The sequence below is a fragment of the Dyella sp. 05T440 genome (assembly GCF_056395965.1).
Window position 1 is genome coordinate 227,864 of sequence record NZ_JBFTKN010000004.1, and the last position, 55,250, is coordinate 283,113.

52 protein-coding genes (1 of these 52 cut by a window edge) are annotated in these 55,250 nt (G+C 65.1%); 21 read left to right on the forward strand and 31 right to left on the reverse strand.

The features are described 5' to 3' along the window. From AC1DE1_RS06675 to AC1DE1_RS06690, 4 genes are all read right to left on the reverse strand, one after another. Positions 1–1,250 carry the 5' portion of an alkaline phosphatase family protein gene (locus AC1DE1_RS06675; RefSeq protein WP_477176577.1) on the reverse strand. It extends 763 nt beyond the left edge of the window, so only the first 1,250 of its 2,013 coding nucleotides appear in the window; the start codon lies at positions 1,248–1,250; its stop codon lies beyond the left edge, outside the window. A 677-nt stretch (positions 1,251–1,927) separates the two neighbouring features. Further along, positions 1,928–3,574 (reverse strand): multicopper oxidase family protein, encoded by a 1,647-nt coding sequence (locus AC1DE1_RS06680; RefSeq protein ID WP_477176576.1) that lies wholly within the window; start codon positions 3,572–3,574, stop codon positions 1,928–1,930. Positions 3,575–3,674: 100 nt separating this feature from the next. Further along, positions 3,675–5,153, reverse strand: a complete 1,479-nt coding sequence (locus tag AC1DE1_RS06685) for an MATE family efflux transporter (protein WP_477176575.1) — start codon at positions 5,151–5,153, stop codon at positions 3,675–3,677. 28 nt (positions 5,154–5,181) lie between these two features. Then, positions 5,182–5,769, reverse strand: a complete 588-nt coding sequence (locus tag AC1DE1_RS06690; protein WP_477176574.1) for a DUF2239 family protein — start codon at positions 5,767–5,769, stop codon at positions 5,182–5,184. 123 nt (positions 5,770–5,892) lie between these two features. Here AC1DE1_RS06690 and AC1DE1_RS06695 point away from each other — a divergent pair, with 123 nt between their 5' ends. Beyond that, positions 5,893–6,813, forward strand: coding sequence for a bestrophin family protein (locus AC1DE1_RS06695; RefSeq protein WP_477176573.1), 921 nt, complete (start codon positions 5,893–5,895; stop codon positions 6,811–6,813). Between the two features lie 248 nt (positions 6,814–7,061). Beyond that, positions 7,062–7,577: a lipid A 3-O-deacylase gene (locus AC1DE1_RS06700; RefSeq protein WP_477176572.1), complete on the forward strand. Its 516-nt coding sequence runs from the start codon at positions 7,062–7,064 to the stop codon at positions 7,575–7,577. 787 nt (positions 7,578–8,364) lie between these two features. On the opposite strand, the gene AC1DE1_RS06705 is transcribed toward AC1DE1_RS06700, so the two are convergent. The 5 genes from AC1DE1_RS06705 to AC1DE1_RS06725 form a co-directional block, all read right to left on the reverse strand. Then, positions 8,365–9,885: a DHA2 family efflux MFS transporter permease subunit gene (locus AC1DE1_RS06705; protein WP_477176571.1), complete on the reverse strand. Its 1,521-nt coding sequence runs from the start codon at positions 9,883–9,885 to the stop codon at positions 8,365–8,367. Between the two features lie 148 nt (positions 9,886–10,033). Beyond that, positions 10,034–11,233: an EmrA/EmrK family multidrug efflux transporter periplasmic adaptor subunit gene (locus AC1DE1_RS06710; protein WP_477176570.1), complete on the reverse strand. Its 1,200-nt coding sequence runs from the start codon at positions 11,231–11,233 to the stop codon at positions 10,034–10,036. Positions 11,234–11,244: 11 nt separating this feature from the next. Next, a complete protein-coding gene (locus tag AC1DE1_RS06715; RefSeq protein ID WP_477176569.1) occupies positions 11,245–12,714 on the reverse strand; it encodes an efflux transporter outer membrane subunit in 1,470 nt (489 codons plus the stop codon). Between the two features lie 28 nt (positions 12,715–12,742). Next, positions 12,743–13,198, reverse strand: a complete 456-nt coding sequence (locus AC1DE1_RS06720; protein WP_441601864.1) for a MarR family winged helix-turn-helix transcriptional regulator — start codon at positions 13,196–13,198, stop codon at positions 12,743–12,745. Positions 13,199–13,283: 85 nt separating this feature from the next. Further along, complete coding sequence (locus tag AC1DE1_RS06725) at positions 13,284–13,523, reverse strand: hypothetical protein (protein WP_441601863.1); 240 nt, start codon at positions 13,521–13,523, stop codon at positions 13,284–13,286. Positions 13,524–13,760: 237 nt separating this feature from the next. Between AC1DE1_RS06725 and AC1DE1_RS06730 the strand changes: the two genes are divergently transcribed. Continuing rightward, positions 13,761–14,585: an AraC family transcriptional regulator gene (locus tag AC1DE1_RS06730; protein WP_477176567.1), complete on the forward strand. Its 825-nt coding sequence runs from the start codon at positions 13,761–13,763 to the stop codon at positions 14,583–14,585. 510 nt (positions 14,586–15,095) lie between these two features. On the opposite strand, the gene AC1DE1_RS06735 is transcribed toward AC1DE1_RS06730, so the two are convergent. Next, the gene (locus tag AC1DE1_RS06735; protein ID WP_441601861.1) at positions 15,096–17,531 is read right to left on the reverse strand and encodes a S9 family peptidase; all 2,436 of its coding nucleotides are present in this window, start codon (positions 17,529–17,531) and stop codon (positions 15,096–15,098) included. A gap of 237 nt (positions 17,532–17,768) precedes the next feature. On the opposite strand from AC1DE1_RS06735, the gene AC1DE1_RS06740 reads away from it, so the two are divergent. From AC1DE1_RS06740 to AC1DE1_RS06750, 3 genes are all read left to right on the forward strand, one after another. Beyond that, entirely contained in the window at positions 17,769–18,434 is a 666-nt protein-coding gene (locus AC1DE1_RS06740) for an alpha/beta hydrolase (protein ID WP_441601860.1), read from the forward strand. Between the two features lie 74 nt (positions 18,435–18,508). After that, a complete protein-coding gene (locus tag AC1DE1_RS06745) occupies positions 18,509–19,555 on the forward strand; it encodes a sensor histidine kinase (RefSeq protein WP_441601859.1) in 1,047 nt (348 codons plus the stop codon). A gap of 10 nt (positions 19,556–19,565) precedes the next feature. Continuing rightward, complete coding sequence (locus AC1DE1_RS06750) at positions 19,566–20,270, forward strand: LytR/AlgR family response regulator transcription factor (protein ID WP_441601858.1); 705 nt, start codon at positions 19,566–19,568, stop codon at positions 20,268–20,270. 37 nt (positions 20,271–20,307) lie between these two features. Here the strand turns inward: AC1DE1_RS06750 and AC1DE1_RS06755 are convergent, their stop codons facing one another. Next, a complete protein-coding gene (locus AC1DE1_RS06755; RefSeq protein WP_441601857.1) occupies positions 20,308–20,976 on the reverse strand; it encodes a tetratricopeptide repeat protein in 669 nt (222 codons plus the stop codon). A gap of 137 nt (positions 20,977–21,113) precedes the next feature. Here AC1DE1_RS06755 and hemC point away from each other — a divergent pair, with 137 nt between their 5' ends. Continuing rightward, a complete protein-coding gene (hemC, locus tag AC1DE1_RS06760; protein WP_441601856.1) occupies positions 21,114–22,031 on the forward strand; it encodes a hydroxymethylbilane synthase in 918 nt (305 codons plus the stop codon). A gap of 73 nt (positions 22,032–22,104) precedes the next feature. Here the strand turns inward: hemC and AC1DE1_RS06765 are convergent, their stop codons facing one another. Both AC1DE1_RS06765 and AC1DE1_RS06770 read right to left on the reverse strand, forming a co-directional pair. After that, positions 22,105–22,929, reverse strand: a complete 825-nt coding sequence (locus tag AC1DE1_RS06765) for a DUF481 domain-containing protein (RefSeq protein WP_441601855.1) — start codon at positions 22,927–22,929, stop codon at positions 22,105–22,107. Positions 22,930–23,042: 113 nt separating this feature from the next. Next, positions 23,043–23,867: a hypothetical protein gene (locus AC1DE1_RS06770; RefSeq protein WP_441601854.1), complete on the reverse strand. Its 825-nt coding sequence runs from the start codon at positions 23,865–23,867 to the stop codon at positions 23,043–23,045. Between the two features lie 221 nt (positions 23,868–24,088). On the opposite strand from AC1DE1_RS06770, the gene AC1DE1_RS06775 reads away from it, so the two are divergent. Together AC1DE1_RS06775 and AC1DE1_RS06780 are read left to right on the forward strand one after the other, a co-directional pair. Beyond that, positions 24,089–25,060 (forward strand): helix-turn-helix transcriptional regulator, encoded by a 972-nt coding sequence (locus tag AC1DE1_RS06775; RefSeq protein ID WP_121883216.1) that lies wholly within the window; start codon positions 24,089–24,091, stop codon positions 25,058–25,060. A 94-nt stretch (positions 25,061–25,154) separates the two neighbouring features. Next, positions 25,155–26,114, forward strand: a complete 960-nt coding sequence (locus AC1DE1_RS06780; protein WP_441601853.1) for a patatin-like phospholipase family protein — start codon at positions 25,155–25,157, stop codon at positions 26,112–26,114. A gap of 4 nt (positions 26,115–26,118) precedes the next feature. Here the strand turns inward: AC1DE1_RS06780 and AC1DE1_RS06785 are convergent, their stop codons facing one another. The 10 genes from AC1DE1_RS06785 to AC1DE1_RS06830 form a co-directional block, all read right to left on the reverse strand. Next, entirely contained in the window at positions 26,119–26,487 is a 369-nt protein-coding gene (locus AC1DE1_RS06785; RefSeq protein WP_441611151.1) for a DUF488 domain-containing protein, read from the reverse strand. A gap of 181 nt (positions 26,488–26,668) precedes the next feature. Next, positions 26,669–27,385 (reverse strand): glycosyltransferase, encoded by a 717-nt coding sequence (locus AC1DE1_RS06790; RefSeq protein ID WP_441601851.1) that lies wholly within the window; start codon positions 27,383–27,385, stop codon positions 26,669–26,671. Positions 27,386–27,869: 484 nt separating this feature from the next. After that, positions 27,870–28,742 carry a ParB/RepB/Spo0J family partition protein gene (locus AC1DE1_RS06795; RefSeq protein WP_477179027.1) on the reverse strand — a complete coding sequence of 291 codons (873 nt, stop codon included), beginning with the start codon at positions 28,740–28,742 and terminating at the stop codon, positions 27,870–27,872. 2 nt (positions 28,743–28,744) lie between these two features. Then, positions 28,745–29,608, reverse strand: coding sequence for a ParA family protein (locus AC1DE1_RS06800; protein WP_441601849.1), 864 nt, complete (start codon positions 29,606–29,608; stop codon positions 28,745–28,747). A gap of 52 nt (positions 29,609–29,660) precedes the next feature. After that, entirely contained in the window at positions 29,661–30,296 is a 636-nt protein-coding gene (gene rsmG / locus AC1DE1_RS06805) for a 16S rRNA (guanine(527)-N(7))-methyltransferase RsmG (RefSeq protein ID WP_441601848.1), read from the reverse strand. A gap of 254 nt (positions 30,297–30,550) precedes the next feature. Next, positions 30,551–31,009, reverse strand: a complete 459-nt coding sequence (locus AC1DE1_RS06810) for an SPFH domain-containing protein (RefSeq protein WP_441601847.1) — start codon at positions 31,007–31,009, stop codon at positions 30,551–30,553. A 361-nt stretch (positions 31,010–31,370) separates the two neighbouring features. After that, positions 31,371–32,204 carry a pirin family protein gene (locus tag AC1DE1_RS06815; protein WP_441601846.1) on the reverse strand — a complete coding sequence of 278 codons (834 nt, stop codon included), beginning with the start codon at positions 32,202–32,204 and terminating at the stop codon, positions 31,371–31,373. A 114-nt stretch (positions 32,205–32,318) separates the two neighbouring features. Beyond that, the gene (locus AC1DE1_RS06820) at positions 32,319–32,996 is read right to left on the reverse strand and encodes a YecA/YgfB family protein (RefSeq protein WP_441601845.1); all 678 of its coding nucleotides are present in this window, start codon (positions 32,994–32,996) and stop codon (positions 32,319–32,321) included. A 29-nt stretch (positions 32,997–33,025) separates the two neighbouring features. Then, complete coding sequence (gene xth / locus AC1DE1_RS06825) at positions 33,026–33,805, reverse strand: exodeoxyribonuclease III (RefSeq protein ID WP_441601844.1); 780 nt, start codon at positions 33,803–33,805, stop codon at positions 33,026–33,028. 59 nt (positions 33,806–33,864) lie between these two features. Then, positions 33,865–35,907, reverse strand: a complete 2,043-nt coding sequence (locus AC1DE1_RS06830; RefSeq protein ID WP_441601843.1) for a M3 family metallopeptidase — start codon at positions 35,905–35,907, stop codon at positions 33,865–33,867. A 139-nt stretch (positions 35,908–36,046) separates the two neighbouring features. Here AC1DE1_RS06830 and AC1DE1_RS06835 point away from each other — a divergent pair, with 139 nt between their 5' ends. The 3 genes from AC1DE1_RS06835 to AC1DE1_RS06845 all read left to right on the forward strand — a co-directional run bounded on the left by AC1DE1_RS06835 (position 36,047) and on the right by AC1DE1_RS06845 (position 38,795). After that, positions 36,047–37,762 carry a patatin-like phospholipase family protein gene (locus tag AC1DE1_RS06835; RefSeq protein ID WP_441601842.1) on the forward strand — a complete coding sequence of 572 codons (1,716 nt, stop codon included), beginning with the start codon at positions 36,047–36,049 and terminating at the stop codon, positions 37,760–37,762. Positions 37,763–37,929: 167 nt separating this feature from the next. Continuing rightward, on the forward strand, positions 37,930–38,466 hold the full coding sequence (locus AC1DE1_RS06840; protein ID WP_441601841.1) for a gamma carbonic anhydrase family protein: 537 nt from the start codon (positions 37,930–37,932) through the stop codon (positions 38,464–38,466). Then, entirely contained in the window at positions 38,463–38,795 is a 333-nt protein-coding gene (locus AC1DE1_RS06845) for a low molecular weight protein tyrosine phosphatase family protein (RefSeq protein WP_441601840.1), read from the forward strand. The genes AC1DE1_RS06840 and AC1DE1_RS06845 overlap by 4 nt, the downstream gene beginning before the upstream one ends. Before the next feature lie 6 nt (positions 38,796–38,801). Here AC1DE1_RS06845 and AC1DE1_RS06850 read toward each other — a convergent pair whose 3' ends face one another. From AC1DE1_RS06850 to aroE, 6 genes are all read right to left on the reverse strand, one after another. Then, positions 38,802–39,350 carry a hypothetical protein gene (locus tag AC1DE1_RS06850; protein ID WP_441601839.1) on the reverse strand — a complete coding sequence of 183 codons (549 nt, stop codon included), beginning with the start codon at positions 39,348–39,350 and terminating at the stop codon, positions 38,802–38,804. Between the two features lie 145 nt (positions 39,351–39,495). Then, a complete protein-coding gene (locus AC1DE1_RS06855) occupies positions 39,496–39,786 on the reverse strand; it encodes a hypothetical protein (RefSeq protein WP_441601838.1) in 291 nt (96 codons plus the stop codon). 57 nt (positions 39,787–39,843) lie between these two features. Further along, a complete protein-coding gene (locus AC1DE1_RS06860; protein ID WP_441601837.1) occupies positions 39,844–40,911 on the reverse strand; it encodes an energy transducer TonB in 1,068 nt (355 codons plus the stop codon). Positions 40,912–41,063: 152 nt separating this feature from the next. Further along, complete coding sequence (locus AC1DE1_RS06865; protein WP_477179028.1) at positions 41,064–42,830, reverse strand: peptide-N4-asparagine amidase; 1,767 nt, start codon at positions 42,828–42,830, stop codon at positions 41,064–41,066. Between the two features lie 126 nt (positions 42,831–42,956). Then, a complete protein-coding gene (locus AC1DE1_RS06870) occupies positions 42,957–43,244 on the reverse strand; it encodes a YkgJ family cysteine cluster protein (protein ID WP_441601835.1) in 288 nt (95 codons plus the stop codon). Positions 43,245–43,254: 10 nt separating this feature from the next. Beyond that, positions 43,255–44,085 (reverse strand): shikimate dehydrogenase, encoded by an 831-nt coding sequence (aroE, locus tag AC1DE1_RS06875; protein WP_441601834.1) that lies wholly within the window; start codon positions 44,083–44,085, stop codon positions 43,255–43,257. 155 nt (positions 44,086–44,240) lie between these two features. Between aroE and AC1DE1_RS06880 the strand changes: the two genes are divergently transcribed. Further along, positions 44,241–44,498, forward strand: a complete 258-nt coding sequence (locus tag AC1DE1_RS06880; protein WP_441601833.1) for a hypothetical protein — start codon at positions 44,241–44,243, stop codon at positions 44,496–44,498. Positions 44,499–44,769: 271 nt separating this feature from the next. Here the strand turns inward: AC1DE1_RS06880 and AC1DE1_RS06885 are convergent, their stop codons facing one another. Continuing rightward, positions 44,770–46,254: a RimK family protein gene (locus tag AC1DE1_RS06885; RefSeq protein WP_441601832.1), complete on the reverse strand. Its 1,485-nt coding sequence runs from the start codon at positions 46,252–46,254 to the stop codon at positions 44,770–44,772. A gap of 367 nt (positions 46,255–46,621) precedes the next feature. Here AC1DE1_RS06885 and AC1DE1_RS06890 point away from each other — a divergent pair, with 367 nt between their 5' ends. Continuing rightward, positions 46,622–47,095, forward strand: coding sequence for a GNAT family N-acetyltransferase (locus AC1DE1_RS06890; protein WP_441601831.1), 474 nt, complete (start codon positions 46,622–46,624; stop codon positions 47,093–47,095). Positions 47,096–48,361: 1,266 nt separating this feature from the next. Here AC1DE1_RS06890 and AC1DE1_RS06895 read toward each other — a convergent pair. After that, positions 48,362–49,045 carry a hypothetical protein gene (locus tag AC1DE1_RS06895; RefSeq protein ID WP_441601830.1) on the reverse strand — a complete coding sequence of 228 codons (684 nt, stop codon included), beginning with the start codon at positions 49,043–49,045 and terminating at the stop codon, positions 48,362–48,364. Between the two features lie 137 nt (positions 49,046–49,182). Between AC1DE1_RS06895 and lptM the strand changes: the two genes are divergently transcribed. From lptM to AC1DE1_RS06930, 7 genes are all read left to right on the forward strand, one after another. Further along, complete coding sequence (lptM, locus tag AC1DE1_RS06900; protein WP_441601829.1) at positions 49,183–49,572, forward strand: LPS translocon maturation chaperone LptM; 390 nt, start codon at positions 49,183–49,185, stop codon at positions 49,570–49,572. Then, a complete protein-coding gene (gene dapF / locus AC1DE1_RS06905) occupies positions 49,572–50,405 on the forward strand; it encodes a diaminopimelate epimerase (RefSeq protein ID WP_441601828.1) in 834 nt (277 codons plus the stop codon). The genes lptM and dapF overlap by 1 nt, the downstream gene beginning before the upstream one ends. Positions 50,406–50,491: 86 nt before the next feature. Then, a complete protein-coding gene (locus tag AC1DE1_RS06910; RefSeq protein WP_121883777.1) occupies positions 50,492–51,175 on the forward strand; it encodes a DUF484 family protein in 684 nt (227 codons plus the stop codon). Positions 51,176–51,180: 5 nt separating this feature from the next. After that, positions 51,181–52,068, forward strand: coding sequence for a tyrosine recombinase XerC (xerC, locus tag AC1DE1_RS06915; RefSeq protein WP_441601827.1), 888 nt, complete (start codon positions 51,181–51,183; stop codon positions 52,066–52,068). Positions 52,069–52,262: 194 nt separating this feature from the next. Further along, positions 52,263–52,796: an ATP-dependent protease subunit HslV gene (gene hslV / locus AC1DE1_RS06920; RefSeq protein WP_046972849.1), complete on the forward strand. Its 534-nt coding sequence runs from the start codon at positions 52,263–52,265 to the stop codon at positions 52,794–52,796. Between the two features lie 79 nt (positions 52,797–52,875). Continuing rightward, positions 52,876–54,213 (forward strand): ATP-dependent protease ATPase subunit HslU, encoded by a 1,338-nt coding sequence (gene hslU / locus AC1DE1_RS06925; RefSeq protein WP_441601826.1) that lies wholly within the window; start codon positions 52,876–52,878, stop codon positions 54,211–54,213. Positions 54,214–54,249: 36 nt separating this feature from the next. Next, complete coding sequence (locus AC1DE1_RS06930) at positions 54,250–54,864, forward strand: hypothetical protein (protein WP_046972847.1); 615 nt, start codon at positions 54,250–54,252, stop codon at positions 54,862–54,864. The last annotated feature ends 386 nt before the right edge of the window (positions 54,865–55,250 follow it).

The window sequence follows — 55,250 nt, forward strand, 5'->3', positions numbered from 1 at the left end:
CCATCACCCAGATAGCCCGGGTTGTAGTTGTTCACCAGGTAATAGGCGTTCTTCTTGCAGTCGGTGCCGTGGAAAGTGCGATACGGCAGGGACTTCAGATAGTCCTTCACGACGCCCACGCCGGGCTGCGTGTCGTCCGCGCAGTTGACGTAGGAACCGCCGCTGTAGCCGTCCTGCACATACCAGTTGTTGGTGCCCGCCTGGGCGTCCGGGTTCTCGATCTGGTTCGACGGCGGCGTGGCCGGATCGCCATTGCCATCGGCGTAATAGATCAGGTCACCGAAGCCCAGCATGATGTGGTTGGCGCCCGTGCCGCCCATCACCGACTGGTGGAAGTTGTCGCTCAGCGTATAGGTGCGGGCGAGCTCGGCGAAATAGGGCGCGTCGCCCTTGGCGATGTTGAGGAACTGCATCGCGGTGGAGCCTTCGCCCGTGGTCTGGTCGTCGAACCCGGCCGGCTGCGCCTTGCCATTGGTGCCTGCACCGATCGTGGTTTCCACCCACGGGAACAGGTCCATGCGGCAGCCGCTGGGATTCTTCGCGGTGCCTGCGTGGACATCGCAGTCCATCTGCTGCCACATCTGGAAGAAGCGATGCACCGGGCTATTGGCGTAATCGTCGTAGCTGATCGATGCGTGCATATCGACGGGCGCGTTGGCCAGCTGCGACGGGAAGCGCGTGTCGACCACGTCGTTGGGCAGGCCCGTGCCGCCGGCGGCGAGTTCGCCGTACGCATCGGACGGGAGTGCCGGCTCGATGGCCTGTGCCTGCGCGGCTGAAGCAAACGGTGCCTGCGTGGGCGCACCGCCGGTATTCATCAGCGGCAGCGTGGCGTACGCGGTGGTGTGCTTGGGCGCCAGCGCAAACTTGCCGGTGCTGGTGGCCTGCCACTGCCTGGCAGCGGCGACATTCGGACCCGGCGTGCCGTCGGCATTGACGATGCCTTCGGACAGCAGGTTGTGCACGCTCTGTCCCTTCGGCGGCGTGTACGTGGCGTAGACGTGATCGAACGTGCGGTTTTCACCGATCAGCAGGATCACATGCTTGATGGGTGTATTGGTGCGATCGTCGTTGCTGTCGTCGCCGCCCGGCCGGTGCAGCACGGTGACGCCAGTGGCGGGAGCCTGACTGGTCGAAACAGCATTCTGATCGGTGGAGTTGCTCTGGGCGCTCACCACGCCGGCAAGGCCGACGGAAAGCGTACCAATGACAAACGGCAACAGCCGCTTGCGAACGTGCGTCATGGACATGACTTCGATCTCCAGCAGCTTCTGAACGAAGGCTGCGCCGGTGTTCCCCCTGATTAGCTGGCGCCTGTTCGCAACCTTTGGCGGCGCCAGCCGGGGGCGAGTCTCGTCCGCACAGATGACGGACCCTTGGCGCTTTTGCGACAGGAATTTCCGGTTAGATGACAGTGGGGAGACGTCGCAAGGGCTTGCGTGTCAATGGAGGCTGCGATGGCCTGTACACGTTGGCTTGCGAGCGCTTGCCGTTGCGAGATGATTGCGCATCAGCAAGAAATTGCCCTTTCGATGGACTGTTTAGATCGTGCGATGGCGCACGTTTGGACGTCTTATTGGTTTGCGATATCGAGGGATTGGGTGTTTCGCCGCGGTAGCGGTGCGCGCCTGACTAGCGGGTGATCGCCGGCTTGGCGGCTTGTCTGTGGGAGCGCACCCTGTGCGCGACTGGCGCACGTGAGTGTCCCGCTGCGTAGGTTTGTCGCGCACAGGGTGCGCTCCCACAAAGAGCCGACCGGCAAGATTGATACGTCGTCTCCGGAATGTCGTCCCTTGTAGGAGCGCACCTTGTGCGCGACCGCGGCGTTTGGGTGTACCGCTCCGTAGGCTGGTCGCGCACAAGTGCGCTCCTACAGAGAGCGGCCCGGCAACCACGAGCTGCGTGGCTCTTGGCCATCTACCAGGCGTCACCCCGGCAACAACTGAAACGGCCTCATCATCTCGTTGTCCTCATGCTCCAGCAGATGGCAATGCCACACATAACGCCCAGGTTCACCCTCGAACCTCGCGATGATCCGCGTCACCATCCCCGGATCCGCACGCACCGTATCCTTCCACCCCATCTCCTCGGGCCCAGGCGGTATCGCCGGCCCCGTGTACTTGAGCGTCTTGCTTTCGTTCCACGCGAAAAGATCGAACGGCCGGCGCTCCAACACCTGAAAGCGCACCAGATGCAGATGCATCGGATGCGCATCGCCGGTGAGGTTCACCATGCTCCAGATTTCGGTGGTGTTCTGCCGCGGGTCTTCGGTGATCGGAGCGGACCAATGCTTGCCGTTGAGCATCATCATCATCGGGCTGCCTCCGGCATCGTCCTGTTCGCCCAGCGTCAGCACGCGATCGCGCACGGCGCTCGCCACGGCAAGGCGCTCGATCGTGCGTAGCGTGGTCGGCATCACGCCAGCGTCTCGGCGCCCCTTGTCGCGCACGCGAAACTCCATGATCGCTTCCGCCTGCTGGCGCAGCTGTACCTGCTTGCCAGCCATGCCGGTGAAGTCGATCACCACATCGGCGCGTTCGGCTGGATAGAGCGTGACGCGCTGACGTGGCACAGGCGCCGCCAGCAGGCCTTGATCACTGGCGATCTGCGTAAACGTCAGCCCGCCGGACAACGACATCTCGTAGAAGCGGGTATTGGCTGCGTTGACGAGTCGCAAGCGATAGCGGCGCGGCTCGACCTCGAAGTACGGGTACAACTTGCCATTGCACAGGATGGCGTTGCCATTGCACTCGGAAACCCACGGCGCGTCCGGATCATCAGAGACGGGGTAATAGAGCTGCCCGTCCTTCGCGATCAGTCGGTCGCACAGGATCAGCGGCAGATCGCATTCGCCGTTGGGAAGATTGAGTGACGACTCTGCATCGTCCTCGATGAGATACGCACCAAGCAGCCCCGCGTAGATATTGAGGCGCGTGATCCCCATCGCGTGATCGTGGTACCAGAGCGTGGCGGCATCCTGCGCATTGGGATAATGCGACACGCTGGAATGACCGCGCACGAACCATTCTTCCGGATAACCATCGCTTGATGGCGGCACGCGCGCGCCATGCACATGCGTCACTGTGCGTACTTGGGGCTTGTCGCGCTCGGCGCCGTGGATATTGTGATCGATCGGCAGGAAATGCTTTTCGGGCAGCGCGTTGGCCCATTCGATCAACAGCGGCTCGTCGCGCCGGGCCAGCAAGGTCGGCCCCGGAAACGAACCCTCGTAACCCCACATGGGCGTGGGCGGCAGATCGCGATGCAGCTGCGTCTTGAAAGCGCGCATCTCCATCCGATAGAACGGCAGTTGCTTGCCTGGATAAGCGGGATGCGCCCGCTGCCCCGTCGGCTTGGCGATGGCAGGCAGCGGCAAGGGGTCCACGAAGCGCGCCAGGGTCACCGGGTTCACCAGCGGCACCTTGGGCGCGGCAAGCTGCGGCATGGCCATGCGCGCCATCTTCTCGTCGCCGATGGCGGGCGAGGACCAGGCGAGCAAGCCCAGTTCGGCAGCCGTGGCGGCGCCGACCATATCGACCATGCCGCGCAGAAACTGCCGGCGCGAGAGGTTCATGCGAGTCATCCGGACACCCTAGGCAGCCCGGATGACAGGTACGTGGCAATGTGTGAAACCTGGTTCACCCTGCGCGCATCCACGCGCAGGGCGAGACAGATTATTCCGCTGAAGCGGGCACGCCTTGCCCGGTCGTGGGTGCCTGCTGGCCCGCCACGGCGGCTTCTTCGCCGGCTTTGTTCAGGCCGGCCTTGTCGATCGGCGTGGCCAACATGCGTGCGCGACGCCAGCCGCCCCACTTGTAGTAGCCCATCGCCATCAGCATCGAGGCCAGCGAGCCCAGCGGGAAACTCCACCAGATCGAATCGGCGCCCAGCCGCGGCGCCAGCGCCAGTGCAAACGGCGGGCGGAACAGCCACATCGAGATAAACAAAATCACCAGCGGCGGCACCACGGCGCCGGTGGAACGCACCACACCGAACAGCACGAAGGTCACGCCGAAAAACATGAACGACCACACCGCGATGCTGTTGAGGTGCTGCGCCAGCGCCAGCGCCTCGCCGTCATTGGGCAGGAACATGCCAAGCGCAGCGTGGTTGAACAGATAGATCAGCGCAATGAGCATGCCGCTCAAGAGGAAGTTGTAGAGCACGCCCACCTTGGTGATGCGGCTCACGCGGTCCCACAGTTTTGCGCCCACGTTCTGCGCCGCCATCGACGACACCGCCGCGCCGATCGCCATGGCCGGCATCTGCACATAGGTCCACAGCTGCGTCGCTGCGCCGTACGCGGCGGTGGTCTTGGAGCCGTAGTTGTTCACCATGTGGATCATGATCATCGCGGAGCTGGAGATCACGATCATCTGCAGGCCCATCGGCAGGCCCTTGAACACCAGCGAGCGCAGGATCTCCATATCGGGCTTCAGATACCCCAGCTCGCTGCGCGTGAGGCGCAGGAAATGCTTGCGCCGGTACAGCGTGACCAGCAAGGCGACCAGCGCCACCGACTGCGCAATCAAGGTCGAAGTGGCCGAGCCGGCGATGCCCATCCGCGGGAACGGCCCTACGCCAAAGATCAGCAGCGGGTTGAGTACGATGTCCATCAGCACCGACAACGCCATGAAGAAGAACGGCGTGCGCGAATCGCCCGCGCCGCGCAGCGTCATCATCAGGAAGGCGTAGAAGTACATCGACGGCACGGCGATGAAGATGATGCGCAGGTAAGGCACCGCGAACGCCTGTGCATCGACCGGCGTATTGAGCGCGTTGAGCATCCACGGCGTGCCGAAGTAACCGGCGATGGCCACGATGATGGAGACCGAGACGAAGAACGTCACACCGGTGCCGACCACACGCTTGGCCTCGAGCATGTTGCGCGCGCCCAGGCTCTGGCCGATCAGGATGGTGCAGGCCATGCTCAGGCCGAACACCGCGCCCAGCAGCAGGAACAGGATCAGGTTGGCGTTGCTCACCGCCGTGAGCGCGGCTTCGCCCAGGTAGTGGCCGATCCACATCGCATTGACGGAGCCATTGAGCGACTGCAGCACCGTGCTGCCCAAGATGGGCAACGCGAACATCAGCAGCGTCTTGGCAATCGGTCCTTCGATAAGCAGGGGCTGCTTTGCAGCAAGAGATGACATCGAATCATTCCGCGATGGGGAGGGGAGATCAGTCGGCGACGCTGGCTTGCCATGCACGCGTGGCCAGACGCCGCACATGCTCGCGCACATCGGCGGGCCATGCATCCGTCACCTGCATGAAACGCTCGCGCTCCTTTCGCCAGAATGCGCGCGAGGCTTCTTCATAACCCGGGAGATTACCCGCCATCGCGCTCATGAAGCGATCGACCGCTTCACCCGCCAGACGGGCCGCATCGCGCTCAGCATGAGTGCGACGTGCCTCGTCGACCAGCCGCCGCAAGCTGGCCGATGCACCACCAGGCTGGCTAGCCAGCCAGTCCCAATGACGCGGCAACAAGGTGACCTCACGTGCAACCACGCCCAGCTTCGGGCGGCCGGGGCCGCGCGGCGCAAGTTCGTCGTCCTGCGACGACGCGGGGAGGCGGGCAAGTACGTCGGCGAGCGTGCCGCGCAGGTCGAGTTCCAGCGGACGCCCATCGAGTTCGTCGAAGACCAGCACCGGTCCGTCGACCCCGGCGTCGACCGCGCGCTTGGTCGCCAGGGCGACCTCGGCCAGCGAACCGGCAGCAATGCGGCGGTGGCCGTCGAAAGCAATGCAGGAGGCTGGAACAGTCATGGTTTTGTCCGGGTATAAAGTGAAGGCGGATATTGCCCGGGTAATAAATAAAGGTCAACACTTGGCCGGCCGGGCCAGGCGTCACGCGGTAAGATTTTTCTACACTCCCGCCGCGCCTTTCCCATGGTCATCCATCCCCCGCATCGCTCGCTTCGATTGATGCTGTTCACCCTGCGCGGATCGATCATCCCGGTGATCTGGAAGCGCGTGCTGGGCATGGTGCTGCTGGCCGGGGCGGTGGTGCTGCTGGAACGACACCTGCCGCATACCGGGGTCGAGCTGGGGGCCATCCCGCTGACCCTGATGGGACTGACGCTGGCGATCTTCCTGGGCTTTCGCAACACGGTGGCCTACGAACGCTGGTGGGAGGCGCGCACGCTGTGGGGTGAGTTGCTGATCGTGGTGCGCAATCTCGCCAGGCAGACGGTGAGCCTGCCCGACAGCCTCACGGCGTCGGAACGCGAACGCATGGTGCATCGACTGATTGCCTTCGCCCACGCGCTGCGTCATCAGCTACGCGGTACCGCGCCGGGCGACGAGGTGTCTCGCTGGCTGACGCCTGAGGAGGCCGCCGCGCTGGCCGGCCGGCCCAATCCGCCGAACGTGCTGCTCGCACTCATCGCTCAGGGCTATGCGCAGCTGCATCGGGAGCACCGGCTCGATCCCATGCTGCTGGCCAACATCGATGCGCAGGTGACGCGCCTGTCCTATGTGCTGGGCGGTTGCGAGCGCATCCAGGGCACACCTATCCCGCTCGCCTACATCCTGCTCCTGCATCGAACGGTCTATGTGTACTGCCTGCTGCTGCCGTTCTGCCTGATCAGCAGCGTGGGCTGGGTGACACCACTGATGGTCGGCGTGCTCTCGTACACCTTCTTCGGGCTCGATGCACTGGGTGACCAGATCGAGAATCCCTTCGACCGCCTGCCCAACGACCTGGCCCTGGATGCGATGTGCCGCACGGTCGAAATCGGCCTGGGCGAATTGCTGGGTCAGCGCGACCTGCCAGCGCCGCTGCAGCCGGTGGACGGCGTCCTGCTTTAAGCCACCAGGACCGGCCGGGAGGCCCAACCCCTACCTTGGTATCGCCGTAGTTTTACGGTGTTCTCCGCGTGCGCTTCACGCCGCTTGAGACAAGCTGACCCCGTGACCGCGAAGGATGCCGGCCACTCGTGCCGCCCAGGCAACGCTGTGTTGTCTCGATTCGACCTATTTCCAGTACCGGTCGGTCCAATAAGTTATTAAACTTAGCGGTGCACAAACTCCTCCCCCAAAGTCAAAGAAGAAAGACCATGCGACATCCCCTCCTGCGCAGTGCGGTTGCGCTGGCCCTGATGGGCATTTCCGCTACGACCCTGGCCGACCCCCGTATCGAAATCAGCGGCGGCCGAAGCTACTCAGACAGTTACTGGACCAATACGGCGTGGATCGAAAGCATCTGGGGCGAACACGCCTTCGGCAACAGCCGATTCTCGTGGGCGCCAGCCGCCTCCCTGGGCTTTATCAATGGCCGCAATGTCTCCAAGTACGGCAACGCCGTTTCCGATGACGTATGGCTGCTCGGCGGCGGCGTGCGCATGCGCTACGGCAACGGCGACGACTGGTACCACCACCTGTTCTGGACCTCCGAGATCGCCGCCCAGGGCGGCCGCACGCTGGCGCTCAGCAGCGGCGGCGAATTCGTCAACTCCGTCGGCTGGCAAGGCGACCACTGGACCTTCCAGATCCGCCACGTCTCCAACGCCGGCATCAAGGGCTCCAACCGCGGCGAAACGATGGCGCTGGTGGGCGTCGCGTTCAATCCTTGATGGAGTGAAACAACAACGGCCCATGACGGGCCGTTGTTGTTTGGACGTCTGAATGGATCGCCGCATCGTGTTCGATCAAGTAACACGAAACTGCTCTCTCTAACCGACTCTGCCCGCAGAGCGGAGCGCACCCTGCGCGCGACCAGCCGACCGAGCGGCACATCCAGGCGGTGCGGTCGCGCACAAGTGCGCTCCTACAAGGGAGGACGCAAGTCCGTGGATGGCGGATCAATCTTGCCGCTCGGCTTTTTTTGTGGGAGCGCACCCTGTGCGCGACAAACCTACGGAGTGGTACACCGCAGCGTGGCTGTCGCGCACAGGGTGCGCTCCCACAGACAAGCCGGCGGCAAAGGGAATGCGGAACGACCAAAGCCGATGCGCAGCGAGGCTCCGGTTTAAGTCCTCAGCGATTCGGGCGCGTTGCGCAGCGCTTTGAGGTACCCCCTGTGTACCCTTGGAGGTTGTCCCACAACGACGCGCCTCGAGCGTTCTGGCTTATCCAAACACGATGCTGCAGGCGTTATCAGGCCACTTTCTTTGGGTTACTTTTCTTTTGGGCCAGCAAAAGAAAAGTGACTCGAGCGGCGGCAGCCGATCGAAACGCCCGCCGCGCAGGCGGCAAGCTGGCCACGAGGCGACAACCCGATACCGACGCTACTGGATGACTAGCCATTCGGCTGTTGAAGAGCGCTTTCGGCCCTCGCCCCCTCTTGTGGGGTGCGCCGGGATGACGATCAAAATCAAAAAGAGGCCGCATCACTGCGGCCTCTTTCATCACACCCAGCGATCAATGATCCGCCCCAGGCCCCGCCTTAGCCCCAAACGGCGGCCGCGCCATCCACACCACGCCAATCAGGCAGATAAACACCCACCCCAGCATGTGGAACACCTCATTGAACGAAATCTGATACGCCTGCTGATTGATCAACTGCTCCAGCAACCCATTGCTGGCCTGCCCCGTCACACCGACGGCTTTGAGCGTCGCCTGCGCCGAGTTGTCGTACGGCGTGAAGTGTTCGGTGAGATGCGCGTGATGCACGATTGCGCGGTGATCCCAAAGGAAGGTCGTCAGCGAAGCCGAAAAGCTGGCGCCCAGCGTACGCAGGAAGGTGGCCAGGCCACCGCCTGCGGCAATCTCGTTCGGCCGCAGGTCCGATAGCAGGATGGTGGTGACCGGCATGAAGAACAGCGCCACGCCCAGACCCTGAAACAACTGCACGCCCGCGACATGCATGAAGTCGATCTGCAGGAAGAAGTTCGAGCGCATGAAACACGTGGCGCCCATGATCAGGAACGCGCACGAGGCAAGCAGACGCATATCGGTGCGCGCAGCGTATTTGCCGACGATGAAGGTCAACATCACCGGCAGGATGCCCAGCGGCGCCGCGGCGAAGCCCGCCCAGGTGGAGGTATAGCCCACGGTACGCTGCAGCCACTGCGGTATCAGCAAGCCGATCGCGAAGAACGCCGCATAGGCCAGCACCAGCGCAATCGTGCCCGTGCGGAAGTTGTGATGCCGCAGCAGCTTCAAGTTGACGATCGGTTCGTCGTCGGTGAGTTCCCAGATCAGGAAGACGGCAATCGCAATCGCCGACACGATCGCCGTGACGATGATGAAAGTCGAGTTGAACCAGTCCTCGTCGTTGCCCTTGTCCAGCACGATCTGCAGCGCGCCCACGCCGATGATCAGCGTGATCAGGCCCACGTAGTCGATCTTGGGCCGCGTGGTGACATCCACGCGCCCCTTCATCTGGTTGGCGACCACCATGCTGGCGAAGATGCCGATGGGCACGTTGATGAAGAAGATCCACGGCCACGAATAATTGTCCGTGATCCAGCCACCGAGGATCGGACCCGCAATAGGCGCGACCACCGTCACCATCGCCAGCAGCGCGAGCGCCATGCCTCGTTTCGCTGGTGGATAAATGGAGATCAGCAGACTCTGCGTGATCGGGTACATCGGTCCGGCCACCGCACCCTGGATGGCGCGGAACAGGATCAGCATCGGCATGCTCTGCGCGGTGCCGCACAGGAAAGAGGCGAGCGAAAACAGCATCGTCGACCAGATGAACAGCTTCACCTCGCCGAAGCGGCGCGTGAGAAAGCCGGTCAACGGCAACGCAATAGCCGTGCTCACCGCGAACGAGGTGATCACCCAGGTGCTCTGGTTGACGCTTACGCCGAGGTTGCCGGCAATCGTCGGCAAGGACACGTTCGCGATCGTCGTGTCGAGCACCTGCATGAAGGTGGCCAACGAGAGACCGACGGTCGTCAACGCGAGGTTGCGCGGCTGGAAATTTTGGCTCATCGCACGGATAACCTGCGGTATGAAGTATTGGCGCTACGAATGTGCCGCAGCTGCCTCGGTTCCTGCTCGTCATTCCGGCGCCGGCCGGAATGACGGTACTCACCAACTAAGGTAGGCACGGAGGCGTCATGCCTCCATGCCCGCCCGTTTACTGCTTCTGAGCTTCGCCACCGGCCATGTTCGCGTGGATGATGTCCGCGATCATGCCGTCGGCCTTGGCCAGCTGTTGCTTGTACACATCGGTGGTAAAGGCCGGCTGCGTCGGCGCCTGCTTGGCAAGCAGCGGGCCACTGGTGTCGTGCAGGTTCACCGACACCTTGGTCGACAGGCCGATGCGCAGCGGATGCTCTTCCAGCTGCTTGGGATCGGTGAAGAACACGCGCACCGGTACGCGCTGCACGATCTTGATCCAGTTGCCGGTAGCGTTCTGCGCCGGCAGCAGCGAGAACGCACTGCCGGTGCCCACGCCCAGGCTCTCGACCTTGCCCTTGTAGGTGACCGAGCCGCCATACACGTCGGCCCGGATATCCACCGGCTGGCCGATACGCATATTGCCCAGCTGCGTTTCCTTGAAGTTGGCATCGATCCACACGCCGTGCAGCGGCACCACCGCCATCAGCGGCGTGCCCGGCGCCAGGCGCTGGCCCAGCTGCACGGAGCGCTTGGCCACGTAGCCGTCGACCGGCGCAAGCAGCGAGGTGCGCACGTCATCGAGATAAGCCGCGCGCACTTTGGCAGCGGCCGTCTGGACGTCCGGATGCGATGCGACGACGGTGTCATCCACCAGCACCTTGTTGGTCTGCAATTGCTGTTGCGCGGTGGTCAGGGCGCTCTGCGCGGTGGTCAGCGCATCCATTGCGTGCGACAGCTCTTCGGCCGAGATGGCACCGGACTTGGCGAGATCGCGGCGACGGTTGTAGTCCTGCAGCGCCTTGTCCACCGCGACCTTGCGCACGGCCACTTCGGACTGGGCACCGCTCACGTTGCTGTAGAGGCCGCGCACCTTGCGAACGGTGCCGGCAAGATTGGCGCGAGCCTGCTCCAGCGCGACATCGGCATCGGCCGGATCGAGCTTCACCAGCACGTCGCCGGCATGCACCAGGTCGCCGTCGTCGGCGCCGATGGTGATGACCGTGCCGGTCACCTGCGGGGTGATCTGCACGAGGTTGCCGTTGACGTAGGCATCGTCGGTGTCTTCAAACCAACGGCCTTCGACGAAGTACCACACGCCCCAGCCGACAGCGGCAAGCACCAGCACGGCGACGAGTCCCTTCAACAGGAAACCGCGACGGCTCTTGGGGGGTTGGGCGGCTGCGGTCTCGGCCGCAAGCGGATTCTGGCTAGACATGGGGATAGCCTTTAGAGCGAATGTTCAGAGGAAGATTGGACGGCCACATCGGCCGCGCCCGCCTGCGGGCGGAAACCGCCGCCGAGGGCCTGGATAAGCTGCACGGAGAGGTCGACCTGCTGCGACTGCAGGGCGGCGAGGCGCTGCTCGGCGACCAGCAGCTGCTGGCGCACAATCAACGCTTCGAGATAGCTGCCGACGCCGGCCTTGTAGCGCTGCTCGGCGAGCTGCCAGGCCTGCGTGCCGGCATCCACCGCGCGCTGCTGGGCGGCGACCTGTTCCTGCGCGGACTGCACGGCGTCGTAGCCGTCGGCCACTTCGTTCACCGCGCGCACCAGCGTCTGGTTGTACTGGGCCACGGCTTCGTCGTACTGCGCATCCTTGGCGGACAGATTGGAACGCAGTCGGCCGCCGTCGAAAATCGGCAGGCTCAGCGACGGACCAAACGTGTAGAAGCGCGCCGGCAACTGCAGCGGATTGATGCTGCCGAACGCCGCTACGCCGGCCATCGCGCTGAGGCTGACGTTGGGCATGAACTGGGTTTTGGCGACCTTGATCTCCTTGCCCGCCGATTCCACGCGCCAGCGCGCGGAGACGAGATCGGCGCGGTGGCCGATCAGTTCGGTCGGCACATCGGCCGGCACAGCGAGCGCTGCAGGGTTGAGTGCCTGCGGACGACCGATGTCGAGGCCGCGATCCGGCCCCTTGCCCAACAGCACCGACAACGACGAACGCGCTGCGTCGATGGCGCGATTGGCCGCGGCCAGCTGCTGGTCCGAGTTGGCCACTTCGGTTTCGCTCTGCTTGAGCTGCAGCTGATTGTCGAGACCGGCGGACACGCGCTGCTGGGTCAGCTGGCGCGCGGTGGTGGCGCGCTCATGCTCGGCCTTCGCCACATCCTGCTGCGCATAGGCGTAGGACAGCTGCACATAGGCGCGCGCGACATTGGTGGAAAGCTCGATGCGCGCGGCCTGCTGTTCGATTTCAGCGGCATGCTGCTGACCGACGGCGGCTTCCCACGCGGCGCGCTTGCCGCCCCACAGATCCAGGTCCCAGCTGAAGCTGGCACGCGCGTCCTTGAACCAGGTGAACTTGCCGCCGCCAAGTTCCGGCGGCGCGGCGGTCAGCGGCAGACGCTGACCAATCACATTGGCGCCGGCAGTCACGCTGGGGCCGCGCTCGGCATCGGCTGTACCGGCTTGTGCCTGCGCCTGGCGGGCGCGCGCGTCGGCCACGCTGAGGCTGGGGTTGTCCTTCAGCGCTTCGGTGATCAACGCGCTCAGCTGGGGATCGCCCAGACCGGTCCACCAGTCGTTGGCGGGCCAGGCAGCGGGGGAGAGCGTGGCGCCGGACAGGCTGCGATCGGCCTTCAGTGACGAGGCGTCGGTCAGCGTGCCTTCCGGGTGCAGGCCGCCGCTGCTGACGCATCCCGCCAGCGCGAGTGAGAGGCCGGTGGCTGCCGCAAGGATTTGCAGACGCATGGCGTAGGTTTCCAAAAGTAGAAGCGGGTCAATTCATATCGCGGAGCGCGTTCAGCACGCGCACCAGGTAATCGCGCAACTGCTCACGCTCGGTCGGGTTGAGCGCCTTTTGGGCGGCATCCAGAACGTGTTCGTTGCATGGCGTCATCTGCCGCCACATGTCGTCTCCCGCCGGGGTCAGCTCGATGCGCAGAGCGCGGCGGTCCTGTTCATGCGGCAGGCGGCGCAGCAGGCCCTTGCCTTCGAGCTGGTCGAGCTGGCGCGTCATCGCGCCGCCGTCCAGTTCCACCGCGCGGGCCAGTTCACTGGCCGACATCGGGCCCATCAAGGCCAGGCGCTTGAGGATCAGGAACTGGGTGAAACGCAGCTCGATACCCGCAGCCTGCATCTCGGCTTCCAGCTTGCGCACGATCTCGCCGCGAACCAGCCCGACGAGTACGCCGATGCTGTCCTGGGGGTAGGAAGGGGTTTGGGAGGAGGTCATGGGAGGGCAATTTTATTGCCGGAATAATATTTGTCAAGGCAAAGATGTGTTGGTTAGATTTTGCCCGGACAAGGTCTAGCTGCCCTCAATGGGGTCCCTCCCGCAGCTCATCCTCCAGCCAGGTCCGCAGGGCCGGGTGGCGCACTTCGAACAGCTCGAACACGCCCAGCGCCCGCAGGGTCGGCAGCAGGGCGACCAGCCTCGGCTCCAGGGCTCGCCGGCTGGCCTCGGGCAGGTCGGGGTCCAGCATCTGGTGGGCACAGGCCACGAACGCCTCGAGCGGCTCGGTCTCGGCGGTGGGCATGCGTACGGCAATCATCGACATGGATCGGCTCCCTTGGACGCCGGGGCGGCGCCGCGCTGGCTGAATCAAGACGTGTATCGGCGTGCGGGCGTGACAGCTCCGGATCAAGCAGGAGCTTTGGCAGGGCTCGACAAACCGCGACTGTCGGCACGTTCGACACCGCGAGCGGCGGCAGCGGTGGGGATCGGGCCAGCATGATTGGGCAGACGGAGTGATTACTGTTAGCGTTATTTGGTCAAAGTTTGTCGAGAATCAGCCATGGGCCATGTCAGCGAGCACGACGAGAACCGCTTCCACGAGCTCATCGAGCGCCGCGATGGACCCTCGGTGATCGCCTACTGGACCGAGGGCGAAGCCGCCAGCGAGTACCACGACGGCACCCGCGAGTACGGCTGGCACTCCCATCTGCGCGGCCAGCTGTACTGCGTGGAAAGCGGACTGGTGCACGTGCGCACGGCCCAGGGTTCCTGGCTGCTCCCCCCGCACCGCGCCGGCTGGATGCCGCCCGGCGTGGAACACACGGTGACCCTCAGCGGCCCGATGACCGGCTGGGGCGTGTTCGTAACCCCGCCCGAATGCGGCTGTCTGCCTGCCGAACCGTGCGTGATCGGTGTGACCGAGTTGATGCGCGCGCTGGTGCGCCGCGCCAGCTCCTGGATCTGGGAAGCCCAGCTGGACGAGAGCCAGGAGCGCCTGACCACCGTGCTGCTGGAAGAAATCTGCCGTGCCCAACGCGAACCCTTGCACCTGCCCATGCCGGTGGACCGCCGCGCCTTGCGCATCGCCGTGGCGCTGCTGGAAAACCCCAACGACAACCGCGGCCTCGATGAGTGGGCCGGCTGGGCCGGCCTGTCGCCACGCAGCCTCAGCCGCTTGTTCCGCAGCGAAACGGCGTTGAGCTTTGCGCAGTGGCGACAGCTGGCACGTTTGACCCACGGCCTGGAACGCTTGGCCGACGGCGAACCGGTGTCGGCGGTAGCGGATGCCTTGGGCTATGCGAGCGTGAGCGCCTTCGTGGCGATGTTCCGGCGGAGTTTTGGCCAACCGCCCGCGAGGTATTTTGCGGCGCAAGGCGCGCAGTAGCGCACTGAGTCCGCACCTTGCCGCTTGCCTGTGGGAGCGCACCCTGTGCGCGACAGCCACGCCGAGGTGTACCGCTCCGTAGGTTTGTCGCGCACAGGGTGCGCTCCCACAAAGAGCCGACCGGCAAGATTGATCCGCCCGAGGCCTGCGTGCTCCCTTGTAGGAGCGCACTTGTGCGCGACCGCAGCGCGTGGGTGCATCGCTCCGTAGGCTGGTCGCGCACAAGTGCGCTCCTACAAGAGAGCGGCCCAGCAGCGTCGGACGTTGCGTGGCTCTTGATGGGGCTCTCCGCTCTCGGGGTCTCCGCAACCCGCACGCGCACCTGGAGGGCGCAGCCCGGAAGGCTCGTCATCCGGGGGTGTTGAAAGGCGCTCCCGGCCAACGCCGAGATGACGAGCCAAAGAAAAAGCCGCTCCAGTTGAAGCGGCTTCTCAAGGTTGACCCCTCACCACCGTAAAAGGTGGCAACGCCGCCAACCCTCTCCCCGCCGGGGAGAGGGAGCAGAGCGCGTTACTGCTTCACCGGCTTCACATACGTATTGAACAACTCATCAATCCGCCGGTACTCGTCATACCAGGAGTCCGCATGCGTAAAGCCATGCCGCTCCATCGGATACAACGACATCCAGAAGTTGTTCTTGTGCAACTCGATGAAGCGCTGATACATGCGGATGGTGTCGCTGGTCATCACGTTGTCGTCGATCAGACCATGCTGCATCAACAGCGGATCCTGCAGCTTGTCCGCGAAGTTGATCGGCGAGCTGACCTGGTACGACTCCGGATCGAGCTGGGGATCGTTGAGGATGTTGGAAGTGTATTCGTGGTTGTAGCTGGTCCAGTCCGTCACCGGACGCAGCGCAGAACCAGCGGCGAATTCGCCTGGCGCGCGCAGCAGCGACATCAGCGTCATGAAGCCGCCGTAGCTGCCGCCGTACATGCCCACGCGCCTGGTATCGACGCCGTGGTTCTTCACCAGCCAGGCCTTGCCGTCGAGCAGGTCTTCCAATTCCGGATGACCCATCTGGCGATAGATCGCCGTGCGCCACGCGCGGCCATAGCCGTCCGAAGCGCGGTAGTCCATGTCGAGCACCACATAGCCCTGCTGCACCAGCAGGTTGTGGAACATCTGTTCGCGGAAGTAGTTGGAGTAGGACAGCGTGACGTTCTGCAGATAGCCCGCGCCGTGCACGAAGATCACCGCGGGACGCGAAGCGGCGGCGGCTTCATCCGCCGGGCCGTAGTACTTGGCCCAGATCGTGCCCGCGCCATGCGACGACGGAATGCCGATGATCTTCGGCTGGATCCACGCATGCGCGGTGAAGGCCGGCTTCATCGTGTTGGTGAGTTCGCGCGATGCGCCACCGTCGACGCCTTGCACGGCCAGCTGCGCCAGCGTGTACGGCGCCGAATGCAGCACGGCGAGCTGGCGACCATCGGGAGACAGCGCGAAATCGTCCATGCCCTGTACCTGCGTCAGGCGGGCGAGTTCGCCGCCGGCGCTGGGCACGCGATACACGTCATAGCTATATGGCGCGACCTGGTTGGTGCGCACGTAGAACCACTGGCCGTCCTGGCTCAGCGCGGGATGGCTCACTTCGAACTTGCCGCTGGTGAGCGCCTTGGCCTTGCCGCCGGGCGACTTGGTATAGAGCTGCGAGTAGCCGGTTTCCTCGCTGAGATACCACAGCGTGCGGCCATCCTTGAGCCAGCCGAAATCGTTGAAGTTCCAGTTGATCCAGGCGTTGTCGGTGAGGCGGTGCTGGTTGACCAGTGCGTGCTTGTCGAAGTCCACGCTGGCGATCCAGCGGTCCTTGTTGTCGATCGCGCGCAGCTGGATGGCCACGTTCTGGCCGTCGTCGCTCCACACGATGCCGCCACCGCCGCCGTCGTCGGCATTGGAGACGATGCGCACCGGGCGGATCTCCGGCGCCTTCAGCGCCTTGGCTTCATCACCCTTGCCGTCCTTCTCGAGCGCGGCCACCGTCTTGGCGCGGATGTCCTTGAGCGGGTCGTCCTTGATGCCGGGGAGACCGTCGGTCTTCAGCGGATAGAACTTGGCGGACTTCAGATCCACCAGCACCATCGACTGCGGCGCGGGATCGTTGCGGCCCACGTAGACGCGCGCTTCCTGCTGCTCGGCGTAACCCGAGTCGGTCACGTAGTGAGTGACTTCCGGACGCTTGCCTTCCTTCGCGCCCTTGGGCTTGGTCACCACCACCATCCAGCGGCCGTCCGGCGACAGTTCGGTGTCGGCCGGTTCGCCGCCTTCGCCCAGATAGATGGGCTTGGGTGCACGGCCGGGATCGGCGGCGATCAGTGCGTCGTCGTTGTCGCGCGAGGCGTCCTTGTCGGACTTGTTTTCACGCAGCGAGCGGAACAGCTCCAGCTGCATGTCCTTGAGCTGGTCGGGCTTCTTGGCCTGCGGATCGTCGACAAAGCGCAGCACGGCAGCCGGTGCGCTCACGCCGGAGGCGAGGTCGTAGACGAACCAGTTGTTGGCCTGGCGGTACTGCAGGCTGCGGCCATCGCTGGAAAAGCGCGGCGCGGATTCCGCCTCGGTCGAGCGGGTCACCTGCACATGGCGGCCGGTGGTGAGATCGACGATGAACACGTCGCCGTGCATCACATAGGCAGCGTGGCGGTGCGCCCGGTCGTAGACCGCCGGGCCTTCGGCCTGCGCCATGGCGGCGGGATCGAGCTTGGTGGCCTGGCCACCGGCGGCGTCGACGCGATACAGGTCGCGCACCTTGCTGCCGTCGCGCTTGAGCGAGTAGTACAGGCTATAGCCGTCCACGCTCCAGTAGGGCTGTTCCACCGCAGCGCCGATCCAGTCGGGATTGGCCATGATGGTTTCCAGATCCAGCTGCGCACCGGAGGACGGGGGCGACAAGGCCGCCGCGGGCAGCGTGGCAAGGGCGGCAAGGCCGGCGAACAGCGTTCGGCGCATGGATGGCTCCACAGTCAAAACGTCGGAGCATAGCCAAGCCTTCGGACTGCACAAGCGCCGATGGTCCCGTACAAACTGATCGCCTAGGCAGGTAGTCTTACCGGTTATCCCCAAGCCCATGTCGGGCTTCTGGTCGGCGCCTTGTCGGCCAACCCCGCGGGCCATGCGTTCCGTGAGGTTCTCCTGCGTGTCTTCAAGGCATGCTATCCCCCTGAAAGACCCAGCACGGCGAACAACATGCCCCTCCCTACTGTCGAGATCGAAACCGCTCCCAACCCCGGCCATAGCGTGATCTGGCTGCACGGACTGGGGGCCGACGGCAACGACTTCGCCCCGATCGTGCCGGAGCTGGTCTCGCCGGAGTGGCCGGCGTTGCGCTTCGTCTTTCCGCATGCGCCGGTGCGACCGGTGACGGTCAATGGCGGCATGCCGATGCGCGCCTGGTACGACATCGTGGGGGTCGACCTGATTTCCCGCCAGGACGAAACCGGGATGCGGGCCTCCATCGCCAGCGTCGAAGCGCTGATCGCCCGCGAGAACGAGCGCGGCGTGCCCAGCTCGCGCATCCTGCTGGCCGGCTTTTCGCAGGGCGGCGCCATCGCACTGGCGGGCGGCCTGCGCCACGCGCAGCCGCTGGCAGGCATCATCGCCCTGTCCACCTACCTGCCGTTGCAGGACTCCTTTGCCAGCGAACGCAGCCCCGCCAACGGCCACGCCTCGGTGTTCTGGGGCCACGGCACCGCCGACCCGATCGTGCCGCTGACCCGCGGCGTCAGCTCGCGCGATCTGCTGCAGTCGCTGGGCTATTCGGTCAGCTGGCACACCTATCCGATGCCGCACTCCGTGTGCGGCGAGGAAGTGGCCGACCTGCGCCAGTGGATGACGGTGCGCCTGGGCGTCTGATGGCCGCCGGCTGTCGGCGTGGGCTGGGATGACGCTCAAAGTAGCCTGACCACGCATGCGGCATACTCCTTCACATGAGGGAGTCCACCACCACGCCACCGGCACCTAGTCGCGCGGAACATCGCCCGCTGCCTGATTTCTGCAGCGGCCCGGTGATCTTCGCGCTGCTGATCATGGCCTCGGTCACGGTCACGGTGATGTGGCTGGCGCCCAACAACAGCCACGGCTGGCGCGGTTTCAGCGTGGGCATGTTGTTTGCCGACTGGCTGGCCGTAGTGATCGGCGTCGCCTTGTGCAAGCTGCGTCCGCTGTTTCTGCGCCTGCCGGGTCATGCGTCGTATGCCGCCGTATGGATGGCCATGGTGGTGATCGTGATGGCCGGCAGCGCGCTGGTGCACTGGATGGACGGCCTGCTGCAGATGAGCCTGCTGCGCGACAGCACCGGCGACTTCGTGCTCAACAACACGGTGATTGCCGCCCTGCTCGGCGCCGCGATGCTGCGCTATTTCTACTTGCTCGCGCAGTGGCAGACCCGCCTCGAGGCGGTCTCGCAGGCCCAGGTGGCGGCGTTGCAGGCGCGCATCCGTCCGCACTTCCTGTTCAACAGCATGAATACCGTGGCGGCGCTGGTGCGAGTGGATCCCGCCGCGGCCGAGCGCACGGTCGAGGATCTCTCCGAATTGTTCCGCGCCGCCCTGGGCGAACACAGCACGCGCGATGGCACGCTGGGCGAGGAACTGGGCCTGGTCGATCGCTACCTCGACATCGAGCAGCTTCGCCTGGGCGAACGCTTGCGCGTACGGCGTGAGCTGGACGATCTGCCCGATGCGTTTCCACTGCCGCGCCTGCTGCTGCAGCCGCTGGTGGAGAACGCCGTGCGTCATGGCATCCAGCCCTTGCGCGAAGGCGGCGAGGTGATCCTGCGCGGCCGCCGCGAGCGCGGCGACATCCTGATCGAAATCGACAACCCGCTGGCCAGCGAACCGGCGCCCGGCGGTCATGGCCACGGCCTGGACAACGTACGTCGCCGCGTGGCCTATCGTTATGGTCCACGCGCGCGCGTCATCGCCGGCCCCGAAGGCGGGCGTTTCATCGTGCGCCTGCAGCTGCCGGAAGCATAGAACCGAACCCATGCGCGTACTTATCGTTGACGACGAACCCCTGGCACGCGCCCGCCTCGCGGCGCTGCTGGGCGAATGCCACGACGTCGAAGTGGCCGGCAGCGTGGCCGATGGCGAGGCCGCGCTCGAAGCGCTCGGCGAGCTGCAACCGGACGTACTGCTGCTGGACATCAACATGCCCGGCATGAGCGGCACGGCACTGGCGCAGCGACTGGCAAGCAGCAAGCGTCCGCTGGTGGTGTTCTGCACCGCCTACGAAAGCCATGCCTTACACGCGTTCGACCTGGGCGCCGTGGACTATCTGCTGAAGCCGGTCCGACTCGAGCGGCTCAACGAGGCCTTGCAGCGCGCACGCCAGCGCCTGCAGCAGGCGCCGCGCGATACCGGCGGTTATCTGCACGGGCGCTTGCGCGGCGAGCAGGTGCGCGTCGCGCTCGACGACGTGGTCTGCCTGCTGGCGGAAGAGAAGTACGTGGTGGTGCAACACCGCGGTGGCCAGCTGCTGCTGGAAGAGTCGCTGCGCCAGCTGGAAGAGGCCTATCCGGACACCCTGATACGCCTGCATCGCAATTGCCTGGTGCCGGCGCAACGTCTGCTCGGCCTCAAAACACTCGCCGATGGCCGCGTGCTGGCGCGACTGGGCGGCACCGAGCTGATGCCGGAAGTGAGCCGACGCAACTTGCCGACCTTGCGCAAGCTGCTGCGCATGGGTTGAAGCGGCGAGCTCAACACCTCGCCGCTTCGCCGGTCGGTCAACGCGACGCCAGCTCGCTGTTCTCGGGGCCATCGCCCTGCGATGCATAGCCGATCAATTGCCTGATCAGCGCGCGCTCGCTGGCGGTCCAGTGCAGCGTGCTGCGGCGGGTGGCGTTGTCAGTGCCAAAGCGCACCGGATCGCTGAGCGCCGCGGCGCGATACCAGGCCACGGCCACGTCACGCTGGCCCGACGCCGTATACGTCAGCGCCATCGCCATCGGCACCCACTGCGGACGTTGCTGCGGACGCAGCGAGAGATTGCGCTGGAACGCTTCGAGCGCACACGCCGGGTCGTTGAGATTGATCATGCTCCAGCCCACCGCCCAAAGCAGGCGACGATCGTTCGGCTTGATGCGCAGCGCGCGATGGAAGTTGATCTGCGCCGCGCTCGCGCGATGCGCGCTCGCCGCCAGCCAGCCTTCGTCGGTCAGTTTGCGCACGGGCGAAAGCTGCAGCGCGCTGCCGGGATAGCCACCTTGGTTGAACGCGGACGCCTCAGGCAACCCACGTGCGGATAGATCAGGATCAGTGTATGGCCGTCCATCCGGCAACAGCACGGGTAACGCCGTCGCAGCGCTGCTGGTGACCGGTGGAACATTCGCCGCGAACGCGGCGTGGCCGACGATGATGAAAAGGACGCTGCAAACCACCCTGCGGATCTTCATGACAACACTCCTTGCTGTCCCATCCCGGGCGCAGGATAGCTGCTAGTGCGACCGGCTACCTAATGCAGCCGCGGCAATAATTACGCGACAATGGGGCCCCCGACGACGCCTCGTGCGACGCCCCCACCGAGATCACCATGACGCCAACCACGCTGCGCATCGCCACCCGCAAGAGCGCACTCGCCCTCTGGCAGGCTGAACACGTCGCGGCGGAGCTGCGTCTGATCCATCCGGGGCTGTTCGTCGACCTGGTGCCGTTGTCGACGCGAGGTGACGAGATCCTCGATCAGCCCCTGGCCACGATCGGCGGCAAGGGACTGTTCCTCAAGGAACTGGAAGTGGCCATGCTGGAAGGCCGCGCCGACCTGGCAGTGCACTCGTTGAAGGACGTGCCCTCCGAGCTGGAAGCAGGCTTTACGCTGCCGGCCATCCTGCCGCGCGCCGACGCCGCCGATGCCTTCGTGAGCAATGACTACGCCAATCTGGCCGCGCTGCCGCTGGGCGCCCGCGTGGGTACTTCCTCGCTACGCCGCCAGGCGCAGCTGCGCGCCGTGCGCCCGGACCTGACCCTGCTCGACCTGCGCGGCAACGTAGGCACGCGCCTGTCCAAGCTCGACGCAGGCCACTACGAGGCGATCCTGCTGGCCTGCGCCGGGCTGGAGCGCCTGGGCCTGGCCTCGCGCATCCGCGGGCGTCTCGCCGCTCCTGACTGGCTGCCTGCGCCGGGACAAGCCGCCATCGCGATCGAGGCACGCTCCGATCAGCCCGAGGTGCTTGCCTTGCTGGCGGCATTGGACGATGCCCAGACCCGCCTGGCCGTCACCGCCGAGCGGGCCATGAACCAGGCCCTGGGCGGCAGCTGCACGGTGCCGGTGGGTGCGTGGTGCACGGTGACCGAGCGCGGCCTGCATCTGCGCGGCATGGTGGGCGACGTGAGCAGCGGTCGCCTGCTGCAGGCCCAAGCCGAAGCGGAAGGCGATCAGGCCGAGGCGCTGGGCAAGCAGGTCGCTGAAGCGCTGTTCGCGCAAGGCGCGGCCTCCTTGCTCGGCCACTGAGTCCAAAGAAAAAGCCGCCCCGCGGACCCGTCGTCGACGGCCAGCCAGGGCGGCTTGGGCAAAGCGCGAGCGCTTAGAAGTTGTAGAGCAGATTGGTCGTCACCAGCGAATCGGTGCTCTGCGTGCCGGGCTGCACATCGCTGTTGTAGCGCAGCTGATAGCCGAGCTTGAGCGCCACCTTCTTGGTCATGCTGACCGACAGGCCGATATCGTTCTGGTAGTACTTGTTGTCCGAGCCCGCTTCGATCAGCAGGGTGTCTTCGAATGCGGTGTTGTCGGTGAGGCGGTACTTGTAGTTGACCAGACCGCGGCCGACCGCTTCGCTCACGGTGTTCTGGCGCACGCGTACCGTTTCGGTGGTGCCATCGGGCTGGGTCACCGCCTGGTCGACGTCGGCAGGGCGATAGCGCTTGTAACCGGGGCCGGCTTCGAACGACAGCTCGGTGCGCTCCGTCTTCAGCGCGATATAGCCGTAGCCGACCGAGACGATGCCCTGCCACAGGTTGGCGCCGAAATCGTCGTGCTCATAACGCGCGGCCGTCACGATGTAGCTGCGCGGATCGAGCTTGTAGCCCACCGAGGCGCCGCTGTCGTAGCGATTGGCCGTGGTGGTGAGGCGGTCGACGGTGTTGCCTTGCTGGTCCTGCACCTCGACCTCGCCCTTGGAACGCAGCCCATTGAGGAAGAAGTTGTTCTTCCACATGTCGTTTTCCTGGCTCACGCCGAGCTTGGCGTTGATGTTTTCCGAGCGGGAGTTGCCATAGGAGGACGCGAAACCGAATTCGCCCGAACCCGTCCACCCGCCGTTGTTGGCCGGATTGGATGACGCGTCGTCGGCTTGAGCGCCAAAACTGGCCAGCGCTGCGAGCAGGGCGCCCGCCATCAGGGTGCTTTTCATCTGAGATTGTTCCTTTTTCGTTAAAAATTGGCAGGCCGCCACCTTAACGGGGCGGATTGAACTGCCTGTGAACCGGGGGAGGTTTTGTTCAGCGCTGACGCGCGACGAGCCCCTCAGGGGCCGTCTGGCAAGGCTGCCAGGGCTTCATCATACAAACTTAGCTCGGTCGCCATGCCTACCGTGCAACTCACGGCCGCCACGGCGGCCAGGGCGAGCCAGCCGTCTTCGAAGCTCATCAGCAACAAGGCCACGCACGGCACCGCATACACCAGCAGCGCCGCCAGATAACGCTTGGGCTGCAATTCCAGCCGACCGCGCGGCGCCGCCACCCGCCGCAGCGTCGCCTGCCAGCGCAGGCTCTCCACCAGGCCGCGCAGCAGCGCGAGCGCCAGCAAGCCGATGATCCACGACAGCGGGTGCAAAATGGTCTCATCGGTGTTTTGGCCAGCCGTGCAAAGCCACAGCCACAGCCCCCCGCCATAAGTGGCCGACACCACCCGACTGAGCGGCAACTGCGTGGCCAGTTGCGGATCCATGCCGGGCGCCTGCCGCTGGGCATCCGCATACGCCGCCACGATGATGCTGGCGAAGCAGCACAACGCCATCGCCGCGCCCGACAAACGCGTTGCCCAGAACGCGTTGTCACCACGCGCCAGCCCTGCCACCGCCAGCACCGGCAAGCCGCAGGCGAGTGCCACCAGGGCGTCGCGCGTGGGCCGTGAGCCCCTGACGATGACCCATCCATGCCAGTGCGTCATCCAGCGCGAATGCAGGCAGGCCGCGAGCAAACCCATGGCTACCAGCGATGCACCCAGCGCCACCGGCACCAGCACGTCGCCACGACCATCGGGATACACACCCACCGCCAGCGCGAGTCCAAGCACCATCCAAAGCCCAAAGCCGTCATAGCCGCTGACGTGCAACAAGGTGGCGGCCAAGGGGCGTGGTCGCGCCCGTGCGGGGACGGTGCGGCTGCTGACGACAGCGTATGGCTGAGCTTGGTGGCGCGGCTTCATGAGCGTGGTGTCTTTTGTACGTGAAGGGGGGATCACGTGCGCGTGACCGTGGCGTGGTCTTGCTGAATCCCACCATCTGGTGGACTTGCGGGTTCCGCCAACGGTGCGCATGCTACGCGGAGGCAGCCGTCGAAAATCATTTCATGGATCGTTACGAGCGCATTCTCACCCTGCACCGATTGCTGAAGTCGGCGCACTATCCCGTGCCTCTTCCTCGTCTGATGGACGAGCTGGAGTGCTCGCGTGCCACGCTGTATCGCGACGTGGCGTTTCTGCGCGACGCGTTGGGTGCGCCCATCGAAAGCGCAGGCGGCGAGCACGCCGCGTTTCGCTATGCGGTGGGCGAAGGCGAACGATTCGAGTTGCCGGGGCTGTGGCTGACCTCGGATGAACTCGCCGCCTTGCTTGCGCTCAACGAACTGATTGGTCGCAGCGGACCGGGCGTGCTTGCCGGCGCACTCGCGCCGTTCAAGGCGCGCATCGAACACCTGCTGTCCGACCAGGGCACCGGCAAGACGCTGCCGATCGAACGCATCCGCGTCATCGCCTGGGGCGAACGCAAGCTCGACCAGCAGGTGTTCCGCGTGGTCGCCGGCGCCGTGCTCGAACGCAAGCAGCTGCGTTTCCGCTATCGCGCGCGCACGACCAATGCGGACAGTCATCGCCGCGTGTCGCCGCAACGCCTGACGCACTATCGCGACAACTGGTATCTCGATGTATGGGATCACGACCGCGAAGCGCTGCGCAGTTTCGCCGTGGATCGCATTGCCGAGCCGCAATCGCTCGAAGATCCCGCGCGCGACGTGGTCGAGCAGGAACTCAACGACGCGCTGGCCTCCAGCTACGGCATCTTTGCCGGCAAGCCCAAGGCCTGGGCCACGCTGCGTTTCTCGCAGCACGCCGCACGCTGGGTGGCCGACGAACACTGGCATTCGCAGCAGAAGGGCGAGTGGCTGTCCGACGGCCGCTATGAGCTGCAGGTGCCGTATTCCAATTCCAAGGAATTGCTGATGGACGTACTCAAGTACGGTCCGGATGCGGAAGTGGTGGCGCCCTTGTCGCTGCGCGAGGAAATGAAGATCCAGCTGCAGCTGGCACTGGGCGGCTATCAGTGAGATAAGTGGGCCAAGACGAGGGTGATGCGAGCACGCGCGTGGACGCAGCCTCTCGCCACGCACTCCTCTCCACTCACTTTTTGTCGTCTGAGCCATGAGCGCCACTGATATCGCCGATCCCTCGACGCTTCCTGCCGAAGCCAACGTCACCAGAAAACCGACCGTCGCGCTCGCACTTGGTTCCGGAGGCGCGAAAGGTCTGGCGCATATCGGCGCCATCGAGGAGATCGAAGCGCAGGGCTATCAAATCGTCGCGATTGCCGGCACCTCGATGGGCGCGCTGATCGGCGGCATCTACGCCACCGGCAAACTGGGCGTCTACCGCGACTGGGTCTGTTCGCTGGCCAAGATGGATGTGCTCAAGCTGGTCGACTGGACGCTGTCGGGCGGTGGCCTGATCAAGGGCGAGCGCATCATCGAGACCATGCGTGGGCTGATCGGCGACGTCGCCATTGAAGATCTGCCGATCGCCTTCACCGCCGTCGCCACCGACCTGGACCGCGAACGCGAAGTCTGGCTCACCCGCGGCCCGCTGTTTGATGCGATCCGTGCGTCCATCGCCATTCCGACCATTTTTCGTCCGCATACCTTGTCCGAGCGGCGCCTGATCGACGGCGGTCTGCTCAATCCCGTACCGGTGACGCCGCTGATCCGCGATCCGGCGGACTATCTGTTCGCCGTGAGCATGGACGGCCCGCCCGATGCCGGCACCCCGGACGAGGTGCGCGCGACACCCACGGCGAGCAACGACGGCTATCGGTCGCGCATCGGCGAGTTCATCGGCAAGCTCATGCCGCATGGCGCCGAGAAGGCGCGCGAACCGGGCATGCTGGAACTGCTCATGCAATCGATGGACCTGATGCAGGCCAATCTGTCGCGCCTGCGCCTGGCGGCGTACGAGCCTGATCTGTTGATCCGCATGCCGCGCAATGTGGCCACGGTGTACGAGTTCTACCGCGCCGGCGAATTGATCGAGATGGGCCGCAAACAGGCCCGTCTGGCATTGGCGAACTGGCAGCCGACACGCACCGGCGTGTTTACCGGCCGCTCCTGAGCGTTCAATGCTGGCCGTTGGCCTTTAACAGCGCATCGAGATAGCACTTCAGCGCCACCGCGTTGTTGTGCTCCTCGTCGCGCGCACCGAACAAGAGCGTGATGCGGTGACGCGATGCCTGGGTCAGCAGAGGGCGCCAATGCTCGGCCGCGGCATCGAGTTCGGTAGCGTAGCGGTGGCGGAAACCTTCCCAGCGCGCGGGATCGTGGCCAAACCATTTGCGCAGGGCGGTGGATGGCGCCAGCTCCTTGCTCCAGGCATCGAGCGCGGCGTCTTCCTTCTTCATGCCACGCGGCCATACGCGGTCCACCAGCACGCGATAGCCATCGCTCTTGGCGGGCGCCTCATAGATGCGCTTGACGGTGATACTCATGGACGGGCGGCCTCCCGAAGCACGAATCATCAGCATACGCCGATGAAGAACGCGTTGTGGGAGCGCACCCTGTGCGCGAACGCGGTGCCGGATGGCACCGCGATCATCGGCAGCGCAGTCCAACATGTGGGCCTGTCGCGCACAGGGTGCGCTCCCACACACAGGTAAGTCAGTCGCTAACTCAGATCTCTTCGACCTGGGTGACCTTGCCACGGCGCATCAGCCAGGCCACGCCACGCAGGTCGGCGATGCCTACCCACAGGCGATCGAGCATGCCGTACTTGGAGGTACCCGCCGTGCGCGGGCGATGACCCACCGGCACGCTGGTGCTCTGGAAGCCCGCACGCTTCACCAGCGCCGGCAGATAGCGGTGCATGTGGTCGAAGTAGGGCAGGCGCATGAACACGTCGCGGTCGAACAGCTTCAGGCCGCAACCGGTGTCGGGCGTCGAATCGCGCAGCATGCGCGAACGCACCGCGTTGGCGATCTTGGACGAGATGCGCTTGTTGAAGCTGTCCCGGCGCGTGGTGCGCCAACCAGCAAACAGGCGCACGTCCGGGCCACTCTGTTCGCGCTGGGCGAGCAGCTTGGGAATATCGGCCGGATCGTTCTGGCCATCACCGTCCAGGGTGGCGATCCACGGCGAACGCGCCGCGCGCACGCCATTCCACACCGCCGTGCTCTGACCGCTGCGGGTGAGGTGGCGCACGATGCGCAACTCCGGATACTTCGCCTTCTCCGCCGCCAGCACGGCCACGCTGTCGTCGCTGGAATCGTCGTCCACATAGACGACCTCGAAGTCCACCTTGCCGCGCAGGGCAGCGGCGATTTCGGCGAGCAGCGGCGGAATATTGTCGCGCTCGTTGAACACCGGCACGACGACGGACAGCTGTGGCATGGGGAGGGCCTTGGTCTTTAACAGGGGGCGCAGGGGCGCCAGGGGGCTATTCTAGTGGGTGGAGGGGCTGGCGTCAGGCGGCGGGGCGGCTCGGGGGCCTTCCGGCACTCGACCGAGCCTCGGATGAATGCTGATCGCCGCACTTAAGGCGGAGCCTCCGCCGCCGTGCCGGCTTGTCTGTGGGAGCGCACCCTGTGCGCGACTGCCGCGCTTGGGTGTACCGCTCCGTCGGCTTGTCGCGCACAGGGTGCGCTCCCACAAAGAGCGGGCCGGCAACTCTGACCGCCCCCACCGGCGTGCATCCCCTTGTAGGAGCGCACTTGTGCGAGACCGCAGCGCTAACGCTCCGTCGGCTGGTCGCGCACAAGTGCGCTCCTACAAAAAAGGACGCCCGGCTAGGCCGGGCGTTTTGTGGCTCTTGGCGCCCGGGTCCTCGCATGACGCGACGGGCTCGATGACGAGCAGAAAGACGAAGCCATTCGCCTCAGCGAATCTTCCCCAGAATCCCATCCAGCTCATCGTTGCTGTGATAGTGGATCACCAACTTGCCCTTGCCTCCGCGCCCCTGCGCCAACTCCACGCGAGTGGCAAAGCGCTCGCCCAGTTCGCGTTCCAGCGCGTCGACATTCGGATCGCGCGACGGCGTGTGCTTGGCCTTGCCCTTGGGCGCCGTCTGCGCGCGACGCGCGGCTTCTTCCAGCTCGCGCACGCTCCAGCCGTGGCGGGAGGCTTCCAGGGCGAGACCTTCGGCCATGCTTTCGGGCAGGGTGATCAGGCAGCGGGCGTGGCCCATTTCCAGCTTGCCTTCATCGAGCAGGCGCTTGATGGAGGCTGGCAGCTCAGTCATGCGCAGCAAGTTGGAAACGGATGCACGCGAGCGACCGACGGCATCGGCAGCTTGCTGGTGGGTGAGCGCGAAGTCGTCGATCAGGCGCTTGAGCGCGTCGGCTTCTTCGAGCGGCGTGAGGTCCTGGCGCTGGATGTTTTCGATCAGAGCCATGGCCGGCACGGCCACTTCCGGCACGTCCTTCACCAGCGCCGGCAGTTCCGACAGCTGCGCGCGCTGCGCGGCACGCCAGCGGCGTTCGCCGGCGATCAGCTCGTACTGGTTCTTGCCGATGGCGCGAACCACCACCGGCTGGATCAGTCCCTGCGCGCGAATCGAGGCCGCCAGTTCGTCCAGCGCCTCGTCGTTCCAATGGCGACGCGGCTGGTACTTGCCGGGCTGGATCTGCTGGATCGGCAGGTGGCGCAATTCGCCTTCCTGCTCAAGCACCGGGGGCTTGCCGGGTTCGTCATTGCCGCCGAGCAGCACATCGAGCCCGCGTCCCAGGCCTCGTTTTTTCGCAGCGGACATGCTTACTCCTGATGGATGTCGACGATGTCGTCGAGCGTCTCGTCACTCTCGTGCAGCGTCGGCGTGACCACGTCGTTGGCGTGATCGAGCGCTGCCGCCTGCTGGTTGCGATCGCGGCGGATCATCTCGCCGGCCAGGCCGATATAGGCAATGGCGCCGCGCGAGCTGCGGTCATACAGATGGATCGGCTGGCCATGGCTGGGCGCCTCGGCCAGGCGCACGTTGCGCGGAATGATCGAGCGCAGCACCTTGTCGCCGAAATGCGTGGTCAGCTGCGCTGACACTTCGTTGCCGAGGTTGTTGCGCACGTCGTACATGGTGCGCAGCAGGCCTTCGATTTCCAGCGCGGGATTGAGGCGTTGGCGCACGGCCTTCACCGTATCGAGCAGGCTGGATAGACCTTCCAGCGCGAAGTATTCGCACTGCACTGGAATCAACAGACCCGTCGCTGCCGTCAGCGCATTGAGCGTCAGCAGGTGCAGCGAGGGCGGGCAGTCGATCAGCACGATGTCGTAGCGATCGGCGATCTTCGACAGCGCGTCCTTGAGGCGGCTTTCGCGCGCAATCGCGTCCATCAGCTTCAGCTCGGCGGCGGTGAGGTCGCCGTTGCCGGGCAGCAGGTCGTAATGCGCTTCGGTCTTGACGATGGCCTGCTCGATCGGCGCCTCGTCCAGCAGCACCTCGCAGCCGTTGGGCTTGGCCACGCGCTTGTCCACGCCCGACGCCATGGTCGCGTTGCCCTGCGGATCGAGATCGACCAAGAGCACCTTGCGCTTGGCGGCAGCCAGCGCGGCGGCGAGATTGACGGCGGTGGTGGTCTTGCCGACACCACCTTTCTGGTTGGCGACAGCGATGATGCGGGCCATGGTGTCGTCGATACCGTGAACGAGTGAAAAGGGGGCTAGATTAGCAGCCTGCTCAGCCAGCGGTGCGGCCTAGTACCACAAGGTGCCGCTCGCCACCCACATCAGGCACGGCGAGCGTATGGATGGCGCGAACCTCGAAACCAGCGGGTACGCCAGGCAGTTCCTCATCCGGATGCCTGCCCTTCATGGCAAGCCAGATGCCGTCCTTGGTCAAAAGGTGACCACCCCAGGCCAGCATGTCCTCCAGGCTGGCGAAGGCGCGGGCGGTGATGCAATCGAACTGGCCTTCCACTTCTTCCACGCGCGATTGCACCGCACGCACGTTCTCAAGCTTCAGTGAGCGAATGGCCTCGCGCAGGAAGCGGACCTTCTTGCCGTTGGAATCCACCAGCAGCACCTGCAGCTCCGGGCGCGCGATCGCCAGCGGAATGCCGGGCAGGCCGGGGCCGGTGCCCAGATCGGCCAGCGTCTGGCCCTGCACATAGGGCAGGATCGCCAGCGAATCGACCAGATGGCGACTGACCATCTCCAGCGGATCGCGGATGGCGGTGAGGTTGTAGGTGGCATTCCAGCGCGCCAGCAGGGCCTGGTAATCGAGCAGACGCTCCACGGCGCCCGCCGGCAAGCTCACGCCAAGCGCGGCGATGCCGCTTTCCAGCCGGGTTTGCAGGACTTGGCGAGAGGTCATGGAAGGGCCTTGCAGGAACGGGGCACGCAAGTATCCGGGTGTGTACGACGGGACGCCAGTTGTGGGAGCGCACCCTGTGCGCGACAAACCCACGGAGCGGTACACCCAAGCGTGGCTTGTCGCGCACAGGGTGCGCTCCCACAGGAGGGGAAACGAAGGACAAAGAAAAGCCCGCCGTAGCGGGCTTCAAGGGTCTCCCCTGTGGCGGGTGCTCTGAGGCCACCTTCGCCAGGCCTGTCCGGCAGCACACCGGATCAGGCGAATTCCAGCTCCACCCGCGTGACCATCATGCCGCGCTCGCGCAGGGCGCCGTTCATGCTCTGCTTGAGGCGCGAGCCCAGGTCGCGGCGATCGGCGCTGAACGCCTCCGGCTCGTCGCGCAGCGCCGCCAGGGCGCCGCCACGGATCAGCTGGTCGGCATGATCGATCACTGCGTCGGCCCGTTCCGGCTCCAGCACCTGCCAGTACACCGTGCCACGCACGTCGTGGGCGTCGGCCAGCAGCTCTTCGAAACGCAGCACCTGGCCGCTGAGGTCGATGCGGTGCTCCACGCGGTCGATCAGCGGGAGTGACATATGGGTACCTGGCTGCAGCAGGCGGTACGGCTTGCCTCGTCGGTAGAGGCTATGCACCTGGTCGGCCGGCACGCGCTTGATCGCGGCGACGAAAGTCGCGATCAAGGCCAGGACAACGAGTGTAATCAGGGCATTCATAATAAAATACAGCGAGTTATGTGTGTTTTCTTAGCAAGAACTGTAAGTTGATAGTACAGCTACTTGCACCCGTTTAGATTAATCCTTATTTAACGACATTCCTGCGCCCGCTTACAACCCAACTTTCGAGCTAAGTTGCTGATTTTGAGAACTTGCTGGCAGGCACCGTGGACATGCATTGATCTTGCCAACCGGCTGAGCGAGGTCAGGATTTCCCTTACAAATCGTTAACGGCGGCCGACACGCGGGCTTTAGGGTCGGCTATGGGACGCCGGCTCGCTCGCCGCTTGCGCCCAGAAAAAAAGCCACCCCGGCGTACCGGGGTGGCTGTTGGGCGAGGTCTTTGGGAAACGCCAGCTCGTCAGAACTTCCCGGCGCGAAAGTCGGCGATGGCCTGATGGATTTCCTCGGGCGTATTCATCACGAACGGCCCGTAGCGGGTCACCGCTTCATTGAGCGGATGGCCCGCCACCAGCAGGACGCGTGCCGCCGTATCGCGACCGGCGATGCGCAGTTCGCCATCGCGCGACAACACTGCCAATTCGCTGCGGGCGAGTGGCTGGCCGGCAACGTCGGCGTCCTTGCCATCGAACACATAGGCAAAGCCGGCGTGGCCTTCGGGCAGCGGTATGGTCACCGACGCACCGGGCTGCACGGCGATATCCAGATAGATCGGCTGCGTAACGATTTCCGCCACCGGGCCGGTCACGCCGCCAAACTCACCGGCGATCACTTTCACTTCGACGCCTTCCGCCGGGCGCGCGACCGGGATGCGCTCCGGTCCGATGTCCTGGTAGCGCGGCGCGATCAGCTTGTCCTTCGCGGGCAGGTTCACCCACAGCTGGAAACCCCACATCAGGCCATCTTCCTGCTCGGGCATTTCCGAATGCAGGATGCCGCGGCCGGCGGTCATCCACTGCACGCTGCCCGGCACCAGATCGCCGCTGTTGCCGTGGTTGTCGTGGTGCTTCATGTGCCCGGCGAGCATATAGGTCACGGTTTCAAAGCCGCGATGCGGATGCTCGGGAAAACCGGCGATGTAATCGCCCGCCTGGTCGGAACGAAACTCGTCCAGCAACAGGAACGGGTCGAGCATGTCCAGGCCGGGCTGGCCGATGACGCGCTTGAGCTTCACACCCGCGCCGTCGGAGGTGTCGATGCCGCGGATGCGGCGAACAATGCTGCGCTCAGTCATGGCTGTCTCCAGAAAGTGGACTGCCAACATGATGGCGCTGCGGCGGCTCAAGCCCAAGACGCGTGGGTGGAACGGATTGTTTCCTTCGAGAGCGGCGAGGGGCCAGCCCCTCGCTCAATGCACCCAATGCCCGCTGCGCTGACGCGGCGGCACCGACGACGGTTCCTTTTCCTCGACCGGGCGCACGGCGGCTTCGACTTCCGCCTCGCTCACCGGATGCTCGTTCCAGTAATGATTCACCGCACCGAGCACGGCGGGCACCTGCGACAGGCACTCGTCGTATTCATCGTCGCTGAGCTTTTCGAATTCCGCGTCGGCGTTGAGGATGCCCTCGTCCACCGCCAGCGCCATCACCGGACCGAGCATTTCCATCAGCTGCGGATCGTCCGCCAGGCGCTTTTCCCATAGCCCCGCGCGCAGGTCGATGCCGCGGCTGAAACCCTCGCACCAGCCGGCAGCGGAAAGCACCGGGCCGGTTTCGGTATCCACTTCACCGAGGATGGGCTCATAGGCTTCGACCTCGAGTTCGGCGGTGATCGAATCGTTGAGCTTGGCCAGCAGCGCCAGCACGCGATTGCCTTCGTTTTCGTCGGTGAAGGGTTCGTGCAGTACTTCGGGCAGCCACTCTTCGGGCAATACCAGCGTCGGGCCCACCGCCAGCGCGGAGAGCAGGCCATGCACGCCATCGAGCAGCAGGTCGTCCTCGCCGACATGGCCGCGCAGGTATTGGTCCAGCTCGTCGAGTTCGTCGTCGCCTAGCGAACTGGGCCACTCGGTCTTGGGTGTATTCATCCGTTGCCTGTTTGTGATGCTGTGTTACTTCAGATATCCAGCTCAACCGTTACCGGCGTGTGATCGGAGGGGCGTTCCCAGGTTCGCGGCGTGCGGTCGATGGTGGCCGTTTTTGCCGCGGATTTGAGGGCGTCGCCGATCAGGATCAGGTCGATGCGCAGGCCCATGTTGCGCCGGAAGGCTGCCTGACGGTAGTCCCACCAACTGAAGTGTTCACCGGCCGGCTCGAACAAGCGGAAGCTGTCGTGCAGGCCCAGTTCGGTGATGCGCTTGAGCGCCTCGCGCTCGGGCGGCGAACACAGGATGTCTTCGCCCCAGGCGACCGGGTCGTACACGTCGCGATCGTCCGGCGCGATATTGAAATCGCCCAGCACCACCAGGTTCGGGTGACGTTCGATTTCCCGCGCCAGGAACTCGCGCATCTTGGCCAGCCAGTCGAGCTTGTAGGCGTATTTTTCATCGCCCACGGCCTTGCCGTTGACCACGTACAGATCCACCACGCGCACGCCGCCGATGGTCGCCGCAAGAATGCGCCGCTGCGGGTCGTCGAGGTTCGGGATATCGGTGACCACGTCCTCAAAGTCGCCCTTGAGGTCGGCCTTCGCCAACAAGGCCACGCCGTTGTAAGTCTTCTGGCCGGAAAACACCGCGCGGTAACCGGCCGCGGCCAATTCATCCACCGGGAACTTGTGGTCCTCCAGTTTGGTTTCCTGCAGCGCGACCACATCCGGTTGCGCATCGGCCAGCCACTGCGTGAGGTGCGGAATGCGCACCTTCAGCGAGTTCACGTTCCATGAGGCGATTTTCATGGGGGCATTGTAAGCGATGACTGGAGAGACGCCGCCGCCCTCGCGGGCGGCGGCATGCATCAAGCCAGACCGTGACTCTTCAACAACGCCTCGGGCTCGGGTGCACGGCCGCGAAATGCGATGAAACTCTCGATCGCCGGGCGGCTGGCGCCCACCGCGAGTATCTCCTGGCGGAAGCGGTCGCCGGTGGCGCGGTCGATGACGCCGTGTTCCTCGAACTCACCGAAGGCATCGGCGCTGAGCAGCTCGGCCCACAGGTAACTGTAGTAACCGGCGGCGTAGCCGCCCGCAAAGATGTGCGAGAAGGCATGCGGGAAACGCTGCCAGGCCGGCGGATGCAGTACGGCCACGTCGTGACGCACCTCTTCCAGCACTTCCAGCGTGCGTGCGCCCTGGTTCGGGTTGTATTCCAGGTGCAGGCGGAAATCGAACATGGCGAACTCGAGCTGGCGCACCAGGAACAGGCCGGCGTGGAAGTGGCGAGCCGCCAGCATGCGCTGGAACAATTCGTCCGGCAGGCGTTCGCCGGTTTCGTAGTGGCGCGCGAACAGATCGAGCGCTTCGCGGTTCCAGCCGAAGTTCTCCATGAACTGGCTGGGCAGTTCCACCGCATCCCATTCGACGCCGTCGATGCCGCCGATGGACGGCAGCGCGATTTCGGTCAGCAGGTGATGCAGGCCGTGGCCGAATTCGTGGAACAGGGTGAGCACATCGTCATGCGTGAGCAGCGCAGGGCGGCCTTCGGTGGGGGGCGCGAAATTGCAGGTGAGGAAGGCCACCGGCAGCTGCTCATTGTCACCGTCGCGGAAGCGCGCGCGGCAGACGTCCATCCACGCGCCGCCGCGTTTGCCGGTGCGAGCGTAGAGATCGACGTAGGCACCGGCAAACACCCGGCCATCGGCATCGCGCACGTCGTAGTAGCGCACGTCCGGATGCCACACATCGACATCTTCGCGAACGCTCAGCGTGATCCCATACAAACGCTGGGTGAGGCCGAACAGGCCTTCGATCACGGAAGGCAGCGGGAAGTAGGGCTTGAGCTGCTCTTCGTCGAGGTCGTACTGCTGCTGGCGCAGTTTCTCCGAGGCGTAGCCGACGTCCCAGGATTCGAGGTTGTCGAGCTTCAGTTCGTTGGTGGCGAACTCGCGCAGGCCGTTGAGTTCGTTGCGCGCGACCGGCTTGGCGCGGTTGGCGAGGTCACGCAGGAACTCCATCACCTCGGTGGGCGAAGCGGCCATCTTGGTGGCGAGTGATTCCTCGGCGGCATTGGCGAAGCCGAGCAGCTGCGCCGCTTCATAGCGCAGCGCCATGATGCGATCGATGCGGCCGCTGTTGTCGAACTTGCCGGCCTGCGGGCCCTGGTCGGACGCACGCGTCTGGTAGGCCCAGTACACGCGTTCGCGCAGGCCGCGGTTGTCCGCGTAGGTGAGCACGGCCTGGACACTGGGCTGCTTGAGCGTGACCAGATAGCCGTCGAGGTTCTGCTCCTTGGCGTACTGGCGCAGCACGGCGCGGCCGGAGTCGGGGATGCCGGCCAAGTCGCGTTCGTCGGTGATGTGTTCGTGCCAGGCATCGGTGGCGTCGAGCACGGCGTTGGAGAATTCAGTGGAGAGGCGACTCAGCTCGACGCCGATCTCGCGATAGCGGGAGCGTGCGGGTTCTTCCAGCGCCACGCCGGACAGACGGAAATCGCGCAGCGCATGTTCCACCAGCGCGCGTTGCGGGCGCGACAGGCGGGGGAAGTCCGGCGCATCGGCCAGTGCCTGCACCGCCTGGTAGAGCTCACGGTTCTGGCCCACTTCGATGGCGTGGTCGGTGAGCCTTTCCTCTGCCGGTCCATACACTTCGCGCAATGCTTCGCTGTCCGCCACGGAATGCAGGTGGCCCACCGGCGCCCAGGCGCGCGCCAGGCGCTGCTCCAGTCGCTCCTGGGTGAGCATGACGCTGTCGAAATCGTGCGGCGCGTTGGCGCCGGTCAGCGCTTCGATGCCGGCGCGGTATTCGGCCAGCAAGGTATCGATGGCAGGCGTGACATGCTCGGGGCGGATCTGCGAAAACGCCGGCAGTGCGTCGTCGGCCAGCAGCGGATTGGTGTTTTCCATGGTGTCTCCTGAACGCCCGGCCTGCCGATGGCGGGTCTGCGGACTGCCGTCAGCGTGGCGACCCGGGTGGGCGAAATCAAGCCGCCGCCGTTCCCCATCGTCACGATTTGTCACATCCGGGCCCGTACCATGCCGCGCCATGTCCAAGCCCGATTTTTCCGCCCTCCTGCGTCGAAGCGATGTGTTCGGGCACCTGGGGGAGGAGGCGCTGGCTGCGCTGCTCCCTGAACTCCAATGGTTTTCCCTGCCGGGCGGTCGCACCTTGTTCAAACAGGGCGATCCGGCCGACGCGCTCTATTTCGTCGTGCGTGGCAGCCTGGGCGTGTTTGACGGGCCCACCGAACGGGTACGCCTGGTGGCAGCGGGCGACAGCATTGGAGAGATCGCGCTGATCACCGGCGAGGGGCGGCACCATACGGCGAGGGCGCTGCGCGACAGCGAGCTGCTGCGCCTGGACCTTGCCGCCTACGAGGCGCTGATCCAACGCCATCCGCAGGCCATGCTGGGTGTGGCGCGGGTGGCCATCGGCCGACTGCAGGAACGGATGCGTGGCGACGAAAGCCCCGGCAATGCACGCACCTTTGCCTTGTTGCCGGCGAGTGCCGAGGTCCCTGCCCGCTCGCTGGCCATGCAGCTGGCGATGGAACTGGAACGCTGGGGCAGCTGCGTGGTGATCGACGCCGAACACGGCGCCGGACGCGGCAGCGACTGGTTTGCCGAGCGCGAAGCGCAGGCTCGTTTCGTGATCTATCTGGATAGTGTCGGGGATCCTTTGTGGCGCCAGCGCTGCCTGCGTCAGGCCGACGTGCTGCTGCTACCCACCCTGGCTGCGCAGCCCGCGCGTCCGTGGCCGGAGGCCGCGCCGATGGACCCGTCGCGGACTGGGCATCGTCCACGGCACCTGATTTTGCTGCATCCGGGCCGCCAGCCGGCGCTGGGTGCGGCGCAACGCTGGCGCGCGGAGTTCAGCGGCGACATCCAGCATCACCATGTCGGCGGTGGCGCCGACCTGGCGCGACTGGCGCGCGTGATCAGCGGCAACGCGCGGGGGCTGGTGCTAGCCGGTGGCGGCGCGCGCGGGGTGGCGCACCTAGGCGCGCTGCGGGCACTGTACGAAGCGGGACATACGTTCGATGCCGTGGGCGGTACCAGTATCGGCGCGATCATCGGCGCCAGCGTAGCCGCCGGCTGGGAACTGGACGCGACCATCGAGACTTTGCGCCGTGCGTTCGTGCAAGGACGTCCACTGTCCGATTGGACCGTGCCCATCGTGGCGCTCACGCGCGGTCGCCGCGCCGCCCTGATGCTGCGCCGCGCTTTCGGCGCACTCGATATCGAAGACCTGGCGCTGCCGTTTTTCTGCGTGTCCACCTGCCTTTCCGGCGGAGGCATGACGGTCCATCGCGAAGGGCCGCTGTGGCTCTGGCTGCGCGCGTCCAGCGCGATTCCCGGTGTGCTGCCGCCGGTGTTGCAACAGGGCCGTGTGTACGTGGACGGCGCCCTGGTCGACAACCTGCCCACCGACGTGATGGCGGAGGACGGCCTGTCCCACATCACCGCGATCGATATCCGCGCGGAAATCTCCCTGCTCACCACGGCCGAGGAATTTGCCACGCCGCCGTGGTGGCAGCTGTTGCTGGGCCGGCAGGAAATCCAGCGTCCGGGCCTGGTTTCCACCCTGGTGCGCGCGGCCATGGTCAACAGCGAAGGCCCCAGCGAGCACCGCCGCGACCGCGCCGACCTGCTGCTGACGCCGCCGCTGGAACACATCGGCATGCTCGACTGGAAAGATTGGGAGCGGGCGATGGAGGCGGGGTATCAGTACACAAGGAAGATGCTGGAAGAGCAGTCGTAGCGCACACCTGCTGGGAGAACACCTTGTGGGAGCGCACCCTGTGCGCGACAAGACTTACCTCAGGGTCACTGCTGGCGACGAGCAGGTAGGCATGTTGGCCGCGCACCGCTGCGCCCAGTCGCGCACAGGGTGCGCTCCCACAGGGCACTGCGCGGTACCATAGAACGATGGATCCTCTACGCAAATACAAGGGCATCTGGCCCACCCTGCATCAGCGCGTTTACGTCGACCCCGCTTCCACGATCATTGGCGCGGTCGAATTATTCGATGACGTGTCGATCTGGCCCGGCGCCGTATTGCGCGGCGACGTTAACTTCATCCGCATCGGCGCGCGCACCAACGTGCAGGATGGCGCGGTGGTGCACGTCACCCACGACGGCCCGTACTCGCCTGGCGGCGTGCCCACGATCATCGGCGAAGGCGTCACCATTGGCCATGGCGCGGTCATTCATGCCTGCACCATCGAGGACTACTGCCTGATCGGCATGCACGCCACGGTGCTAGACGGCGCGGTGGTGAAGAAGCACGGCTTCGTGGGAGCGGGCACGGTGATTCCGCCGGGCAAGGTGGTGGGTGAGGGTGAGCTGTGGGTGGGCAATCCGGCCCGTAAAGTGCGCGTGCTCAGTGATCAGCAGATCGAGCAGCTGCACTACTCGGCGGATCACTATGTGCGCATGAAAGACGATTACCTGGCCGCGCAATGACGGCGTCGCGTCGCGTGCTGTTCCTGTGCAGCCGGCATCGGCTGCGTAGTCCGACTGCGGCTGCGGTGTTTGGCGCTTGGCCGGATCTGGAAGTCGATTCGGCGGGGCTCGCGAGCGATGCGGAAACGCCGCTCTCTGCCGATCAACTCCAATGGGCAGAACTCATCGTGGTGATGGAGCAATCGCACCGCCGCAGGCTGCAATCGCGTCACGCGGCGCATCTGCGTGGCAAGCGAGTGGTGTGCCTGGATATCCCCGATCGCTACGACTTCATGCAGCCCGAACTGGTCGAGCTGCTGCTTCAAAAGGCGGGGCCGTTGTTGCGATGAGGCGATTTACAACATCGACCCATTGCTAGCCGACTGCTGCTGCGCCTGCATCGCTGCAGCGCGCGCTTCGTCCTGGCGGATCTGGATCTGGCGCTGGGCGTCGAGTTTGCCGCCCAACAGCGAAAGGATGTAGTTGGTGCTGTCGAACTCGCGCAGCAGCGAGAGTTCGCGCTGGGCGTCGTCGAGGTTGTTGTTGTTGATGGCGCGTTCCACGTCAGCCGATGCGGTCGGGAAAGCCTCGTGCAGCTCGTCGAGCGCCACTTTGTTTTGCGGATCGAGCTGCAGCACGCTGAGGTAGAACTCATAGGCGTTGCTGCCGGCAGGCGCGACCAGACGCTTCTCGCTGACGGCCGTCTTGGCCAGGTCGAGCAGGATGCCCACGCCGCTATCGTCCTTGCCCGAAGCCGAACCGTCAGTGGCGGCGGCCGTGTTGGCGCCTGAAGCCGAGCCGGCTTTCGGCCACAGATAGATACCGCCGCCCACAACGGCAAGCGCGATCAAGGATATGGCGACGATCACGCGCTGGCGTGGCGCGAGGGTAGCGAGACGAGACATGGCACCGTTGCATCGATGAAACCCGCGCACAGGCGCGCCTGCCTTCAGGCGTCCCGGCGGAACTGTGTCACATTATCGATACATCATGTCAGCGATGTGACTCACCAGACTCACCACGCGTATGGACGTCCGCACGGCCAAGCGCCTAGCTGAAATGACCGCCGGTGATGCGGCCATCCTTGTCCAGCTCGGCGTAGTAGCGGCTGTAGTTGCTGCGGTATTCCAAGGTGGTGATGGTGCCTGGCAGTACCAGCTGCACATCCGGATACGCCGCGCGAAACTGCTGCGGCGTGGGATGGGTGGCGATGAAAGCATCGAATGCCTTCATGTCGGTGACATAACCATGCACGGGCGCAGGCATGGCAGGCGTCGAAGCCTGGCACGCGCCCAGGACCAGCGCGAGCGCAAGAACGGCAGGGGCGATCAGACGCGGCATGACGACACTCCGTGAGGGGCCGTGCCGATTATGCGCTCTCGTCCCTGCGTACTCGCATTACAGACGGAACTCGATGCGCTGACGCATCTGCAACGCCACCGGTTTGCCGTCCTGGGTCCCCGGTGTGAACTGCCAGCGCGACACCGCACCGAGTGCCGCGCGGTCGAACACGTACTTGGGATCGGCATCGGCCACGGTGGCGCCGATCACCGAGCCATCCGGTTCCACGGTGAAGGTGACATCGACCCAACCCTGGCGACGCGTGCGCTTGGCATCCGGCGGATAAGCCGGTTCCACGCGATGGGTAAGCACGGGCGCGCTGGTGCCGTTTGCATCGGCCACCGCGGCAGCGGGTACGGGTGCCGGCGCGCGGGCGCGCATGGCTGACTTCGGCGCAGCCTCCACCGTGGTCGATTCGACATTCAACTGTGCAATCGCCCGTTCGCCGGGTGTCATCGCATTGCCGGGTTTGGCCGGCGCCACCGATGGCGGCGCGGTGGTCGGCGCGGGCGCAGGTGCGGCAGTGACGCTCGGCGCCAGAGGAGCTGCCGTCGGTGTCTTGATAGTGGCGGCCGGCGACGGCTCGCGGCGATTGGATTGCTGGGCCAGCTGAGCTTGCTGGGCCGCCTGCTGCGCAGCCGCCGTGCGTTGCGCCTGCAACTTGGCCTGCAACAGAGTGAGCGTGTAGTTCCGCGGATCGGCGCGCGCCAGCAGTTCGATCTGCCGCTGGGCCTCGGCATCGTCGCCTGCATCGATGGTCTGTTCGGCCGCATGCGCGGCAAACGGAAAGATTTCCCGCAACGCATCCTGCGCCACGCGATTACCCGGTTCGCGCTTGAGCACGGCCAGATAAAGCTCGAAAGCATTGCTTCCGGCGGGCGCCAGCAAGCGCTGGGCCGCGATGGCATCGCGTGCGTGCTGCAGCAACTCATCCGTGCCGATGCCTGCGCGGATCACCGGGCCGGCGGCGGCCACCACCTGCTGCGGCGATGGCTGATCAGCGTCGTCGCCGTGCTTGATCTGCCAATAGATGACGCCTCCTGCCGCCGCGATGAGCACGATGAGGATCAACAGGCTGTAGCGGGCTACACCTTGGGCACGACGACTCGACGAAGCGGGGGACATGGGCCACACATGGATGAAGGAAGCCGGCGCGCCAGCTGGGCGCGCAAGCTTAGAGGCGTCATGTTGCGGTGATGTTGCCCCGCATCAGCGGACGTGACGCAGTTCACACCTTGGCCGTGTCGGTCAGACCGTATGAACTGCGCCGTCCTTCATCAATGCCCCGGCAGCAGGCTGCTGTCCGGCGAACCATCCGGATGGGCAAACCACGATACGCGGTTGCTGCCATCGGGGCAGCCCTTGCCCGCGTTGGTGCTCGCCACGACGCCAGCCTGGGTGGTGAGCGATGCACGGTAGCAGCTGCCCAGCGTGTCGTGGAAGGCGAACGACTGCGAACTCTGTTGACCGCTATGGCTGCTCAGGTTGCCGCCGGCATCGAACACCAGGGTGTCCTGGGTATCCACCGTATTGTCGACATCGGCGCCATAGAGGGTGAGGCCGAGCAGGCGCAGCTCATCGCGCTGGCGATAGCCCTGGTGCACGGTCGAGGCCGCGCTGGTGCTGCCATCGCTCGCCAGCTGCTGGTTGTAGTCGAGCGAGAAGGGATAGTTGAAATGCGCCTGTCGCTCCGCCGTCAGGAAGTTGCCCAGGCGGCTCTGGCTGCTGCTGTCGGACCAGGTGCGCTGCGCGGTCTGCTGGCGATAGACCGTGCTGTTGATGGCGAAGGTTTGCGTGTCGTCGAAGCCGGTGTTCTGCGTCACCGTGCTGGTGACGCGTCCGTGCGAGGTGTTCGCATAGCCTTCGATCACAAAGTGGCGGTCGAGCTTGGTGGTGATGCTGCCGCTGAGGTCGCCATTGCTCGCAGTGGCGAGCGTGCTTGCGATCGTCGGCGTCGCCGGCTGGCCGACCAGCGTGTTGCGGGTGATCTTGCCGGTCACTTGTTTGGCGTGCGCATCGCGATACACCAGCAGTGTCGCCGTTGCGGCAAAGTAGCTGTTGGCGCCAGCCACCTGCACGGCCACTTCATGCGGCTTGCCGTCGCTCAGCTGGCCGGCGAACGGCGTGAGGTCGACGCGATAAGGCAGGAAGTTCAACGTCTGCACGCCCGGCGTGGGGCGCCAGAGGTAAGGATCGATGCCACCGGTATAGACCCACGGATAGACCGGCGCCACGCCGGCCGCCTGGCCGTCGATGCTGATCTGTGCCTCGCGGAAATTGCCGCCGCCGCATTCGTTGGTTTCCGAGGCATACGCGTCGGGCACGCAGGTGTACCAGAACTCGTCGCCGCTCTGGCTCTGGGTGAACACGTCCAGATACGCGCGCTCGACATTGGTCGGCAAAGTCAGCGTGCGCGCCAGCTTGTCGGTCGAGGTGTTGAGCGTCGCCGTGCTGCCCACCGGATCGCTGCCCAGCGGATACACCGCGTCGGGCACCTCCGCCGCGGGGGCGCGTACCGACGCCGGATAGAACAGCAGGCGCGCCGTGCCATGGATCACGCCGGTGTAAGTGTCGTTCACCAGGTTGCCGATGATGGCCTGCCCTTGTCCCGCGTTGCGCAGCAGGGCGGCGTAGTCGGTGAGGTCGCGCTCCACATGCCATGCGGGCGACACCGTGGCCGACGGTTCCTGGGTGGTGCCGAAGTAGAGGTTCACGCCGCCCAGCCAGAGCGTTGCGGTGCGGTCGTACTGGCGGCCGGCTGTGACCGAGAAGTCCGCCTCCAGCACTACCTTCGACCATGCGCCGGGGCACGAGGTCGGCGGCGCATAGCTATAGGGGCGGGCGTTGAAATCATCGAAGGCGACATTGCTGAACAGCGTCACCACACAGGGCTGGCCTGGCGGCCGTGGCACGGTCGGATCGGCGGTGGCCACATTGCTTGAACCCACCACCGGATCGGCGGCGGCTTGCGCGGTGAATCCCAGCGCCAGCGTTGCCGCCAGCGCAGCAGCCGCCCCAAGGCGGACCAGTCCCTCAGGCACCATGACGTTCTCCCCGTGATGTGCCCCCTGAGTCGCGCAAACTAGCACGGTCCAGCCACCCCAGACGTCTAGGCGTCCACAGTCTGCGCATGTAAGTTCTTGCGCCGCTTCAGCGAGATGAAGACGGCGTCAGTTGACGCGCGTCGCAGCCTCAAGCGCGGCCAGATAAGCCAACGCGTGGTCGCGCGAAGCGCCGCACATCGACGCTTCTGGCCGCAGGCCCGAACACACTGCGGGGCGCTCTGGCCGACCGAAGATGGCGCAGCGGTTGTCGTCGTTCAGTTGCGCGCAACGCACGCCGGCGGGCTTGCCGTTGGGCATGCCGGGAATCGGCGAAGAAATCGACGGCGCGATACAGCAGGCGCCGCAGCCGACCCGGCAGGTGGGCGCGTTCGCCGCGGATGCCGGGCGCTGCATGATCACTCGCTCACCCGTACTGCTTGCGCAGTTCGGCGTAGACCGGGTCGGTATCGGGACGCTGGCCATGCCAAAGCTCGAAGGTATCGGCAGCGGTTTCGATCAGCATGCCCAGGCCATCGAACGCGTAGCGCGCGCCGGCGGTGCGTGCCCAGGCGAGAAAGCTGGTGGCGGCTACGCCATAGGAAAGGTCATAGCAGAGCGCGCGATTGCCGACGATGGCGAACGGCAGATCCAGCGACTTGCCCAGCACGCCGGCCGAGGTCGAGTTGATGATCAGGTCGAACGCGCCGAGGTCGGCGAGATCCTCCCAGTAGCGCGTGTGTGCACGCGCCGGATCGCCGATGGCATCGGCCAGCGCATCGGCCGTGTCCGGCGTGCGGTTGACGATGGTCAGGGTGTGCACGCCGGCATCGAGCAGCGCCCACGCCACGCCATGCGCCGCGCCGCCGGCGCCGAGCAACAGGGCGGTGTGGCCGCGCAGATCCACGCTGTGCCGTTCGGCGATGTCGCGCACCATGCCGTCGCCGTCGGTGTTGTGGGCGGCGATGCGGCCATCGGGCAGCGGCGTGAGCACGTTGGCTGTGCCGGCGCGCGTGGCCGCGACGCTGCGCTCATGGGCCATCGCGTAAGCGGCCGTCTTGTGCGGCAAGGTCACGTTGGCGCCGCGGCCGCCGTTGGCGAAGAACGAGCGCATCGTCGCTTCAAAGTCTGCCGGCGCGGCGTCGATGGTGCGGTATTCCAGGTCAATGCCGAACTGGCGCGCGAACGACTGGTGAATCTGCGGCGACAGCGAATGGCTGATGGGGTGGCCAAACACCGCGAACTGTCCTGCACTCATGCGCGCTCCTGATGAAAGTCGATGCCGCCAATGGCGGCTCCCGGTCGGACCGGGACGTCCATTTTACCCGCCGCAGGCCTTGTCCGGTGGGGCATCGCAGGTTTTGAGATCGGCTCCGCGCAGGCTTTGCCCCATACCGATCACGGAACACGACCATGCGCCCGACCAATCGCACAGCCCATCACGAACGCCTGCTTGGTGCCGCCCTGCTATGGCTGCTGGCTGGCGCGGCCTTGCTGCTGACCACGCTGGTCCCGCTGCATACCGATGCGTGGGGCTGGACGCCTGCGTTCTGGCTGATTGGCGCACCACTGGTGGTCCTGCTGGCGCTGGAGCCGTCGCTGCCCCGCCAGCTGCTTGGCCTGCGGTTTCGCTCGCGCCGCCGCCCGGCGTCGGCGCTGATCTGGAACTGACGCGACAACGAATTCACTTGGCAGTGGATGCCGCGGCAGGAAGGCCGTGGCGTGGGGCTCCGTGCGACGGCCTGGGATGGCTGGGCACCTCGCTGGAGCGGCGCGACGGATCGCGCCCGCGTGACGGCAGCTCAGGGACGGGCTGCCGGTATCACCCCACTGCTGTTGCAGCTTTCTGTGGGAGCGCACCCTGTGCGCGACAAACCTACGGAGCGGCACATCGCCACGCCGCAGTCGCGCACAGGGTGCGCTCCCACAGTTGTCATTGTGCTCAGTCAGTCTCGCCGGCGCGCTTGCGTTCCATGCGCCGCAGAAACTCCTGCATGATGCGGCGATAAAGCGCCTCGCCCAGATGCTCGTCTTCCACGCCGTGATCGATCGACGGGTTGTCATTCACCTCGATCACCACCGGCTTGTTGCCCACGCGCTTGATGTCGACGCCATACAAGCCATCGCCCACCGCCTGGGTGGCCTTGAGCGCCAGCTTCACCACGTCGGCCGGCGCGTGCTCGATCGGGATGGTTTCCGAGTCGCCCGTCTTCGATGCGCCCTTGGCGCCGTGGTTGTAGATCTGCCAGTGCCCGCGCGACATGAAGTATTTGCAGGCGTACAACGCCTCGTTGTTGAGTACGCCGATACGCCAGTCGAACTCCGTGAAGACAAACTCCTGCGCCAGCAGCAGCGCACTGTGCTGGAACAGTTCGGCACTGGCCTTGTTGAGCGCGGACTCGTTTTCCACCTTGACCACGCCACGCGAGAACGAACCGTCGGGGATTTTAAGCACCAACGGATAGCCGAGTTTTTCCGAGAGCTCTTTGAGGCCCTTGGCGTCGTCGCGGTAGAGAATTTCAGTGCGTGGCACCGCGAGCTTGCGCGACACCATCAAGTCGTTGAGAAAAATTTTGTTCGTGCAGCGCAGGATCGAGGTGGGATCGTCCATCACCACCATGCTTTCTTTCTCCGCACGATGGGCGAAGCGGTAGGTGTGGTTGTCGCTGGCAGTGGTTTCGCGGATGAACAGGCCGTCGTACTCGGCCAATCGCTGGTAATCGTTCTTGCCGATCGGATCGACTTCGATGCCCAGTTCCTTGCCGGCGGCGATGAAGGACTTGAGCGCCTTCTTGTTCGACGGCGGCATTGCCTCGTGCGGATCGACCAGCATGGCGATGTCGTAGCGGAACTGCCTGCGCGCCTTGGGTTTGCGCCACAGCTTTTTGCTGAAGCGGTCGAGCTCTTCGGCAAAGGCATCTTCCTGGGCATCGTCCAGCGTGTGCAGGCCCACCGGCTTGATCGCGCTGATCTGCCACACGCGGTCGCGCTCGAACTCGATGCGCAGCAGTGGGCACGGGAACATTTCGAACACCTGGCGCGCAAGATCCTGCAGCGCCGGGTGGGCGGTCTGCCCAAAGTAGACCAGGATCCCGAAGTCGGTGGTGTCGCGTCCGCCAGCCGGCAGGAAGTGGGTGAGCTTGGCGCTCAGGTCCTCGATCTCCAGGCCGTACAGCGAGCGGCGGCGCAGGTCGTTTACCGTGCGCACGGAAGGCATCACGCGATGCCCGCGTGCCTCGGCCAGCAGCGACACGTAGTACCCGGTGCCCAGGTATTTGTAGCTGCGGCACATGTTGATGACGTGCGTGCGCTCGTCGTCCACACCGACGGGTTCGCGCAGGTAATCCATCGCCGTGACTACGTCCGCGGACGGGTAGTAGGAACTCCAGTCGGAGGCCTTCTCGACAACAAGCACGAGACGAGTCATGACACCTCTGTCAGATGGAACCGAGGAGTGTCGTCACGCGGGGAACGAGGCGGCACGGCGCAAGGGGCGCAGTTTGGCACATGGATCGCGCGGCACAAGGCGGGGTGCCAGGCCGGCTCATAGGCGGTTCAAGATTTGCCCGCATCGTTCCACGCTCCGGTCCCATCTTTGCCACTGCGGCACGCCCGCCGGTAGCCACGTCGCTCACCGCTACACGGCAAGGCCTGCACTTTTCGCTCACATCTTTCGCCGGCAGCGTGCCGAGATTGAACGGGTTGTGACCTGCGCCACAAGTCATCGTTGCCCCCGGGGAGTGTGGGGACTAGAGTGCCCGGCTTGTTTCATCGCGCCCGCGGGACCGCCCCTGATGACCCCCATGCCCGCGACCGCCGCCGTACGCGTGCGTCGTGCTGAACTCTCCGATCTGGATGACCTGGTTGCCCTGGAAGAGAGCAGCTTCGCCACCGATCGCCTCAGCCGGACCCAATACCGCCGCCACCTCGACAGCGAAAGCGCGCAAGTGCTGGTGGCCAGCGCCAACCACCGCAACTTTCTGGGCACGGCCGTGGTGTTCTTCCGCAAGGGGACCCAGGTAGCGCGCTTGTATTCCATCGCCACCAAGGCGGAAGCGCGAGGCAAAGGCGTGGGCTCCGCGCTGCTCGAAGCGGCGGAAAAACTTGCGCTGAGACGTCATCGCAAGGCGTTGAGGCTGGAAGTGCGCACGGACAACGAAGACGCGCTGCGGTTGTATGAGCGACTCGGCTACAAGCGCATTGGGCGTTATGCGCGCTATTACGGGGATGGGGCGGACGCTTGGCGGTATGAAAAGGTGTTGGACTGAGGGTTTGCTCGAGTTCATTGCCTTCGGCCGAGCTGGGTTGCTCGCCGTTACGTTTCATCTCAGGTGTCATGCTGGTGCGGCCGCGGTAGCTCGTCATTTTGGCGAGCGCGGTTTCTGTTGCTCGTCCCAGTGCACCCCACAAGAGGGGGGCTAGGCCGGAGACGTTCTTCAACAGCCGAATGGCTGGTCATCAAGAGCTTCGGTGTTTCCTTGTCACCTTGAGGCCAGCGTGCCGCCTACGCGGCGGGCGTTTCGATCGGCTGCCGCCGCTCGAGTCACTTTTCTTTTGCTGGCCCAAAAGATCCCACGGGACTAGCTTCGCGTCGAAAGTAACCCAAAGAAAATGGCCTGATAACGCCGGCAGCATCGTGTTGGGATAAGCCCGAACGCTCGAGGCGCGTCGTTGTGGGACGACCTCCGAGGGTACACAGGGGATACTTCCAAGCGCTGCGCAACGCGCCCGAATCGCTGAGGACTTAAAGCCGGGCCTCGCTGCGCATCGGCTGTGGCTCACAGATGGCGCACTTGGTGCCGCACCTGGCGCTTGGCTTGTCTGTGGGAGCGCACCCTGTGCGCGACAGCCACGCCTGGGTGTATCGCTCCGTAGGTTTGTCGCGCACAGGGTGCGCTCCCACAAAGAGCCGACCGGCAAGTTTGATCCGCCATCCCCATACCTGCGTCCCCCTTGTAGGAGCGCACTTGTGCGCGACCGCAGCGTCGCGGTGCATCGCTCCGGTTGGTCGCGCACAAGTGCGCTCCTACAAGAGAGCGGCCCAGCAGCGTCGGACGTCGCGTGGCTCTTGATGCGGCTCTTGCCCCCGGGGTCCCCGTAACCCGCCCGCGCACCTGGAGGGCCAACGGCCCGGAAGGCGCGCCATCCGGGGGGCCCTTTCTTTTGGTTACTTTTCTTTACTCCGGGCATCCTGCCCTCCGCCCTTCGGGCCGGCTTCGCCGTTCGCGCGCGCTCGAAGCGCGTGCGTGGGCAAGCAAAGAAAAGTGACCCGGCCTCCGGCAGGAGGTCGGAAGCCCGCGGCAGGCGAGCCAGGTCGCCGTATCGCTAAAACCAAACACTGAGGCTCTGGATGACCAGCCATTCGGCTGTTGAAGAGCGCTTCCAGCCTACGCCGGGATGACGAGCAAAACGCGGCCAGCGCTGGGACAACAAGCGAATTTCCGCCGCTTGGAAACGACAACTACCGGAGGGCGGCTCCGCCTCCACGCAACAAAGCGAGATTCCCCCCTCGCTCAATTCCCAAAACCCCAACCTCAAAACGGCTGCGCGATGCGCTGCTCTGTCGCCTCATCCGGCCGCGCCACCAACGCCCCCGTGCGCATCAGACTCACCGTGTAATGCCCTTGATCCACCAGCGGCAAAAACACCCCACTGCCAAACAACACATCCACATCCGGCACCCAGCGCGGATATTGCTTGTGCAGATCGAGCAGATCGAAGCTGCCGCCTTCACGGAAATCGACCACGGTCCGCGGCCCATGCATTTCATCGTTCGGGTCGTCGTAGCGTCCCGACAACCGATCCAGCCGGTACAGCGGCGGCACGCCCGCCAGCATCGTGGGCAGCTTCCACTTCAGCACCACGGCCTCGACGCGCCACGCATCGCCGGCCACTTCCACGCGGCGGGAAGCGCCGTCAGGCCAATGCAGGATGAGCGACCAGCGCTGCGGTGAAAGGATGTGTGCGTCGATCTCCACTACCGGCGTCTCTTCGCTGAGCAGGCGATAGCCGCGCAACGCGAAGCCCATGCCCGTCAGTATCAGGGTGATGGCGAAACCCACGAGCAGCAGCACGGAACGACCGGCGGCTGCCAGGCGCTGCCTGTCATCAAGGCGCTGGCGCAAGGCCACCAGTTGAAACAAGGTGAACAGCAGGGCGACCGCGGCCAGGATCAGCAGGATCGTCGAAGGGAGGCGCAGCAGCGCGGTCCAATCCATCGTTGTACTTCTGTGCATTCAAACCGCTCGCGGCGGCGACGGCGGCATCATAACGGCTGACGCGCCATTCACGGGCGGCGGCGCTTCAAAAGCGGCGGCTCGCCTATACTGACCGGGTTCCCGCCGGATACCCCGACATGCGCCGATCACTCCTGCTGCTTTCGCTGTGCTCCGTTTTTGCCCTGCTCGCCGCATGCGGCAACAAGGGACCGCTTTATATGCCCAAGGCTACGCCCGCGGCCACCGTGCATCCCGCTACGCCCGTCGCGCCGGCAGCCAAGCCCATACCGGCAGTGGTTCCGGCGGCACTGACGCCTGTGCCCGTGCACGGCTTTGTCACTGATATGACGGCGTTCGACGCCTTTATCGCCGCACATCCCACGCCTGAGCAGTTCAAGGCCGCGTATCCGGATGTGCTGCTGGTCCTGCCGGGCACCATCGCCACGCGTGAGATGCGCAGCAACAACAGCCGCTATTTCGCCGAACTCGACGCCAACGGCCGGATCACCGGCGGCAAGTTCATGTAATGAAGCTTCCGTTCTCCAAGATGCACGGCATCGGCAACGACTTTGTGATGGTCGATTGCCGCCAGCGCGCGTTTGCACTGAACGAAGAGCAGATCCGCGCCATCGCCGACCGGCACATGGGCGTGGGTTTCGACCAGCTGATCAGCATCGAGCCGCCGCGCGATCCCAGTTGTGCGTTCTACTACGGGATCTGGAATGCGGACGGCACGCCGTCGGGCCAATGCGGCAACGGCGTGCGTTGCGTGGCGGCGTGGCTGCATCGTGCGGGTGAGTTGTCGATCGGCGACATGATCCGGCTGGAAAGCCCCTCCGGGCCCGTGACGGTGCGTCTGAGTGGCCCGAACGAGGTGACGGTCGACATGGGCGTGCCCACGCTGGAGCCCGAGCGCATTCCGTTCCGTGCCGACCTCCAGGCGGCTCGTTACGCCATCGAAGTGGGCGGCGACGTGCTGGAGATCGGTGCGTTGTCGATGGGCAATCCGCATGCGGTCGTGGTGGTGCCTGACTTGCAGGCGCCATCGCTGTATCGGGTCGGCCCGATGCTGACCACGCATAGTCGTTTCCCAGAAGGCGCCAACGCTGGCTTCGTTCAGCAGGTCGATCGGGGCCAGTTGCGCCTGCGCGTGCATGAACGCGGCAGCGGCTGGACGCTCGCCTGCGGTACCGGCGCCTGCGCCGCGATGGCGGTGCTTCGCCTGCGCGACGAAGTCGACGAGAAAGTGATGGTGACGCTGCCCGGCGGCACCCTGACCATCGAATGGGCGGGGCCGGGGCATACGCTGTGGATGACCGGGCCGGCTACGTTCGTTTTCGAAGGCGAATGGCTGGGTTGACGCGACTTTCTGTCCATGTCGGTTGAAAGCCGATAGCGGAACAACGCACACTCGGCCCGCAACGCATCGACTCCCCTGAGGTAGCCATGTCCGAAACCGCCATTGTCGACACGCTTTCCGCCGGCGACGTCGCGGCTTTTCTGCGGCACCATCCGGAGTTTCTCACCGACTATCCCGATATCGCGGCCCAGCTTACGCTGCCGCGCGAGCAGGGCCGTGTCGCCTCGCTGGCGGTCTATCAGCTGCAGAGCCTGCGCGAGAAGAACGCGGAGCTGGAGAAGCAGCTGGCCGGCCTGATCGCCATCGCCGCCGAAAACGAGCGGCTGATGCAGCGGGTGCACGAGCTCAATCTCGCCGTGCTGCGCGCTGGAACACCCGCCGTGGCGGCCCGCAGCGTGGTGGCGCGGCTCGCGGAGGATTTTCAGACCGACCAGGTACGCCTGATGCTGTTCGGCCCGATCGGGCTGCCGCCGGCGGACTGGCTGGTGCATATCCCGGGCGGGCGCTCGCAGGTGCCTGAGTTTTCCGATTTCATGGCGCACCACGAACCGGTCGCCGGCCGCCTCTCGGCCGAACGCCTGTACCGCCTGTTCGGCGACCACGCGCCGGAAATCCGCTCCGCCGCGATGATGCCGCTGGGCGAGTTCGGCATCCTGGCCATTGGCAGCGGTGATGCCGACCATTTCCAGCCGGGCATGGGCACGGTGTTCCTGAAGATGATCGCAGGCACCGTCACCGCCGCGCTGCGCCGCGCCCAGGAAGTCATGTAACACTTATGTCTCACCCGCAGGCCCAGGTCGACGCCTGGCTTTCGCGACTCGCGGGAGAACGCAAGGCATCGGTGCATACGGTCGATGGCTATCGCCGCGATCTGGCCAAGCTGCTGCGCTGGATGGAGGCGCAGGGCATCGCCAACTTCAGCGCGCTCGAGCCCAACCGCATGCGCGGCTTCGTGGCCGGCGAACACCGCGCTGGCCTCGCACCCAAAAGCCTGCAGCGCCTGTTGTCCTCCTGCCGCAGCCTGTTTCGCCAGCTCACCCGCGAAGGTCTGCTCGAGCATGACCCGCTGGCCGGCGTGCGCGGCCCCAAGGTGCACCGCAAGCTGCCGCAGGTGCTCGACGTGGACGAGGCCACTTCGCTGGTGGAAACGCAGAGCGAAGGCGCTTTGAATCTGCGCGACCGCGCGATGCTGGAACTGTTCTATTCCTCGGGCCTGCGCCTGTCCGAGCTCACCGGGCTGCGCTGGATCGATCTGGACATGCACGCCGGCGAAGTGCGCGTGCTCGGCAAGGGCAACAAGACCCGCATCGTGCCGGTCGGCCGCCACGCGGTCGCTGCACTGCGTGCGTTGGGCGAAGCGGAAGGCGTGGTTCCCGAGCAGCCCGTGTTCAAAGGCCGCGGCGGTGCGCCCATCAATCCGCGTACCGTACAGCTACGTTTGAAGACGCTGGCGCTGCAGCAAGGCATGGCCAAACGCATCCATCCGCATCTGCTGCGCCACACCTTCGCCAGCCATATGCTGGAATCCTCCGGCGACCTGCGCGCCGTGCAGGAGCTGCTCGGCCATGCGGATATCGCCACCACGCAGATCTATACACACCTGGATTTCCAGTATCTGGCCAAGGTGTATGACGCGGCACATCCGCGGGCGAAGCGTAAGTGACGGGCGCCGTGAGCCGACAGCCTTGAACACCCTGTGGGAGCGCACCCTGTGCGCGACGGGCCGCCCGCGGCCCGGTTTCCCCTGAAAATCCCGTCGCGCACAGGGTGCGCTCCCACAAGGGCTGGCCGGGCGGCGGCTTGGATTCCGCCCTTACGGCCCCACCTTTGGCGAATTCACTCTTTACGGAGTCCCCCATGGAATCCTTTCACGCCACGACCATCGTTTCGGTGCGCCGCAACGGACAGGTCGTGATTGGCGGCGATGGCCAGGTCACCCTCGGCAACACGGTGATGAAGGCCAACGCCCGCAAGATCCGCCGCCTGGGCAAAGGCAATGTGATCGCCGGTTTCGCCGGCGCCACCGCCGACGCCTTCACCTTGTTCGAGCTGTTTGAGCAGAAGCTGGACAAGCACGGCGGCAACCTCACCCGCGCCGCGGTGGAGCTGGCCAAGGAATGGCGCACCGATCGCCGCCTGGGCCGCCTCGAAGCCATGCTGGCAGTGGCCGACAAAGAGGCCTCGCTGCTGATCTCCGGCAACGGCGACGTGCTGGAACCCGAACATGGCTTGATCGCCATCGGCTCGGGCGGTCCTTACGCGCAGTCTGCCGCGTTGGCATTGCTTGAAAACACCGAGATGGATTCGCGCGCCATCGTCGAGCGCGCGCTGAAGATCGCCGGCGACATCTGCATCTATACCAACCACAACACCACGATCGAGGAGCTGTAAGCGCTCGGCGCGACGGCTCTTGGTCCCGTCGTTTTGCTGATGCAGAACGAGGGCGAAAACTCATCTTTCCGGTGAACTCATGTCCGAACTTACTCCCCGCGAAATCGTCAACGAACTCGACCGCTACATCATCGGCCAGCACGACGCCAAGCGCGCCGTGGCGATTGCACTGCGCAACCGCTGGCGCCGCATGCAGCTGGAACCGGGCTTGCGCGACGAAGTAACGCCCAAGAACATCCTGATGATCGGTCCCACCGGCGTGGGCAAGACCGAAATCGCCCGCCGCCTCGCCACGCTGGCCAATGCGCCATTCGTGAAGGTGGAAGCCACCAAGTTCACCGAGGTGGGCTATGTGGGCAAGGATGTCGAATCCATCGTCCGCGACCTCGCCGACGTCGCCTATAAGCTGGTGCGCGAGCAGGCCATGAAGCGCGTGCGCACGCAGGCCGAAGACCGCGCCGAAGACCGCATCCTCGACGCCCTGCTGCCGCGCCGCCAGACCCCTTCGGACTGGTCGCACGACGCCGCGCCCAGCAGCGAGCAGAACGACACCCGCCAGAAACTGCGCAAGCAGCTGCGCGAAGGCGCCCTGGACGATCGCGAGATCGAGCTCGACTTCGCCACCAACGTCGGCGTGGAAATCATGTCCCCGCCGGGCATGGAGGAAATGGGTCAGCAGCTGCGCCAGATGTTCCAGAACATGGGCGGCGGCAAGACCCAGCAGCGCAAGGTCGCGATCAAGGCGGCTCGTCCCATGCTGGTGGAAGAAGAAGCCGCCAAGCTGCTCAACGAGGAAGAAGTGCGCGCGCAGGCCATGCAGTCGGCCGAACAGAACGGCATCGTCTTCATCGACGAGATCGACAAGATCGCCCAGCGCTCCGAGTGGGGCGGCGCCGGCGTCAGCCGCGAAGGCGTGCAGCGCGACCTGCTGCCGCTGGTGGAAGGCTCGACCGTGTCGACCAAGTACGGCCCGATCAAGACCGACCACATGCTGTTCATCGCCTCCGGCGCGTTCTCGCTGGCCAAGCCCTCGGACCTGATCCCGGAGCTGCAGGGCCGCCTGCCGATCCGCGTGGAGCTGTCGGCGCTGTCGGTGGGCGACTTCAAGCGCATTCTGCGCGAGCCGCATAACGCCTTGACCAAGCAGTACATCGCCTTGCTGGGTACCGAGGGCGTGACGATCACCTTCACGGAGGAAGGCATCGACCGCCTGGCCGAGGTGGCTTTCCAGGTGAACGAGCGGACCGAGAACATCGGCGCCCGCCGCCTGCACACCGTGATCGAGCGCCTGCTGGAGAAGATCTCCTACGAAGCTGCTGACAAATCCGGCGAAAAATACCTGATCGACGCCGAATATGTGGATAAAAACCTCGGCGTGCTGGTCCAGGACGAGGATTTGTCGCGTTACATCCTGTAAACAAGGGGAAAGCCCCGGGCTGGTAAAATTTTGACCATGGGAAATGTGATTGAACTGAAGACCACCGGCCAGCGGGCTCAGCTGCGCGAGGCGCAGCAGAAGCATCAGCTGGTCCGGTTATGGCGCGGTGAACTCGAACACGGCAGCTTCTGTGGCTACGTGGGCGGGGTTGGCCGTGAATTCTTTCTGCTGTGGGTGGTCGGTGACGGCATCACCTATGACGGCATGTACGTGATGCGCCACCGCGACGTTTCCGAACTGGAAGCGCCGGACAAACACGCGCCCTTCATGGAAAAGGCGCTGGTCCTCAAGCACCTGATGCCGCGTCCGCCCCGGGGCTTCCCGCTGGACGACATCCGCAGCGTCATCCAGGCCGCTGCCGCCCAGGCACCCGTCATCGGCGTGCACGTGGACAGCGAGGACGAGGCCGAGGTCTGCTACATCGGCCGACTGATCAGCGTGGAAGAAGACGGCTTCAACATGCAGGAGATCTCTCCCGACGCGGAATGGCTGCGCGAAGCGTCGTTCTTCTCATGGGATGAGGTGTCCACGGTAAGCATCGAAGACGGCTACGCCACATCGCTGCTGGCCGTTGCCGGTACTCCACCGCCGCTGGAGCAGGGCGATTCGGGCGTAGGGCACGCGCAGTAGGGTTTGATTGGTTTGATTGGAAGAAGCAAAGGCCGCCTCCGGGCGGCCTTTCTTTTTGCCTGCAGGTCAGACGGTCTTGTCTGTGGGAGCGCACCCTGTGCGCGACAGCCACGCTGGGGTGTACCGCTCTGTAGGATGGTCGCGCACAGGGTGCGCTCCCACAAAGAGCCGATCGATACTGACTTACGCGATCCCTTGTAGGAGCGCACTTGTGCGCGACCGCGGCGCTCGGATGTACCGCTCCGTCGGTTGGTCGCGCACAAGTGCGCTCCTACAAAAGACCTGCCCGGCCCAGTAGCGCCTGGCGTTGTTCGGCTCTTGGTGTGGCTCTTCGCCCTCGGGGTCCCCGTATGACGCGGCGGGCGGGTGGAGGAAAGCCCGAAGGG

Coding starts and splice junctions, on each gene's coding strand:
- AC1DE1_RS06880 (WP_441601833.1), top strand. CDS start 44,241: ATGCGCCCGACCAATCGCACAGCCCATCACGAACGCCTGCTTGGTGCC.
- AC1DE1_RS06735 (WP_441601861.1), bottom strand. CDS start 17,531: ATGCGCCGAACGCTGTTCGCCGGCCTTGCCGCCCTTGCCACGCTGCCC.
- rsmG (WP_441601848.1), bottom strand. CDS start 30,296: ATGACCTCTCGCCAAGTCCTGCAAACCCGGCTGGAAAGCGGCATCGCC.
- hslV (WP_046972849.1), top strand. CDS start 52,263: ATGGAATCCTTTCACGCCACGACCATCGTTTCGGTGCGCCGCAACGGA.
- AC1DE1_RS06840 (WP_441601841.1), top strand. CDS start 37,930: ATGGATCCTCTACGCAAATACAAGGGCATCTGGCCCACCCTGCATCAG.
- AC1DE1_RS06725 (WP_441601863.1), bottom strand. CDS start 13,523: ATGTCGATGATTGCCGTACGCATGCCCACCGCCGAGACCGAGCCGCTC.
- AC1DE1_RS06750 (WP_441601858.1), top strand. CDS start 19,566: ATGCGCGTACTTATCGTTGACGACGAACCCCTGGCACGCGCCCGCCTC.
- AC1DE1_RS06815 (WP_441601846.1), bottom strand. CDS start 32,204: ATGACTGAGCGCAGCATTGTTCGCCGCATCCGCGGCATCGACACCTCC.
- AC1DE1_RS06870 (WP_441601835.1), bottom strand. CDS start 43,244: ATGCAGCGCCCGGCATCCGCGGCGAACGCGCCCACCTGCCGGGTCGGC.
- AC1DE1_RS06820 (WP_441601845.1), bottom strand. CDS start 32,996: ATGAATACACCCAAGACCGAGTGGCCCAGTTCGCTAGGCGACGACGAA.
- AC1DE1_RS06705 (WP_477176571.1), bottom strand. CDS start 9,885: ATGAGCCAAAATTTCCAGCCGCGCAACCTCGCGTTGACGACCGTCGGT.
- AC1DE1_RS06700 (WP_477176572.1), top strand. CDS start 7,062: ATGCGACATCCCCTCCTGCGCAGTGCGGTTGCGCTGGCCCTGATGGGC.
- AC1DE1_RS06740 (WP_441601860.1), top strand. CDS start 17,769: ATGCCCCTCCCTACTGTCGAGATCGAAACCGCTCCCAACCCCGGCCAT.
- aroE (WP_441601834.1), bottom strand. CDS start 44,085: ATGAGTGCAGGACAGTTCGCGGTGTTTGGCCACCCCATCAGCCATTCG.
- AC1DE1_RS06690 (WP_477176574.1), bottom strand. CDS start 5,769: ATGACTGTTCCAGCCTCCTGCATTGCTTTCGACGGCCACCGCCGCATT.
- AC1DE1_RS06890 (WP_441601831.1), top strand. CDS start 46,622: ATGACCCCCATGCCCGCGACCGCCGCCGTACGCGTGCGTCGTGCTGAA.
- AC1DE1_RS06680 (WP_477176576.1), bottom strand. CDS start 3,574: ATGAACCTCTCGCGCCGGCAGTTTCTGCGCGGCATGGTCGATATGGTC.
- AC1DE1_RS06795 (WP_477179027.1), bottom strand. CDS start 28,742: ATGTCCGCTGCGAAAAAACGAGGCCTGGGACGCGGGCTCGATGTGCTG.
- AC1DE1_RS06865 (WP_477179028.1), bottom strand. CDS start 42,830: ATGGTGCCTGAGGGACTGGTCCGCCTTGGGGCGGCTGCTGCGCTGGCG.
- AC1DE1_RS06775 (WP_121883216.1), top strand. CDS start 24,089: ATGGATCGTTACGAGCGCATTCTCACCCTGCACCGATTGCTGAAGTCG.
- dapF (WP_441601828.1), top strand. CDS start 49,572: ATGAAGCTTCCGTTCTCCAAGATGCACGGCATCGGCAACGACTTTGTG.
- AC1DE1_RS06685 (WP_477176575.1), bottom strand. CDS start 5,153: ATGTCATCTCTTGCTGCAAAGCAGCCCCTGCTTATCGAAGGACCGATT.
- AC1DE1_RS06765 (WP_441601855.1), bottom strand. CDS start 22,929: ATGAAAAGCACCCTGATGGCGGGCGCCCTGCTCGCAGCGCTGGCCAGT.
- AC1DE1_RS06835 (WP_441601842.1), top strand. CDS start 36,047: ATGTCCAAGCCCGATTTTTCCGCCCTCCTGCGTCGAAGCGATGTGTTC.
- AC1DE1_RS06695 (WP_477176573.1), top strand. CDS start 5,893: ATGGTCATCCATCCCCCGCATCGCTCGCTTCGATTGATGCTGTTCACC.
- AC1DE1_RS06785 (WP_441611151.1), bottom strand. CDS start 26,487: ATGAGTATCACCGTCAAGCGCATCTATGAGGCGCCCGCCAAGAGCGAT.
- xth (WP_441601844.1), bottom strand. CDS start 33,805: ATGAAAATCGCCTCATGGAACGTGAACTCGCTGAAGGTGCGCATTCCG.
- AC1DE1_RS06720 (WP_441601864.1), bottom strand. CDS start 13,198: ATGACCTCCTCCCAAACCCCTTCCTACCCCCAGGACAGCATCGGCGTA.
- xerC (WP_441601827.1), top strand. CDS start 51,181: ATGTCTCACCCGCAGGCCCAGGTCGACGCCTGGCTTTCGCGACTCGCG.
- AC1DE1_RS06730 (WP_477176567.1), top strand. CDS start 13,761: ATGGGCCATGTCAGCGAGCACGACGAGAACCGCTTCCACGAGCTCATC.
- hemC (WP_441601856.1), top strand. CDS start 21,114: ATGACGCCAACCACGCTGCGCATCGCCACCCGCAAGAGCGCACTCGCC.
- AC1DE1_RS06930 (WP_046972847.1), top strand. CDS start 54,250: ATGGGAAATGTGATTGAACTGAAGACCACCGGCCAGCGGGCTCAGCTG.
- AC1DE1_RS06780 (WP_441601853.1), top strand. CDS start 25,155: ATGAGCGCCACTGATATCGCCGATCCCTCGACGCTTCCTGCCGAAGCC.
- AC1DE1_RS06790 (WP_441601851.1), bottom strand. CDS start 27,385: ATGCCACAGCTGTCCGTCGTCGTGCCGGTGTTCAACGAGCGCGACAAT.
- AC1DE1_RS06710 (WP_477176570.1), bottom strand. CDS start 11,233: ATGTCTAGCCAGAATCCGCTTGCGGCCGAGACCGCAGCCGCCCAACCC.
- AC1DE1_RS06845 (WP_441601840.1), top strand. CDS start 38,463: ATGACGGCGTCGCGTCGCGTGCTGTTCCTGTGCAGCCGGCATCGGCTG.
- AC1DE1_RS06860 (WP_441601837.1), bottom strand. CDS start 40,911: ATGTCCCCCGCTTCGTCGAGTCGTCGTGCCCAAGGTGTAGCCCGCTAC.
- AC1DE1_RS06800 (WP_441601849.1), bottom strand. CDS start 29,608: ATGGCCCGCATCATCGCTGTCGCCAACCAGAAAGGTGGTGTCGGCAAG.
- AC1DE1_RS06910 (WP_121883777.1), top strand. CDS start 50,492: ATGTCCGAAACCGCCATTGTCGACACGCTTTCCGCCGGCGACGTCGCG.
- hslU (WP_441601826.1), top strand. CDS start 52,876: ATGTCCGAACTTACTCCCCGCGAAATCGTCAACGAACTCGACCGCTAC.
- AC1DE1_RS06810 (WP_441601847.1), bottom strand. CDS start 31,009: ATGAATGCCCTGATTACACTCGTTGTCCTGGCCTTGATCGCGACTTTC.
- AC1DE1_RS06855 (WP_441601838.1), bottom strand. CDS start 39,786: ATGCCGCGTCTGATCGCCCCTGCCGTTCTTGCGCTCGCGCTGGTCCTG.
- lptM (WP_441601829.1), top strand. CDS start 49,183: ATGCGCCGATCACTCCTGCTGCTTTCGCTGTGCTCCGTTTTTGCCCTG.
- AC1DE1_RS06885 (WP_441601832.1), bottom strand. CDS start 46,254: ATGACTCGTCTCGTGCTTGTTGTCGAGAAGGCCTCCGACTGGAGTTCC.
- AC1DE1_RS06850 (WP_441601839.1), bottom strand. CDS start 39,350: ATGTCTCGTCTCGCTACCCTCGCGCCACGCCAGCGCGTGATCGTCGCC.
- AC1DE1_RS06715 (WP_477176569.1), bottom strand. CDS start 12,714: ATGCGTCTGCAAATCCTTGCGGCAGCCACCGGCCTCTCACTCGCGCTG.
- AC1DE1_RS06895 (WP_441601830.1), bottom strand. CDS start 49,045: ATGGATTGGACCGCGCTGCTGCGCCTCCCTTCGACGATCCTGCTGATC.
- AC1DE1_RS06830 (WP_441601843.1), bottom strand. CDS start 35,907: ATGGAAAACACCAATCCGCTGCTGGCCGACGACGCACTGCCGGCGTTT.
- AC1DE1_RS06745 (WP_441601859.1), top strand. CDS start 18,509: ATGAGGGAGTCCACCACCACGCCACCGGCACCTAGTCGCGCGGAACAT.
- AC1DE1_RS06755 (WP_441601857.1), bottom strand. CDS start 20,976: ATGAAGATCCGCAGGGTGGTTTGCAGCGTCCTTTTCATCATCGTCGGC.